Origin of the sequence: Streptomyces sp. TRM68416 (genome assembly GCF_014596915.1) — a bacterium.
Taxonomy (GTDB): Bacteria; Actinomycetota; Actinomycetes; order Streptomycetales; family Streptomycetaceae; genus Streptomyces.
Genome location: NZ_JACVWU010000019.1, coordinates 54538 through 111577, shown reverse-complemented (window position 1 = coordinate 111577; position 57040 = coordinate 54538). Strand labels below are relative to the sequence as shown.

Genomic DNA, 57040 nt, shown 5'->3' with positions numbered 1-57040 from the left:
GACCACGGCAACACCTTCGACATGCACCGCCTGCTGCACTTCGCCAAGGAGCAGGGCCGCCAGGGCGAGCTGATCCAGGCCCTGTACGAGGCGAACTTCGCCGAGAAGGCCTCCGTCTTCGGCGACGACGAGCGCCTGGTGGCGCTGGCCGTCACCGCGGGCCTGGACGCGGACGCCGCCCGTGCGGTGCTCGCCGACGCCGAGGCCTACGCCGACGACGTCCGCGCCGACGAGCGCGAGGCCGCCCAGCTCGGTGCGACCGGCGTGCCCTTCTTCGTCATCGACCGCAAGTACGGCGTCTCCGGCGCCCAGCCCGCCGACGTCTTCTCCCAGGCCCTGGCCCAGGCGTGGGCCGAGCACTCCCCGCTCACGCTGATCGACCGGGGCGAGGCGGACGCGTGCGGTCCCGACGGATGCGCGGTGCCGCAGCAGAGCTGAAAACCGCAGGTCGGGGCGGACGTATAAGGGTTGCTTAGCGAAACCACGTAAAAAATCGCAATGGACGGGGAGTTCCACGGGACGCAGAGTGGTCCCATGGAGACCTTCGAGAGCCTCGTCCGCGCAGAGTTCGCCCCGGAGAGCACCTTCCTCAACACCGCGAGCAACGGCCTCCTGCCGGCCCGCACCGTGACCGCCGTGCACAGCGCGATGCGGATGCGGGCCGAAGGACGGCCGCTCGGCTCCCTGTACGAGGACGTCGAGGCGGCCCGGACCGCCTTCGCCCGGCTGGCCGGCGTGCCGGTCGAGCGGGTCGCGGCCGGGGCCTCGGTCGCCGAACTGGGCGGGCTGATCGCCGCCTCGCTGCCCGCCGGTGCCGAAGTCCTCACCGCGGAGGCCGACTTCGCCTCCCTGGTGAACCCCTTCCACATGCGCGCCGACCTCAAGGTGCGGACCGTGCCCCTGGAGCGGCTCGCCGAGTCCGTCCGCCCCGGCACCGCACTCGTCGCGGTCAGCACCGTGCAGTCCGCCGACGGCCGCCTCGCCGACCTGACCGCCATCGGGGAGGCGGCGCGCAGGCACGGCGCCCGGACCTACGTCGACGCCTCCCAGTCGGCCGGCTGGCTGCCCCTGGACGCCGACGCCCACGACTTCGTCGCCGCCGTCGGCTTCAAGTGGCTCCTGGGCCCGCACGGCACCTCGTTCTTCGTCGTCCCGCAGGACTTCGGCGGGCTCACCCCGCTGTCCGCCGGGTGGATCGCCGGCGAGGTGCCCTGGGAGAGCTGCTACGGCCCCGTCCGGGAACTCGCCCGCTCCGCCCGCCGGTTCGACGTGAGCCCCGCCCTGTTCACCCTCGCCGGACTGCGCGCCTCGCTCTCCCTGATCGAGGAGCTCGGCGTGGACGCCGTGCACGCCCACGACCGTGCCCTCGCCGACCGCTTCCGCGCCGGGCTCGCCGACCTCGGCCACGAACCCGTCCCGGCACCCGGTTCGGCGATCGTCTCCGTCCCCGGACTGGGCCACCGCCAGCCCGAGTTGGGCCGGGCCGGCATCGAGGTGTCCGACCGGGCCGGCAATCTCCGGGCGTCCTTCCACCTCTACAACACGCCCGCCGACGTGGACCTCCTGCTGAAGGCCCTGTCCTCCTGAACCCCGGCGCGGAGCGGACTGCTTGCCGGGAGCGGACTGCTTGACGCGAGCGGACTGCTTGGCGGAACGGACTGCTTGACGGGAGCTGACTACTTGACGGGCGTGAAGTCCCGGGCGCCGATGAACTCGGGCCGCCGTACCGGGGCGGCGAACGGCTCGACCGCCGCGTTCTCCACGCTGTTGAACACGATGAAGACGTTGCTGCGCGGGAACGGCGTGATGTTGTCGCCGGACCCGTGCATGCAGTTGCAGTCGAACCAGGTCGCCGAACCGGCCCGGCCGGTGAACAACTTGATGCCGTACTGCGAGGCCATCGCGGTCAGTGCCTCGTCGGACGGCGTCCCCGCGTCCTGCATCTGCAGGGACTGCTTGTAGTTGTCCTTCGGCGTGGCCCCCGCGCACCCGAGGAAGGTCTTGTGCGAGCCGGGCATGATCATGAGCCCGCCGTTGGTGTCGTAGTTCTCGGTCAGCGCGATCGAGACGGACACCGTGCGCATGTTCGGCAGGCCGTCCTCGGCGTGCCAGGTCTCGAAGTCCGAGTGCCAGTAGAAGCCGCTGGCCCCGAAGCCCGGCTTGACGTTGATCCGCGACTGGTGGACGTACACGTCCGAGCCGAGGATCTGCCGGGCCCGCCCGACGACCCGTTCGTCGCGCACCAGCGCGGCGAACGCCTCGCTGATCCGGTGCACCTCGAAGACGGACCGGATCTCCTTGGACTTCGGCTCGATGATCGACCGCTCGTCGGCCCGGATCGCCGGGTCGGTGACGAGCCGCTCCAGCTCCCGCCGGTAGACCGCCACCTCGTCGTCGGTGATGAGCTGCTCGACGGCGAGGAAGCCGTCGCGCTCGTAGGACTGGAGATCGGGGCCGGAGATCGGGCCGGGCGCGTCCGGCGGCGACCACACCACCGGGTCCTGGCGCGGGATCGACACCTCGGTGGCGCCGCGGCTGGGGTACAGATCAGTCATCGTCATGATGCGTCACACCTCCTCGGGCTCGGTGAGCAGCGGATACACGCCGTTCTCGTCGTGGTCCTCCCGGCCGGTGACGGGCGGGTTGAACACGCAGATGCAGCGGAAGTCCTCCTTGACCCGCAGCGTGTGCCGCTCGTGACCGTCCAGCAGGTACATGGTCCCGGGCGTGATCGTGTGGGTCAGCCCGGTCTCGTGGTCGGTCAGCTCGGCCTCGCCCTCCACGCAGACGACGGCCTCGATGTGGTTCGCGTACCACATCGACGTCTCCGTACCCGCGTAGAGGATCGTCTCGTGCAGCGAGAAGCCGACCCGCTCCTTGGCGAGGACGATGCGTTTGCTCTCCCACGTGCCGGATGCGGCCTTCACATGCCGGTCGGTGCCTTCGATGTCCTTGAACGAACGGACGATCACGGTTCTGGACGCCTCCTGATCAGACGGTTTCTCGTACGGCACGGGCGAGGACGCGCAGGCCCTCGTCGAGCTCTTCGGGGGTGATGGTGAGCGCGGGCAGCAGCTTGACGACCTCGCCCTCGGGACCGGAGGTCTCGATGAGCAGCCCGAGTTCGAAGGCGCGCTTGGCGACCCGGTCCGCGCGGTCCTTGTCGTGGAACTCCAGGCCCCACACAAGACCCCGGCCGCGGTACTCCTTCACGTCGGAGAGGTTCTCCTCGGTGATGGAGATCAGCGCCTGCTCGACCTGCTCGCCGCGGGCGCGGGTCTGCTTCTCCATCGCGGAGCCGTCGGCCCAGTACGTCTCCAGGGCCGCGGTCGCCGTGACGAAGGCGGGGTTGTTGCCGCGGAAGGTGCCGTTGTGCTCGCCCGGCTCCCAGATGTCCAGCTCGGGCTTGAACAGGCACAGCGACATGGGCAGTCCGTAGCCGCTGATGGACTTGGACACGGTGACGATGTCCGGGGTGATGCCGGCCTCCTCGAAGGAGAAGAACGCCCCGGTCCGCCCGCAGCCCATCTGGATGTCGTCGACGATGAGCAGCATGTCCTGGCGCTCGCACAGTTCGGCGAGCGCGCGCAGCCAGTCGGGCCGGGCCACGTTGATGCCGCCCTCGCCCTGCACGGTCTCCACGATCACGGCGGCGGGCTTGTTGAGCCCGGAGCCCTGGTCCTCCAGCAGCCGCTCGAACCACAGGAAGTCCGGGACGGTCCCGTCGAAGTAGTTGTCGAACGGCATCGGCGTGCCGTGCACGAGCGGGATCCCGGCCCCGGCCCGCTTGAAGGCGTTGCCGGTCACCGCGAGCGAGCCCAGCGACATCCCGTGGAAGGCGTTGGTGAACGACACGATCGCCTCGCGCCCCTTCACCTTCCGCGCCAGTTTCAGCGCGGCCTCCACGGCGTTGGTGCCGGTCGGGCCCGGGAACATGACCTTGTACGGCAGGTCGCGCGGGCGCAGCACCAGGTCCTGGAAGGTCTGCAGGAAGGCGCGCTTGGCGCTGGTGGACATGTCGAGCCCGTGCGTGACGCCGTCCCGCTCCAGGTAGTCGATCAACGCCCGTTTCAGGACGGGGTTGTTGTGCCCGTAGTTCAGTGAGCCAGCCCCGGCGAAGAAGTCCAGGTACTCGTGGCCGTCCTCGTCGTGCATGCGGCTGCCGCGCGCACGGTCGAAGACGGTGGGCCAGCCTCGGCAGTAGCTGCGCACCTCGGACTCCAGGGTCTGGAAGACGCTGAGGTCGGGCTGGGTGATGGTCACGACGAATCGCTCCTCGGTACGTGGGGAGGTCAGAGGGAGAGGGGACCGATGCGGTACAGGACTTCGGGGTCGTGCGGCCCGTCGGGGAACAGGCCGGTGCCGAACAGCACCTCGCGCTCCAGGCGCGCGCCGTGCCGCTCGGCGAACGCGGTGAACAGCCGCTCGGAGGCGGTGTTGCCCGGCGTGATCGTGGTCTCGACGGTGCTGAGACCGCGCTCGGCGCCGATCCGTGCGACGAGCCCGTCGAGCAGCGAGGCGGCGACGCCTCGCCCGCGGTGGGCGTCGTCCACCGCCACCTGCCAGACGAGCAGGGTGCGGGGGTGGTCGGGCCGTACGTATCCGGTGACGAAGCCGACCGGCTCCCCGTGCTCGTCGCGGGCGACCGCCGAGGTGCCGGCGAAGTCGCGGCACCACAGCAGATAGCTGTAGGACGAGTTGAGGTCGAGGGCCTTGGAGTCTCTGGCGATCCGCCACAGTGCGGCGCCGTCTGCCACCGTCGGCCGGTCGATTTGCAGGTCTGCTTGTGCGGCAGTCATGCGAATTGAACTTACCGAGCAAAATTCAAAAATGCATGGCCGTGTGGGGTTACGTATACGGGACCGATATGTTATTCGCGCGAGGGGTGATATGTGTGGTTTTGTGCGTTGCATAAGCCGCATAACGGGCGCACTGTGGGACGCGTCACAGTCGTGTAATCCGCGCGAGATCTGTCCGAATTACTCCGTTTGACGTTCGCTAAATCTTTGTGTTTAGCCTCCGCGAAACCGGGCAGAAGATAATGGGAAGCTGCCCTGGAAAAGCTGGAAAAGAATTCCAGAATTACGCCGAATTCAGAATCCGATAACCCCGTCGATACGCTCGCGCAGGATGTCGGCATGTCCGTTGTGGCGGGCGTACTCCTCGATCATGTGCAGGAACACCCAGCGCAGGCTGATCTCCGCCCCGCCCATCGGCCCCTCGTCCGGAATGTGCCCCACGTCGTCCAGCGAGCGCCCCGCGCACACCTCCCGGCCGCGCTCGATCTCCCGCCGCCACACCGACAGCGCCTCGTCGAGCCCCCGTTCCGGACTGAGCCGGTACCCGGTGGCCTCGTCGAACACGGGCGGCAGCCCGGCGTCCCCGAACGCCCGCCGGAACCAGTTCCGCTCCACCTCCGCCAGATGCTGCACCAGCCCCAACAACGTCAGCTCCGACGGCGCCGCCGAGGCGACCCGCGCCTGCCCGTCGTCCAGCCCGGCACACTTCACCTCCAGCGTGGCCCGATGAAAGTCCAGCCAACTCTCCAACATGGGCCGCTCCGGCCCGGTCATGAGGGGAACGGGACGACCATCGGGGAGGGTGGGGCGCGCGTCAGCAGTCATAGGGCCAGCGTGACATGGCGGTTGCCATCCCGATCCCCCACCCACCCGTGGAGGGCCCCTCGCCGACGTCGGCCGCTACATCCAGCCCGTCCGGCGTTTGAGGACGAGGCCGTTCAGGCCGAACGGGGGTCCAGGGGGGCGGAGCCCCTGGCGGGGTCGAAGGGGCGGAGCCCCTGGGGACGGGACGGGTAGGGGCGGCGGGGGCGAAATAAGCCGGGCCCGCATCCCCCCGCGCGACTACCGCCCGACCCCCTCCACAGCCCGCACCGCCCCGTCCGCATCCACGTCCAGCCCCCGCTCCGCAAGCCCCGCCCCCAGCGCCGCCAGACACCGCCGTACCGTCTCCACCGTCGCGTCGGCCCCGTAGTGATTGACCCGGATCATCTCCTTGGCCAGCGCACCCCCACCCGCGGCCAGCGGCAGCGTCGGGTCGGCCGAAAGGGCGCCGTCCACCAGCTCCGACGCCACCACCCCGGCCGGAGTCCGCAGGGTCGTGGCGACGGGGGCCGCCTCCCGCGCCTCGTACACGTACGGCTCAAGCCCCCCGCCCAGCGCCACCGCACCCGCGCGCGTGGCCGCCGCGGCGAGCCCATGGCGGCCCATCACCGCGTCGAGACCGTCCGCCTCGATCCGCGCCACGCAGGCATCCAGCGCCAGCATCTCCAACTGCGCCGGAGCGTGCAGCAGCGCCCGCCGGCCACCGTCGATCCAGCGCTCCTTCCAGTCCAGCAGGGAGAGGTACGAGCGACGCGGCGCCCGCGGATTCGCCGCCATCCGGGCCCACGCCCGCTCGCTCACCGACACCGCCGAAACGCCCGCCGGACCGCCCATCGCCTTCTGCGCCCCGATCACGCACAGGTCGACGCCCCACGCGTCCGGCAGCACCGGCTCCGCGCCGATCGAGGCGACCGCGTCCAGGTAGAACAGGGCGCCGTGCGACCGGACCACCTCACCGATCTCCGCGACCGGGTTCGTGTTGCCGGTCGCCGCCTCCGCATGCACCAGCGACACGAAGTCGATCTCCGGGTGCTCGGCGAAGGCCGCACGGATCTGTTCCGCCGTCACCGCCGTGTGGAACGGCACCGCCAGATCGATCACCGTCGCGCCGCAGTCCCGCAGCCAGTCGCCGAAGGTCTGCCCGTACGGGCCGGTGATCACGTTCAGCGCGGTCGTGCCGGGACCGGCGGTGGCACGGATCGCGCCCTCCAGCGGCAGCAGCGCCTCACCCTGCATGATCACGACGTCCTGCTCGGTGCCCAGCAGTCGCGCCACCCGGTCCTCGATCGAGGCGAACTGCGCTGCGCTCAGCGGGGCGAGGTCCAGGAAGGGGTGGGTCACGGCGGTGCTCTCTTCGTTCACGAGGGTCGACGCAGACGAGGGTATCCGGCCGCTGCCGCCGCCCCTCCGACCGCTGCCTCCGCCCCTCCGACCGCCGAGTTCTTAGGTCGAACGGCCCCCAGGCCATGGGTTTGATTTGAGGACCTCAAACTTCTCCTTATAATCGGAACCCTTAGTTCCCCCACAGGAGGCTCCCCCGTGAAGACGACCTTCGGGCGCCGGACCCGCATTCTGGCCGCCACCACCGCGACGGCCGGGCTGGTGCTCGTGGCCGGCTGCTCCTCCGACGACGACGGCGGCAGCGGCAACGGCACGAAGACCGCCGCCGGCGGTGTCGAACTGGTCAAGGCGGGGCAGCTCACCACCTGCACCCACCTGCCCTATCCGCCCTTCCAGTCGGAGATCGACGGCAAGGTGCAGGGCTTCGACGTCGCCCTGATCGACCTCGTCGCCGACGACCTCGGGGTGAAGCAGCAGATCGTCGACCAGCCGTTCGAGAACTTCAAGACCGGTGGCTCCCTCAACGCCGGCCAGTGCGACCTGGCCGCGGCCGGCATGACCATCACCGAGGAGCGCAAGAAGAACGTCGACTTCTCGGACCCGTACTTCGAGGCCACCCAGGCCGTCCTCGCGGACAAGGACAGCGGCATCACGTCCTTCGCCGGCCTCAAGGGCAAGAAGGTCGGCGCCCAGGCGCAGACCACCGGCGAGGACTACGCCAAGAGCAAGGGCCTGAACCCGGTCTCCTTCGAGTCCTCCGACGCCGTCCTCAACGGCCTGCGCACCGGCCAGGTCGACGCCGTCGTCATCGACTACCCGGTTGTCCAGGGCTGGCTGAAGGACAAGGCCAACGCCGACGCCTTCGAGGTCGCCGAGCAGATCAACACCGGCGAGCAGTACGGCTTCACGATGAAGAAGGGCAACGACAAGCTCCGCGAGGCCATCAACAAGGCCATCGCGGACGCCAAGTCCGACGGCACCTACAAGAAGATCTACGAGCAGTGGATCGGCCCGTACGACGAGTCGGCGGCCTCCGCTTCCCCGTCCGCCTCATGACGGATACGGACGCACCGCTCCAGCCCAGGAAGAACGGGCAACTCCAGCCGAGGAAAAAGGGACTGACCCGGCGTCAGAAGCGCCGTCTGTCACGCGGCATCCAGTACGTCGTCTTCGCCGCGGCCGTGGCCGGATTCGCGGCCGCGGCCGACTGGGGTCGGCTGCGGAACCAGTTCGCGCAGACGGACATCGCGGAACAGATGTTCCCCGAGATCATCACCCTGGCGCTGAAGAACACGGTGCTGTACACCGTGTCCGGCTTCGCCTTCGGCCTGGCCCTCGGCATGGTCGTCGCACTGATGCGGCTGTCCTCGGTCGGCCCCTACCGCTGGCTCGCCGGGATCTACATCGAGATCTTCCGCGGCCTGCCCGCCCTGCTCATCTTCATCTTCATCGGCGTGGCCGTCCCGCTGGCCTTCCCGGGCACCGAGATCCCCGGCGGCACCTACGGCAAGGTCGCGCTGGCGCTCGGCCTGGTCGCCGCCGCCTACATGGCGGAGACGATCCGGGCCGGCATCCAGGCGGTGCCCAAGGGACAGATGGAAGCCGCCCGTTCGCTGGGCTTCTCGCCCGCCCGGGCCATGGTCTCGATCATCATCCCGCAGGCGTTCCGGATCATCCTGCCGCCGCTGACCAACGAACTCGTCCTGCTCTTCAAGGACTCCTCGCTGGTGCTGTTCCTCGGCGTCACCCTGGAGGAACGCGAACTGTCCAAGTTCGGCCGGGACCTGGCCAGTACGACCGCCAACTCCACGCCGATCCTGGTCGCGGGCCTGTGCTACCTGCTGATCACGATCCCGCTCGGCTTCGTCGTGCGCCGCATGGAGGCCAAGGCCCAGGAGGCCGTGAAGTGAGTGCCATGGCAGAGATCGAAGTCCGGGGCCTGCACAAGTCCTTCGGCGACAACGAGGTCCTCAAGGGCATCGACCTGGAGATCCGCCAGGGCGAGGTCGTGTGCGTCATCGGCCCCTCCGGCTCCGGCAAGTCCACGCTGCTGCGCTGCGTCAACCTGCTCGAAGAGCCCACCGAGGGCCAGGTGTTCGTCGGCGGCACGGAACTCACCGATCCCGACGTCGACATCGACGCCGTACGCCGCCGTATCGGCATGGTCTTCCAGCAGTTCAACCTCTTCCCGCACCTGACCGTGACCGAGAACCTCACGCTGCCGCAGCGCCGGGTGCTCGGGCGCGGCAAGGAGCAGGCCGCGAAGATCGCCGCCGAGAACCTGGAGCGGGTGGGCCTGGCGGAGAAGGCGGGCGCCTACCCCGCCTCCCTCTCCGGCGGCCAGCAGCAGCGCGTCGCCATCGCCCGGGCGCTCGCCATGGGACCCGAGGTGATGCTCTTCGACGAGCCGACCTCCGCCCTCGACCCGGAACTGGTCGGGGACGTCCTCGCCGTCATGCGCATGCTGGCGAACGAGGGCATGACCATGATGGTCGTCACCCACGAGATGACCTTCGCCCGCGAGGTCGCCGACCGGGTCGTCTTCATGGACGGCGGCGTGATCGTCGAGGACGGCAGCCCCGAACAGGTCATCGGCAACCCCCGGCACGAACGCACCCGGCACTTCCTCTCCCGCCTCCTCGACCCCGCGATGGCCGAGGTGGAGGAGGAGACGTCGGACCAGGTGGGCGAAAGCCGATAAAACCGGACAGACATTCCCCTTTCGCCCAGAGCTCGGGAACGTCATCATTCGGCCATGACGACTCTCGACGAGGCGGGCGGCTTCGCGGCCGCCGCGCCGCTGCCCCCGTTGCCGGAGGACTGGGAGCGCTGCCTGGCCGTGGCCGCGCACCCGGACGACATCGAGTACGGAACGGCGTCGGCCGTGGCCCGCTGGACGGCCCAGGGCAAGCACGTCACCTACCTCCTGGCCACCCGCGGCGAGGCGGGCATCGACGCGATGCACCCGGACCGGGTCGGCCCGCTGCGCGAGGCCGAGGAGCGGGCGGGGGCGCGTGAGGTGGGCGTGGACACGGTCGAGTTCCTCGACCACCGCGACGGAACCGTGGAGTACGGCCTCGACCTGCGCCGGGACGTCGTGCGGGCGATCCGCCGCCACCGCCCGCAGGTGCTCGTCTCGGGCGCGTTCACGGTGCGCATGGTCGGCGGCCTGGTCAACCAGGCCGACCACCGGGCGGTGGGCCTCGCCGCGCTCGACGCGGCCCGGGACGCGGGCAACCGGTGGATCTTCCCCGAACTCGCCGACGAGGGCCTCGAACCCTGGGGCGGCATCCGCTTCGTGTGCTTCGCCGGTGCGGAGCGGCCCACCCACGGCGTGGACGTCACGGGCGAGCCGCTGGAACGGGGCATCGCCTCCCTGGCCGCCCACGCCGAGTACACCAAGGGCCTCGGCGACCGGTCCTTCGAACCCCGCCCCTTCCTCACCTGGGCCGCCCACCAGGCCGGACCCGCCCTCGGCGTGCAGGCCGCCGTCCTCTTCGACGTGCACATGCTCGCCTTCGAAGGCCCGCCACCCTGGGAACAGTGACCCCGCGGGGGCCTGGCTAAGGTGCCGTCCATGAACGATCGAGCGGTGCTGCATGTCAGGGGCCGGATCCTGGTCGGACCCGACGACGTCCGGGACGACCTGTGGGTCGTGGACGGCCGTATCTCCTACGACCGTCCCGCCGGCGCCGGCGCCGGCGCCCGCGACGTGCGCACGGTGACGGGCTGGGCGCTGCCCGGCCTCGTCGACGCCCACTGCCACGTCGGCCTCGGCGCGCACGGGCCGGTCGACAAGGACGTGGCCGAAAAGCAGGCCCTCGCCGACCGCGAGGCCGGCACCCTGCTGATCCGCGACGCCGGCTCGCCCTCCGACACCCGCTGGGTCGACGACCGCGCGGACCTCCCGAAGATCGTCCGCGCGGGCCGGCACATCGCCCGCACCCGCCGCTACCTGCGCGGCTACGCCCACGAGATCGAGCCCGAGGACCTGGTCGCCTACGTCGCCCGGGAGGCCCGGCGCGGCGACGGCTGGGTGAAGCTGGTCGGCGACTGGATCGACCGCGACCTCGGCGACCTCGCCCCCAGCTGGCCCCGGGAGGCGGCCCGGGCGGCCATCGCCGAGGCCCACCGCCTGGGCGCCCGCGTCACCGCCCACTGCTTCGCCGAAAGCTCCCTGCGCGACCTGGTGGAGTCCGGCATCGACTGCATCGAGCACGCCACGGGCCTGACCGATGACCTGATCCCGCTGTTCGCCGAGCGGGGCGTCGCCATCGTGCCCACCCTGGTCAACATCGCCACCTTCCCCAGGCTCGCCGAGGGCGGCGAGGCCAAGTTCCCCCGCTGGTCGGCCCATATGCGCCGGCTCCACGAACGCCGCTACGACACCGTCCGCTCCGCCTACGACGCCGGCATCCCGGTGTTCGTCGGCACCGACGCCGGCGGCACCCTGCCGCACGGCCTGGTCGCCGCCGAGGTCGAGGAACTGGTCACCGCCGGACTGCCCGCCGCCGACGCCCTCGCGGCGACGACCTGGGCGGCCCGCGCCTGGCTGGGCCGCCCCGGCCTCGACGAGGGCGCCCCGGCCGACCTGGTGGTGTACGAGACGGACCCCCGGGCCGACGTACGCGTCCTGGCGGCGCCGCGCCGGATCGTGCTGAACGGACGGGTCGTCGGTTGACGGGCGGGTCGTCGGCCGACGGGCGTGCCGCCGGTTGACGCAGCGTGACCGGCCGGGGTGGTGGCTCGTTCTGCACCCCGGCTCGCGCGACCCCCGGTCCCCGCTTGCGCCGGTGCGAGGGTGAACGGGTGGAACACCCGTGCCGCCTGAATCGAAAAGGTTCACGGAAACACCACGTTGGAGTGAAGTGGCACCGGAACGCCGCCTGTTCACTCCGAGTGCGTAATTCTGTCCGGGTCCCAAGCATGTCTCTCTGGGGGTCCCACCACCGTGAACGACAACAACTTCCGCATGCCCGCACGCCGTTGGGCCACCGTCGCCGCGGCCACCGCCCTGGCCGCCGGGCCCGCGGCACTGGCCGCCGCGGGTCCCGCTCACGCCACCGGCGAGCAGGGCCGCGCGAGCGCCGTCGTCCTGCGCACCGGGCTCGACGTGTCCCTGCTCAACAAGACCGTGAACGTCCCGCTCGCGGTCTCCCTCAACGAGGTCCAGGCCCCGCAGAGCGCCGAGAAGACCACCCTGACCGCCAGGCTGGACGGCGTCGACGGCGGACAGCCGTTCAGCGTCCTGCGCGCGGACGTGGCCTCGGCGAAGGCCACGACGACCGACACCAAGGCCGAGGGGTCCACCAACCTCGCCCACGCCGAGATCCACGTCCCCGGTCTGCCGCTGCTCTCCCTCGTCGAGATCGAGGGCGTCACCTCCAAGGCGACCTGCGAGGCCGGGAAGGCACCGACCGCCTCCGCCAACGTGCTCGGCTCGGTCACCGCCCTCGGCAAGAAGGTCACGCTCACCGCGGGCGGCCCCACCCAGGTCACGGTGCCCGGTGTCGGCGAGGTCCGCCTGGACCTGTCGAAGACGGAGACCACGTCCCGTACGGCCGCCGCCACCGCCCTCGAACTCACCGTCTCCGTCAACCCGTTGAAGCTGAACGTGGCCGAGGTGACCGGCACCGTCACCCTGGCGAAGGCCACCTGCGAGGCACCCCCGGCCCCCGCCCCGAGCCGGGAACCCGCCGCCCCGAGCCAGGAACCCGCCTCCGAGGTCAAGCCGCAGGGCGCCCCCGCCGAGGCCGGCCTCGCCGAGACCGGCGGCAGCTCCACCACGCCGTACCTCGCCGCCGGCGCGGTCGCCCTCCTCGTCGCGGGCGGGGGAGCGGTGGTCCTGGCACGCCGACGCGGGTAGGCCGGCGGCGTTGGATCAGAGCGGCTGCGCGGGCGGCGGTGGACGGTGGGGCGGCTCGGCCCGGATCTCGTCGCCCATCGCCTCCACCGCCTCCCGCAGCAGGTCCACGCCGACGAGGTTGACGAGGAGCAGGCCCAGCCCGTAGGACTTCTGGGCGTCCGACATCTGGCTCTCGGCCAGCGCCTCGTTCGCCACCGCGAGGTTCTGCTGCTCGTCCTGCGGACAGTTCTGCAGCAGGGCCAGACAGAAGGACGGCAGGGCCAGCCGCGCCTTCTCGTACGAGACGCCGCGCATGACCGCAACGACCTGCCGGGAGCGGTCCCGGCCGCGGGCCCGGTCGACCCCGCGGTCCGCGACCGACAGCAGCGTGCTGAGAATCGACGACGGTCCGATGCCGATGTCCTGGCCGCCGACCCGGATGGTGAACAGCGAACTGCGCAGCACCGTCGGCGCCCCGAAGAGGGCGACGAGCACCTGGGTGGTCCCGACCGTGCCGGGTTCGGTCGCGCCGAAGGTCAGGTCGAAGGTGTGGACGAGCAGCAGCACACCGCCCGAGGCGGCCGCGTTGATCGTGAGGTACATCCAGGCGCTGACCACCCACAGCAGCGCCGACGGGCGGTCCCGGTAGCGGGAGAACAGCTCCACCAGCCCCACGAGGGCCCCTCCGCCGCACGCCACCACGTAGTCGAGCACAGCCGTCCCCCTGTCCTTCGGCAGCCTGCGGTCGTCGGCGGTCGGCGCTCAGCCTCGCAGGTCCGCGAGGAGCGCCTGGAGGGCGGAGGTGACCGCGACCATCGCGGAGACGGGCGCGACACTGACGCGCAGCGCCTCCAGCAGCGCGCGCAGGAGTGTGAAGTTCGGGGACTCCTGCTCCGCCTGGGCCGTCGCCTGCGCGATGACGTCCTGGACCGCGGCCGGGTCGGACAGCTCCGCCGCATGCGCCTCGGCCTGGTCCGACAGGTGATGCAGCAGTTCCACCAGCGCGTCACGGCGCTCCGCCGTATACCCGACGGCCCCCTGCCCCGGACCGGAGATGTTCTGCTGCTCACCCTGTTGCACGTTCTGCTGGCGGATCGCCTGGGACGTGTTGAGGAACGTACTGAACGGATCCGCCATCAACTTCCCCTCCGTCGGCCGCACAGGAGGTCATCCCACCATCTCGCGTGCCGTAACCGTCCGGGCGGTCATGCATATGAGGCGATGGTACGGGAAGAACATGAGGCACGTCACAAGCGCACAAACGGGGGACCGATGCCGGAACACGTAGCCGGGCTGCCCGGATTCGAGGACTGGGGCGAACTGCGGAAGATCGGCAGCGGCAGCTGGGCGGACGTCTACGCGGGGCTCGACCCGGAGGCGGGCGAGACCCGGGCCGTCAAGGTCATGAGATTCGATGGCGGCGAACCCGACCCGTACGCCGCGGCCCTCTTCGGCCGGGAGACCGGCATCTGCCTGGCCCTGGTGCACCCCAACGTGGTGCGCGTGCACCGCACCGGGGAGTCGGGCGGGCTGCCCTGCCTGGTGATGGAGTACTGCGGCCTCGGCAGCCTGGAGGACCGGGTGACCGGCCACGGCCCGCTGTCCGTCGCGGAGGCGGTCCCGCTGTTCCTGGACCTGCTCGACGGACTGGCCTACGCCCACCACGCCCCGCTGGCCACCGTGGACGCCCAGGGGCAACCCGTCACGGTCCACGGCATCGTGCACCGGGACGTCAAACCGTCGAACATCCTCCTCGCGCGGGGACCGGACCGTACGACGGCCAAACTCGCCGACTTCACGCTCGCCAAGGCCTGCGAGGCGGCCGGCCTCATCAGCATCACCCGCACCGGCGACTACGGCGGCACCCCGGCCTTCATGCCGCGGGCGCAGGCGCTGGACTACAAGCGGGCCACCCGTGGAGTCGACGTCTGGGGGGTCGCCGCCTCGCTCTACCTCGCCCTGACGGGCCGGGCGCCGCGCGACCTCCCGCCGGACAGGGACCTCCAACTGGCCGTGCTCGAAACCCCGTTGGTCCCCCTCGCCGACCGGGGCACACCGGTGCCCAAGGCCCTGGCCGACCTGGTGGACGACACCCTGCGGGCGGACCTCGTGCCGCCCACGGTGTCCGCGGCCGACCTGCGCGCGGCGCTGGCGGCGTTCGGCTGACGCCCGGTGAAAGGTGAAAGGGGGCGGACATGACCGACCCGCAACTCCGTGCCGGCGAAGGCGAAAGCGAAAGCGAGGGCACGGGTGAGGACAACGTGCTGGACGGCTTCGTCGTCGAACGCAGACTCGGACGCGGGGTGAGTACGGTGGACCTGGTGCGCGACGTGCGCACCCAGGAGCGGTACGCGGTCAAGCACATCCGCACCCGGACCGCCGCGGACTCCGCGCTCGCCCTCCAGGAGGCCCAGCGCTGGGTCGGGCTGCCGCCCCACCCGTACATCACGGCCTGTCACTTCACCCGGCTCGGCAGCCGCCACCTCGCCATCTTCGGCGAGTACGTGCCCGGCGGCTCCCTCGCCGAGTGGCTGCTCGGCCGGACCGGGCCCCCGGCCGATCCGGCCGCCGCGCTGTCGGCCGTCCTCACCGTGGCGGCCCAGATCGCCTGGGCGCTGGACGCCGCCCACGCCTCGGGCACCCTGCACCTCGACGTGAAGCCCTCCAACATCCTGCTCACCGGCGACGGCACCGCGAAGCTGACCGACTTCGGGGTCTCCGGCCACGCCTGGTCCCGCGCCGAGCTGCACGACCGTCGGCTGCGGGCGTGGCTGGCGGAGATGGTCGGGCCGGGCACGGACCTGGAGGCGCGCACCGCGGAACTGGCCGCCGCGGTCGAGGAGACGAGGCGCCAACTGGGCCTGGGCAACGGGCCGGACGCCGCCTCCGTCGGCCGCCGCTCCCTGCCGTACGCCTCACCCGAACAGTCCGAGGGGCGGGAGCTCGGCCCCGCGACGGACGTGTGGAGCTGGGCGGTCACGCTGCTGGAGATGCTCGTGGGCGAGCGCACCTGGCGCTCGGGCGCCGTCGCCGGGCACGTACTGCGGGCCGCCACCCAGGCCCCGTTGCGCCCCCAGTCACTCACCCTGCCGCGCTCCCTCACCGACGTACTCGACGCATGCTTCCACCCGGACCCCGCACGGCGCCCGCAGTCCCTGGGCGATCTGGCGCAGCGGCTGCTGGAGATCGCGGCCGAGGAGACGGGCACGCCGCTCGGCCTCACCGCGCCGCCCCCGCCCAGGCAGGAGGTGTCGGACTTCCGCTCGGAGGACCGCCGGATGCCCGGCGGGGCGTACTGGTCGAGCGGCCGGGACCTGCTGCTGGGTGCCGGCCTGCTCACCGGCCGCTCCTACCTGGAGACCCTGCCCTTCTGGCCCGGTGACGACGGGGGAATGAAGTCCCGGCTGCTCCAGGAGCTCAACGCGATCAACGAGGCGCACCGCATGCTCGTCGAGGCGCCGGGCCCGCTCACCGAGGATCGGACCGGGCTGGCCTGCGAGGCCCTGATGTCCGCCGCACGCGTACTGACCCGCCTGGGCGACGGCCGGGGAGCCACCGCCAAGTACCGCCAGTGCCTGACGCTGCTGGGCGAGACCCCCACGGTGCCGCTGTGCGAGGCACTGGCGGCATTCGCCAACCACCTGCACAACGAGGACGAGCCGGCGGAGGCCGACCGGATCAGCGCACGGGCGCTCGCGGTGGCCCGCGCACTGCCGGAGTCGCCGGACAGCAGCTCGCTGCTGTCCGTGGCACTCACCTGCCGGGCCCGCTGCGCCGCCGAGCCGGACGAACGGCTTGAGCTGCTCCGGACGGCCCACGAGGCGTGCGTCGCCGGCGGCACCCCGGCCGCGGCGGTCATGTCCGGCCTCAACCTGGCCTACGCCCTGCAGGACCTGGGCCAGGACGAGGAGGCGCAGGAACGCTTCCGGCAGGTCGAGGAGCGGCTCGACAGCGAGGACCCGGCCGTCGACCTGGACCCGGCCCGGCGCGCGGAGATCTGGCTCTCGCTCGGCAGGCAACGCATCATCGATCCCGCCGCGGCCCTGCGCCGCGGACAGCGGGCGCACGACATCCTGCGCCGGCTCGTCGCACGCGGGCGGGGCGACCTGCTCGGGCCGCTCGCCCAGGCGGAGTTCTTCATCGGCCAGATCCACGAATGGGTGGGAGACAATGCCGCGGCCGCCGAGGCGTACACCGGAGCCCGCCGGCATCTGGAGTCCGCGGTGCGCGCGGACGGCAGGGCCTCCCTCGTCCACGCCCTGGCCGAGGCCTGCGACCACGCCTCCGCCGTACTGTGGGACGACTCCGTGGAACGGGCCCTCGAAGCGGCCACCACGGGCCTCGACCGGTGGATCCAGCTGACGGACCTCGAAGGCCTGGAGCGCTGGGGCGTCGAGCTGGTGGAGGCGTACCGCAAGACCGGCATCGCTCATCTCAGGGCCGGGCGGACGAGCGTGACCGAGGAGTACTACGCCAAGGGCCTCGACGTCACCCGGCACCCGGACTTCCCGGACTCACCCCTCGCGCGGACCGCCGAGGCGGCTCTCTGCCGGGAGGTCGCGATCCTGCGCCGACGGGCCGGAGACCGGGAAACGGCACGGCAGTTGTGCACACGGGCGCTCGGCCTGCTGAACGAGCGGGACAACCGCAATCACGCCCGCATCCGGATCATCACCCGCTACCTCCTCGCGAACCTGTACTACGACGAGGAGCGGTACAAGGACTCCCTCGACATGGAAGTCGAGAACATGGTGGAGATCGAGGCCGCGGTGAACGGGGGCGTGCTGCTGGAGGACCAGTACGCCGAGGGCATGCTGCGGGTGGCGGTGGCCGCGAGCAACTACGGGGATCTGTCCCTGGCCGTGACCGCCGGCGAGGCCGCGGTGTCGGCCTACCGCCGCCTGGCCGACGAGGGCCGCGCCCTGCACGACGCCACCGGCCGTGCCGCCGCGAACCTGGCCGGGGACCTCGTCCAGCTGGGCCGACTGCCGGAGGCGGTGCAGTTGCTGGGGGACGCGCTGGACCGGCTGCACAGGGCGGACCGGGACGGGGAGCGCCCGACCGACCTGCACCGGGCCGGCGGCATCCCACGGTTCACCGTGTTCGCGCAGGCCGGCGGCCTGCTGAAGAGGATCCACCACTGCCGCTCCGTGTCCGACGGGGACGAGTTCCAGGCCCTCCTGACCGTCCTCGCCCAGCGGCTGAGGACGGCCGAGTCCTGGGACGCCCTCGCGGAGACGGTGGGCCTGCTCGACTGGCTGGCGGCCACCCACGGCGGACACCTCGCCCGGGCCGTGCACGCCGAGGCCGCGCTCCACAAGGCGCGGTACGCCGCACACGCACGCCGCGACGCCGCCGCGGAACACGGCTACCGGGCCGCGGCGGACGGATTCCTCGCCGTGCTCGGCGAGCACACGCGCAGCGCCCCCAGGGACACGGTCCTGCGGTACGTCCAGCTGTGGGTGCAGACCCTGATGGACCTGATGGAGACGCAGGTCAGGCGCGGCGACACCGACACGGCCCAGGGCACCTGGACCGAGCTGGAATCGGCGGTGCAGGCGGTCGTGGCCGACAGCACCGGGCAGTGGTACGTGTGGGCCACGCGACGGTGGAACGAGGGGCGGGCGGCGGACTGGACCACCCACCCCGACGGACCGGGCCACTACCTGCGGGACGCCGGGGACCTGCCGAAACCGGCACCCGGCGCCCCTCCGCTCACCCCCGACCCGGCCCCCACGCCAGGTCCAGCGCCGCAAGGAAGGAGCTGACCGTCCCCCGGTCCCGGACCGCGAGCCGCAGCCACTCCTCGTCGAGCCCCGGGAACGTGTCGCCGCGGCGCACCGCGAACCCCAGCTCGCGCAGCCGCCCCCGTACCGCGGCCGCGTCCGGCAGCCGTACGAGGACGAAGGGGCCCTCGGCCGGTGCCACGACCCGCAGGCCCCGGTCGGCGAACTCGCGCAGTCCCGCCACCAGATGGGAGCGGTCGGCGGCGATGCGGTGGGCGGCGTGGGCGGCCTCGGCCAGGGCCTGGGGCTCCACGCACGCCTGCGCCGCGGCGAGCGCCGGCGAGGACACCGGCCACAGGGGCTGGGCCCGCTCCAGGTCCGCGACGGTCTCCGGCGCCGCCAGGACGTAGCCGATGCGCAGCCCGGCCAGCCCCCAGGTCTTGGTCAGGCTGCGCAGGACGACGAGACCGGGCACGTCCGTGCGCCCGGCCAGCGCCTCCCGCTCGCCCGGCACCGCGTCCATGAACGCCTCGTCCACCACCAACGTCCGCCCGGGGCGGGCGAGCCCGGCGATCGCGGCGGCCGGGTGCAGCACCGACGTCGGATTCGTCGGGTTGCCGATCACCACCAGGTCGGCGTCCTCGGGGACCGCCGCCGGATCCAGCCGGAAGCCGTCCTCCGCCCGCAGCAGCACCCGGTCGACGCTGTGCCCGGCGTCCCGCAGCGCGGCCTCCGGCTCCGTGAACTGCGGGTGCACCACGACAGGGTGACGGACCTTCAGGGCACGCGCCAGCAGTACGAACGCCTCGGCGGCGCCCGCCGTCAGCAGCACCCGCTCCGCCGGCAGCCCGTGCCGTGCCGCCACCGCCGCCCGTGCGGCCCGCCCGTCCGGGTAGGCCGCGAGGGAGGCCAGCGACCCGGCGATCCGCTCGCGCAGCCACGCCGGGGGCGTGTCCGCACGGACGTTGACCGCCAGGTCGACCAGCGCCGAGCCCTCGTCACGGACCTCCGCGTCCCCGTGGTGGCGCAGGTCGTGGCCCTCAGTGCGCATGGGAGTGTGCGTGCCCTCCGTGATGGTGGTGGTGATGGCCGTCGTCGTCCGGGTGGAAGTGCGGCTGCTGCGGCATGCCCACCTTGTCCTCGAAACCGGGCAGCGCGATCCGGTACACGCAACTGTCGCAGTTCATCCGCAGATCACCCTCGAGGGCCTCCCGGTACCGCTCCATCACCAGGTCCAGCAGCTCCGGCTCCGGACCGATCACGTCGGCGGAGCGCACCTCGACCTCCGGGTGCGCGGCCGCCCAGTCCTCGGTCTGCCGCCGGACCCGGTCCGGGAGGATGCCCGTGAACAGGAAGTAGGGGAGCACCACGATCCGCCGCGCCCCCAGCTTCACGCACCGGTCGAGACCGCTCGGCACGTCCGGCGCCGCCAGCGACACGAACGCCGTCTCCACGCCCGCGTAGCCCCGGCCCTCCCACAGCAGCCGCGCCGCCTTGTGCACCTCGGCATTGGCGTCCGGATCGGTGGAACCGCGCCCCACGAGCAGCACGGTCACGTCCGCACGGTCACCGGAGGAGCCCTCCGCACCGCCCAGCGCCTCGTCCAGCCGCCGCTCCAGCACGCTCAGCAGCGCCGGGTGCGGCCCCAGCGGACGCCCGTAGGTGTACGAGATCCCGGGGTGCCGCTCCTTCTCGCGGGCCAGCGCCGCCGGGATGTCCCCCTTGGCGTGCCCGGCGGACACCAGCATCAGCGGAACGGCGGCGAACCGGCGCACGCCCCGCTCCACCAGCTCGGTGACGGCCTCGCCCAGCGGCGGCGGGGACAGTTCGATGAAACCGCCCGCGACGGGCAGGTCGGGGTGGCGGGCGCCGAGCTCCCGGACGAAGTCGCGGAACGCCTCGGCTCCGGCATCGTCCCGGGTGCCGTGGCCGGCGATGAGCAGGGCGGGCGGCGGGGTGGTCACGGGTTCTCCTCAGACGAAACGGGGTGGTACAGCAGGGCGTTGAGCGCGGCGGAAGCGACCGCCGAACCGCCCTTCTCGGACACGTTGCTCACGGCGGGCAGTCCGCTCTCGCGCAGCGCCGCCTTGGACTCGACCGCGCCGACGAAGCCGACGGGCAGGCCGATGACGAGGGCCGGGGCGGCATCCAGGGTCAGCAGCTCCTCCAGGGCGGTCGGCGCGTTGCCGATCACCCACAGGGCACCCGGACCGACCTGCTCGTACGCCAGCCGGATCGCGTGCGCCGAACGGGTCAGCCCCGGCCCGGCCACGGCGTCCCTCAGCCGGCACACGGTCTCCCGCCGGGTGATCCCGGCCGCGACCATCTCCACGTCCACGACGACGGGCGCCCCGGCGTGCAGCGCCCGGTGCGCCTTCGCCAACTCGCCCTCGTCCATGACGAGATCGTCCGCGTACTCCAGGTCGGCGGCGGAGTGGATGACCCGCTCCACCACCGCCCGGGTCAGCGGCGGGAAATGAGAGGTGTCCAGGCGGGCGCGCAGCCGACGGTAGGACTCCTCCTCGATCGGATGGACGACGCGCTTCACTTCGGGCCCTCCTGCGATGCCTGCCAGCGGTAACCGCGCGGCGTCACCATGCGCCCCGCGATGTTCCGGGTCGCGGTGTTGCCCACGGTCACGACCGTCATCATGTCGACCGTCGCCGGGTCGAGTTCGGCCAGCGAGGTGAGTCGGCTGGACTCGTCCGGGCGGGACGCGTTGCGTACGACACCGACCGGCGTCGCCGGCTCCCGGTGCTCCGCGAGGATCGCCAGCGCCTTGGGCAACTGCCAGTCACGGCCCCGCGAACGGGGGTTGTAGAAGGTGACCACGATGTCCGCCTCGGCCGCCGCCCGCACCCGCCGCTCGATGACCTCCCACGGCGTGTGCAGGTCGGACAGGCTGATCGACACATGGTCGTGGCCCAGCGGCGCCCCGAGGATCGCCCCGGCCGCCAGCGCGGCCGTCACCCCGGGCACCCCGATCACGTCGATGTCGTCGGAGGCCTCGGCGAGCGCGGGCGAGGCCATGGCGTACACCCCGGCGTCACCGCTGCCGATCAGCGCCACGGCCTGCCCCTTGCGGGCCTCCGCCACGGCCGTCCGCGCCCGCTCCTCCTCCGCGCCGAGCCCCGACTCCAGGACCCGAGTGCCGGGCCGCAGCAGATCACGGATCTGGTCGACGTACTGGTCGAGCCCGACGAGCACCGAAGCCCGCCGCAACTCGGCCTCGGCACGCGGCGTGAGCAGGTCCCGGGCGCCGGGCCCGAGCCCGACCACCGCGAGCCGCCCGCGCGCGGGACGCCGTACGACGGCACAGGTGGCCATCGCGGGCTGCCCGTCCGCGCGCTCCGACTTCCGCTTGGGCACGAGGAGTTCGCCCCCGCCGATCAGCGCCGCCGCCTCCGCCACGGACGGCGTGCCCACGGCGGCGAGCGGCGCGCCCGACGGGTTGGGCACCTCGACCCCGGCCAGCTCCTCGGCCGGGTACGTCACCACCGGCACCCCGAGCAGCGCGGCGGCCCCGACGATGCCCGTCTCCTCCGACTTGGCGTCCACGGTGGCCAGTTCGGCGACGCTACGAGGAGAAAGCCCCGCCTCCCGCAGGCTCGCCCGGACCAGACCCAGCACCTCCTCGACGGACGCCCCCTTGGAGGCGCCGACGCCGACGACGAGCGTGGGCGGACGCAACAGCACCTCACCGTCGGCGGGTTCGTCCGCACGATCGGTCACCCGGATCTTCCGGTCCCCCTCGGCGGCGAGCGGCAGCGGCGGCAACGGCCACACCACCTCCGGCACCAGCGCGACCGGCTCCCCGTCCAGCAGGGCCCGGCTCACCCCGGCGACATCACCCTCGTAGGGCATGCCGAGGGTGTCCAGGCCCGGGATGCCGACCGCGTCCGTGGCCGTGGTCACCACCGGCTCGGCGCCCAGCAACCCGCCCACCTCGCGGGCGAGTTCGTTGGCCCCGCCGCCGTGCCCGCCGACCAGCGACACGGCGAACCGCCCGCCCTCGTCGACGCACACCACACCCGGGTCGGACGCCTTGTCGCCGAGCAGCGGCGCGACCAGCCGCACCACCGCCCCCGTGGCCAGGAAGCACACGAGCTGCTCGCACTCCGCGAACGCGGCCCGCACGGCGTCCCCCACGGGACCCTCGTACACACGCGTCCGCTCCGGCCACGCCGCGGCCAGCCGGTCCCGCGCAGCCGCCCCCGCCGCGGTGGCGGAAATGAGGCCGATCACTGAGCAACTCCTTCATGAGAGACGGGGTTTCTGACGCCCCACAACAGAAAAACCGGATTGGTCGCCGCCAGCCGGGTCACCTCGCCCGGCAGCGGTGCCAGCCGCGACGACTGCAACAGCACCCCGTCGCAGGCGAACCCGGCGCCGAGGAGCGCCGCGCGTGCCGCCGGCACCCGGTCCAGCGCGGCCATCGCGACGACCACCGTCCGCCGGGCCCGCCGCGCGCACGCGGTCACGATCGCGGGCAGCTCGCGCCCCCCGCCCCCGACGAACACCGCGTCGGGATCGTCGAGATCGGACAGCACCGTGGGCGCCGCCCCGTGCACCGCCCGTACGTCGACACCGTGCGCGGCGGCATTGGCACGGATCCGCTCCACCCCGTCCCGGGTCTTCTCCACCGCGGTGACGGCGGCACCGAACCGCGCGCACTCCACGGCCACCGACCCCGAGCCCGCGCCGATGTCCCACACGTGCTCGCCGAGCCGCGGACCGAGCCGGGCCAGGGCCAGCGCCCGCACCTCGAACTTGGTGATCATCGAGTCGCGGTGGGCGAACCCGGCCTCGTCCAGCGCCCATCCGGCGGGCCCGGCAGGCGCCCCGGCGACCGTACGCACCGGCCCCAGCGCCCGCGCCTCGTCCAGGCACAGCACGACACTCACCGCCGTACCCCAGTCCCGGGCCGCGGCCTGCGCGGGGGTCACCCGCTCGACGCGCTCGTCCGCCGAGCCGAGCGCGGTGGCGACGAGGAGGACACGCGCCTCGTGCTTGAGCGCCGCCCCCAGTTCCGCGGGCCCCGAACCCGGCCCCGTCAGCACGGCGACCTTCGGCCGCGCCCGGCACACGTGGACGGCCGTCCGCAGGTCCCGCCCGTGCGCGCTGACCACGACGGCGTCGTCCCACGGCAGCCCGGCCCGCGCGAACGCGGCGGCCACCGAGGACACCCCGGCCCGCACGTCCAGCCGCTCCGACCCGAACCGCTCGGCCAGCGCCCGCACGATCCCGAAGAACCCCGGATCGCCGGAGGCCAGCACGACGACCCGGTCCTGCTTGTCCAGATGCCGCTCGACCACATCGAGCGCGGGCGCCAACGGCCCGAGCACGACCCGCTCGGCGTCCTCCGGCACCGCCGCGGACTCCAGATGCCGCCGGCCGCCCACCACCAGCCGGGCCCCGGCCAGCACCTCCGCCGGAACCGGCGCCCCCGTCCCCGTACCGAAGACGGTGATCAGACGGTTCACGTACTCGCACCCCGCTCGCGCAGCGCCCGACGGGCCTCCGGGTCGGCCTTGCGGTAGCCGTGGAAATGACCCGGGTGGTACAGGTGCGAGCGGGTGCCGTGCGCGTCGAGCGCCGGGCCGACCAGGAACAGCGTGTGCTTCCACAGCTTGTGCTCCTTGACCGTCTCCTCCAGCGTGCCGATCGTGCACCGCACGACCAGCTCCTCCGGCCAGGTCGCCTGGTACGCGACCACCACCGGGGTGTCCGTCGGGTAGCCGCCCTCCAGCAGCTCCCGCACCAACTGCCCGCTGCGGGCGGCCGACAGGAAGATCGCCATGGTGGTGCCGTGCTTGGCGAACTCCCGCACCTCCTCCCCGGGCGGCATCGGCGTCTTTCCGCCACCGAGCCGGGTCAGCACGACCGACTGCGCCACCTCCGGGATGGTCAGCTCACGCTGCGCGAGCGCGGCGACGGCGGAGAACGCGGAGACACCCGGCACGACCTCGGTGGCGATACCGAGCGCGGCACACCGGTCCAACTGCTCCTGCGTACCGCCCCACAGGGCCGGGTCACCGGAGTGGATACGGGCCACGCGCAGCCCCTCCGCCCGCGCCCGCTCGTACACGGCGACGACGTCCTCGAGGGACATGGTCGCCGAGTCGAGGACCTCCGCATCCTCCCGCGCGTGCTGCAGGACCTCCGCCTGGACCAGGCTGGCCGCCCAGATCACGACATCGGCCTCCGCGATGGCCCGCGCGGCACGGAACGTCAGCAGGTCGGCGGCGCCGGGGCCGGCACCGACGAAGGTCACCTTGCCGGTGGGGGTGTCGGCCATGGGTTGGGGTCCTCTCGTACGGGATGTCACAGCGAAGGCTGAATGTGCGAAATGGGGCGCCGATCGGATACGAAGAGCACATGGCGGTCTTCGTCGCGCTCGGCGCGTTCCTGATGACGCTGGCCGGCGGCTGGACGGCACAACGTGTGACGGACCGCCGTCACCTCGTGCTGGGCCTGGCCGGCGGCCTGATGCTGGGCGTGGTCGGCCTCGACCTGCTGCCGGAGGCGCTGAACGCGGCCGGCGAGGAGATCTACGGCGTACCGGCCGCCCTGCTCCTCTTCGTGGCCGGCTTCCTGCTGGCCCATCTGGTGGAACGCCTGCTGGCGGCCCGCCAGGCGGCACACGGTGCCGAGGAGGCGAACGGCCGGGCCCCCGAGGTCGGCCTGACGGCGGCCGCGGCGATGGTCGGCCACAGCGCGATGGACGGCGTGGCGATCGGCGCCGCCTTCCAGGTCGGCGGCGGCATGGGCACGGCGGTCGCGCTGGCCGTCGTCGCCCACGACTTCGCGGACGGGTTCAACACGTACACGATCACCAGCCTGTACGGCAACGCCCGCCGCCGAGCGATCGCGATGCTGTTCGCGGACGCGGTGGCGCCGGTCGCGGGCGCGGCCTCCACGCTCCTGTTCACCATCCCCGAGCACCTGCTCGGCGGCTATCTCGGCCTCTTCGGCGGCGCGCTCCTCTACCTCGCGGCGGCCGAGATCCTCCCCGAGGCCCACCACGAACACCCCGCCCGCTCCACCGTGCTGTGCACGATCGCGGGAGCGGCGTTCATCTGGCTGGTGGTGGGCCTGTCCGGTTGACGGACTCACAGCTTGCCGCCCCGCCCGCCGTCGCGCCGCGCGGGCGCGATGAGCGTGGACAGATACGGCAGCGGCGTGCCGTCGAGCTCGCCGGCGGGCCGTATCGACTCCTCGGGCAGCCCGAGCGAGGCCCCCCACACGGCGTCGTCGAGCCGCCCGCTCTCCCGCAACGCCTCGGCCACCTCACCGGCCTGCCGCCCGAACTTGTAGGCGACGACGGTCCCCGGCCCGGCCAGCGCCTCCTTGAGCACCGCGGCCCCGGCGGTCACCGGAACCAGCGTCAGCGGCTCGGTCCCCTCCGTCAGCACGGCCCCCGACCGCGAGGCGAGGTCCTGCATGGCGGTGATCCCGGGAACCGTTTCCACCACGGTCCCCGGCACGAGCCCCCCGATGGTCTGGGCGAGGTAGGTGAAGGTGGAGTACACGTTGGGATCACCGATCGTGGCGAACGCGACGACGGAATGCTCCCGCAGCAGCTCGGCCACCCGTCCGCCCGCCGCGTCCCAGGCCGCCTCACGACGCCCCCGGTCCGTCCGCTCGTTCAGCGCGAACACCACCCGTACGACCTTGTCCCCGGGCACGTAGTGCAGCACCGTGGCCTCGGCCCGCCCTCGCTCCCCGGTGTCCATCACCGGTACGACGACGACATCGGCGGCCCGCAGCGCGTTGACGCCCTTGACCGTCACCAGCTCCGGGTCCCCGGGACCCACCCCGACCCCGATCAGCCTGCTGTTGCTCATGACGTCCGGCACCTCTCCACGAACCGACGGGCGACACCGGGCGCGGACGCCCAGTGCGTGTGCAGATAACTCGCGTGCACACCTAGTTGTACGAAACCTTCGACGCGCCGCTCAGGGGCGCGCACCCCCCACGCGGGAGCCGCCCCGGCGCCCGGCTCGACGACGGTCCGATGGAACTCGTGCCCCCGCATCCGCCCCCCGGCGGCAACCAGCGAACTGTCACCGACCGCCACGGCATCCCGGTACCCGAGCGTGAGCCGCCCCGTCATCCGCGCCTCCGCATCCAGCACCCCGCACATGGGCCGCCCGTCCAGCTCACGGCACAGATAGAGCAGCCCGGCACACTCGGCGGCAACGGGAGCCCCACCGAGCGCAAGCTCCGCGACCGCCTTCCGCAACGGCTCGTTGGCGGACAACTCGGAGGCGTACACCTCGGGAAACCCGCCCCCGATGACCAACCCACGCGTCCCATCCGGCAGTTGCTCGTCCCGCAACGGATCGAAGGTCACCACCTCGGCCCCGGCCGCGGCCAGCAACTCGGCATGCTCGGCATAGGAGAAGGTGAAGGCGGCCCCACCGGCAACGGCGACAACGGGACGCAGGCCGGTGCTTTCAGCCCGTCCGGCGTTTGAGGACGAGGCCCGTCCAGGGCCGAAGCGGGGGTCTGGGGGCGCAGCCCCCGGGGTCGGGACGGGAAGGGGCGGAGGGGGCGAAGAACCCAAAACCTCAGCCGCATCCCACCCCGCACCCGACAAAGAACCCGCACTCCGCGCCAGCCCCAGCAACCCCTCCAGATCACACCCGTCGGCCACCTGCGCCCCCATCGCGGCCACCGCCTCCACGGCCGCGGCCCCCCGCTCGGCCACCGGCACCAGCCCCAGATGCCGCGACGGCGTATCCACCTGCGGAGCCCGCCGCAACACCCCCAGCACCGGCACCCCGACCGCTTCCAACGCCTCCCGCAGCAACTCCTCGTGCCGATCCGAGCCGACCTTGTTCAGGATCACGCCCCCGACCCGCACCTCCGGATCCCACGACACGAACCCGTGCACCAGCGCCGCCACCGACCGGGCCTGCGACGACGCGTCCACCACCAGCACCACCGGCGCCCGCAGCAACTTCGCCACCTGCGCCGTCGACGCCAGTTCGCCTTCCCCCGCGGCCCCGTCGTAGAGACCCATCACGCCCTCGACGACCGCGAGGTCACACCCCCGCGCCCCGTGCGCGAACAACGGCCCGACCAGCTCCGGCCCGCACAGGTACGCGTCGAGATTCCGCCCCACCCGCCCGGTGGCGAGCGCGTGGTACCCGGGATCGATGTAGTCGGGCCCCACCTTGTGCGGAGACACGGCAAGCCCCCGCGCGGCGAACGCGGCCATCAACCCCGTGGCAACGGTGGTCTTGCCGCTGCCCGAGGAAGGCGCGGCAATGACCAGCCGAGGGACGGAAGACGTCACCACTCGATGCCCCTCTGCCCCTTCTGCCCGGCGTCCATCGGATGCTTCACCTTGGACATGTCGGTCACGAGATCGGCGAAGTCGACGAGCTTCTCGGGCGCGTTCCGCCCGGTGATCACGACATGCTGGGTGCCGGGCCGGTTCCGCAGCACGTCGACGACCTCATCGGTGTCCACCCACCCCCAGTGCATCGGATAGGCGAACTCGTCGAGCACGTACAGCTTGTACGTCTCCGCCGCCAGATCCCGCTTGACCTGCTCCCAGCCCTCCCGGGCCTTCTCCTCGTTGGTCGAGTTGTCACCCTGGATGTCCCGCTGAACCCAGGACCACCCCTCGCCCATCTTGTGCCAGTCGACGGACCCGCCCTCCCCGGACGCCCCCAGCACCCGCAGCGCGTTCTCCTCGCCGACCTTCCACTTCGCCGACTTGACGAACTGGAACACCCCGATGGGCCACCCCTGGTTCCAGGCCCGCAGCGCGAGCCCGAAAGCGGCGGTGGACTTCCCCTTCCCGATCCCCGTGTGCACGACGACCAAGGGACGGTTGCGCCGCTGACGCGTCGTCAGCCCGTCGTCCGGCACCACACTCGGCTGTCCCTGTGGCATTACGCGGCCCTCCTCTGTACGTCCTTCACCAGACCGGCGATGGAGTCCGCCCGCAGCTCGTCCAACGTCACCGCCGTGCCGCCCAGTTCACCCGCGAGCTGCCCCGCGAGCCCCAGCCGCACCGGCCCGGCCTCGCAGTCCACGACCACGGAGGCGATGCCCTCGGCGGCGAACAACCGAGCCGCCCGCCCCGCCAGCGCCACCGGCTCCGGCCCGCCGGTGGCCCGCCCGTCGGTCACCACGACCACCAGCGGCCGCCGCGCGGCATCCCGCAGCCGCTCGACCCGCAGCACGTCATGCGCCTTGAGCAGCCCCGCGGCCAACGGCGTACGCCCGCCCGTGGGCAGCGACTCCAGCCGGGCCGCTGCCGCGTCCACCGACGACGTGGGCGGCAGCGCGACCTCCGCGGCCGAACCCCGGAACGTCACCAGACCCACCTTGTCCCGCCGCTGATACGCGTCCAGCAGCAGCGACAGCACGGCACCCTTCACGGCACTCATCCGCTGCCGGGCGGCCATGGAACCGGAGGCGTCCACCACGAACAGCACGAGGTTGCCCTCGCGTCCCTCCCGCGTCGCCTGCCGCAGATCGTCACGCCGCACGACCAGCCCCGGCCCGGACCGCCCGCGCGCCCGCTGATGCGGCGCAGCCGCCTGCACGGTCGCCGCCAGATGCAGCTTCGTCAGCGCCCCCCGCGGCCGCCGCGCACCGGTCGTCCGCCCGTGCTCGGTACGCGCCCGCGACCGCCGCCCGGCGGCACCCTCGCCGATACCCGGAACGCTCAGCACCTTCGCCCGGAACGGCTCGGACGCCCGTACGGGAGTCTGCTCCCCGGCCCCGGAAGCCTGCGGCTCCCCGTCCTCGCCGGCCTCGGGACGCGCACCGGAGCCGCCTCTCTGCGGCCCACCGGAATCCGAGGGCGGCTGCCCGCCACCCCCGCCCGGCCCGTCCGGGTCGGGATCGTCCTCGGGGGAGTCCCCGGAGAACTCCTCCAGCGTCTGGTCCAGCTTGTCCTCGTCAAGTCCCGGCGCATCAAAGGGATTACGACGCCTGCGATGAGGCAACGCGAGCAGCGCGGCCTGCCGCACGTCCTCGGCCAGTACCTCGCTCCGCCCTGCCCAGGCGGCGAGCGCCGTGGCGGTACGCGCCATCACGATGTCGGCCCGCATGCCGTCCACCTCGAACGCGGCACAGGTCGCCGCGATCTGCCGCAGCGCCCCGTCCCCCAGCCGCACCGACGGCAACAACTCCCGCGCCGCCACGATCCGCGCCCGTACGGAGGCCTCCTCGTCGGCCCACCGCGCGCCGAAACCGGCCGGGTCGTCGTCGTAGGCGAGCCGCCGCCGTACGACCTCCACCCGCTGATCGGGCTCGCGTGAGGCCGCGACCTCGACGGTGAGTCCGAAGCGATCGAGGAGCTGCGGCCGCAGCTCGCCCTCCTCCGGGTTCATCGTCCCGACGAGCAGGAAACGCGCGGCATGCCGTACGGAGACACCCTCGCGTTCGACATACGACGCGCCCATCGCGGCCGCGTCCAGCAGCAGGTCCACGAGATGGTCGTGGAGAAGGTTGACCTCGTCGACGTAGAGGATCCCGCGGTGCGCCTGAGCCAGCAGGCCCGGTTCGAATGCCTTCACGCCCTCGGCCAGCGCCCGCTCGATGTCGAGGGCGCCGACGAGCCGGTCCTCGGAGGCGCCGACGGGGAGTTCGACCATGCGGGAGGGCCGCGCCGTGCCGTTGCCGGGTTCGTGCGGGCCGTCGGGGCACCCGGCATCGGGCTTGGCCGGATCACAGGAGAAACGGCACCCGGCGACGACATCGACCTCCGGCAACAACGCCGAAAGCGCCCGCACGGCCGTCGACTTGGCGGTGCCCTTCTCGCCGCGCACCAGCACACCGCCGACCGCCGGCGACACGGCGTTCAGCAGCAGCGCGAGCCGCAGGTCGTCCTGGCCGACAACGGCCGTAAAAGGGAAAGGAGTTGTCACTGGTCGCCCTCCAAGTCGCCTTCGAGCTCCAGATAGGTGGCACGCAGTCGCTCCAGCGTGTCCGCGTCCGGCTCCGCCCACAGCCCACGGTCCGCGGCCTCCAGCAGTCGCTCGGTGATGCCGCGCAGCGCCCAGGGGTTGGACTGCTTCATGAAGTCCCGGTTCTCCGGGTCGAAGACGTACTCCGCGCTGAGCTTCTCGTACATCCAGTCGTCGACGACCCCGGCCGTGGCGTCGTAGCCGAAGAGGTAGTCCACGGTCGCCGCCATCTCGAAGGCGCCCTTGTAGCCGTGCCTGCGCATCGCCGCCATCCAGCGCGGGTTGACGACACGCGCGCGGAACACGCGGTGGGTCTCCTCGCCCAGGGTGCGGGTCTTCACCTGGTCCGGCGTCGCCGAATCGCCCACGTAGGCCTCGGGGTTGGCCCCCGTCAGATGCCGCACCATGGCGACCATGCCGCCGTGGTACTGGAAGTAGTCGTCGGCGTCGACGAGGTCATGCTCGCGGGTGTCGACGTTCTTCGCGGCGACAGCGATCCGCTTGAACGCCGTCTCCATGTCCCCCCGCGCCGCCCGCCCGTCGAGCCCGCGCCCGTACGCGTAGCCGCCCCAGACGGCGTACACCTCGGCGAGGTCCGCGTCGCTGCGCCAGTTCCGCGCGTCGATCAGCGGCAGCAGGCCGGCGCCGTAGGCACCCGGCTTCGACCCGAAGATACGAGCGGTGGCCCGCCGCCGGTCGCCGTGCTCGGCGGCGTCCTCCTCCACGTGCGCCCGGACGAAGTTGGAGTCGACCGGCTCGTCCAGCTCCGCCACCGTCCGCACCGCGTCGTCGATCAGCCCGACCACGTGCGGGAACGCGTCCCGGAAGAACCCGGAGATCCGGACGGTCACGTCGATGCGCGGCCGCCCGAGCTCCGCGAGGGGCACGACCTCGAAGCCGGTGACCCGCCTCGACGCCTCGTCCCACACCGGACGGCAGCCCAGCAGCGCCAGGATCTCGGCGATGTCGTCGCCCTGGGTGCGCATCGCGGACGTACCCCACACCGTGAGGCCCACCGACTTCGGGTACTCGCCGGTGTCCTGGAGGTAGCGCTGCACGAGGGAGTCGGCCAGGGACTGCCCCACCTCCCAACTCAGCCGGGAGGGAATCGCCTTGGGGTCGACGGAGTAGAAGTTCCGGCCGGTCGGCAGCACGTTGACCAGACCGCGCGTCGGCGAACCGGACGGGCCCGCCGGGACGTAACCGCCGTCGAGCGCCTTGAGGATGTGCCCGATCTCGTCGGTGGTCCGCGCCAGCCGCGGCACGACCTCGTTGCAGGCGAACTCCAGCACCGCGACGGCGTCGGTCAGTTCGGTGCCGATGACCTCACGGACGAGGGGCGCGCTCTCGCTCGCGGCCCAGTCCCGTGCCTCCATGCCCTCCGCGATCCGCCGGCACAGCTGCTCCAGCAGGTCGATCGTGTCGGCGGCCGTGCGGGACGGCCCCTCGACCAGCTCGGTCAGCTCGACCGGCACCTTCACCGCGGCGCCCGGCTCGGCCAGCAACTCCTTCTCGACCAGCCCGAAGTGGGCCGCGAGGCAGGCCCTCAGTCCCGGCAGGGCGTTGGCCTGCCCGCCCCACACCTGCGAGGCGCGCAGCACGGCCAGCACGAGGTTGACCCGTGCCTCGTCCACCGGCCCGCCGCCGAGGATGTGCAGCCCGTCCCGGATCTGCACGTCCTTGATCTCGCACAGATAGCCGTCGATGTGCATGACGAACTCGTCGAAGTCGTCGTCGTCCGGCTGGTCCTCGACATGCAGGTCGTGATGGAGTTCGGCCGCCTTCACCAGCGTCCAGATCTGTGCCCGTACGGCCGGCGCCTTCGCCGGGTCGAGGTCGGAGACGAGCGCGTACTCGTCGAGGAGCTGCTCCAGCTTCGCCAGGTCGCCGTAGGTGTCGGCGCGGGCCATCGGCGGCACCAGGTGGTCGACGACGGTGGCGTGCCCGCGCCGCTTGGCCTGGGTGCCCTCGCCGGGGTCGTTGACGATGAACGGGTAGATCAACGGCAGGTCGCCCAGCACCGCGTCCGGGGCGCAACCGCCGCTCAGGCCGAGCCCCTTGCCCGGCAGCCACTCCATCGTGCCGTGCTTGCCCATGTGGACGACGGCGTCGGCGCCGAAGCTGTTCTCCAGCCAGCGGTAGGCCGCCATGTAGTGGTGCGAGGGCGGCATGTCCGGGTCGTGGTAGATCGCGATCGGGTTCTCCCCGAAGCCGCGCGGCGGCTGGATCATCACGACGACGTTCCCGAACTGCAGGGAGGCGAGCACGATGTCGTCCCCGTCGACGTACAGCGAGCCCGGCGGCTCGCCCCACGCCTCCAGCATGGCGTCGCGCAGCTCCGGGTCCAGCTTCTCGAACCAGGCCCGGTAGTCGGCCAGCGGGACGCGCGCGGGCGCGGCGGCCAACTGCTCCTCGGTGAGCCACTCCACGTCGTGTCCGCCGGCCTCGATGAGGCGGTGGATCAACTCGTCGCCGCCGGAGGGGTATTCGGTGAGCGCGTACCCGGCGTCGCGCAGCGCGTCCAGGACCCGCACCGCCGAGGCGGGGGTGTCGAGGCCCACCGCGTTGCCGACCCGCGAGTGCTTGGTCGGGTAGGCGGTGAAGACGAGGGCGAGCTTCTTCTCCGCGTTGGGCTTGTGCCTCAACCGTGCGTGGCGTACGGCGATTCCGGCGACCCGGGCGGCCCGCTCGGGGTCGGCGACGTAGACCGGGACCTCGTCGGGGCCCTGCTCCTTGAAGGAGAACGGCACGGTGATCAGCCGCCCGTCGAACTCCGGGATCGCGACCTGCATCGCCGCGTCCATGGGGGAGAGAGCGGCGTCGGACTCGTCCCAGGCCTTGCGCGAGGACGTCAGGCACAGCCCTTGCAGCACCGGCACGTTGAGGTCGGCCAGCGCCCCGATGTCCCAGGCCTCCTCGTCACCGCCCGCCGACGCCTGCGAGGCGTGTGTGCCGCCGGCGGCGAGGACGGTGGCCACCAGGGTGTCCGCGGCGCCGAGGATCTCGTACAGCCCCGGGTCGGCACCGCGCAGCGAACCGCAGTACACCGGCAGGGCGTTGGCGCCCTTCGCCTCGATGGCGTCGCACAGGGTGTCCACGAACGCGGTGTTGCCGCTGAGTTCATGGGCCCGGTAGAAGAGCACGCCGACGGTCGGGCGGCCCTCCTGGACGGCGCGCTCGCCGTGGACGCCGTACTCGGGCATCTTCTGCGGTTCGAGGAACCCCTCACCGGTCAGCAGCACGGTGTCGGACAGGAAGCGCGCCAGCTCGGTGAGGTTGGCGGGCCCGCCCTCGACGAGGTACTTGAGCGCCTCGGCCACGACCCCGGCCGGGACGGAGGACTCCGCCATCAGCTCCGCGTCCGGCACGGCCTCACCGCCGAGCAGCACGGTCGGGATGCCGGAGGCCTTCAGCTTCGCGAGCCCGTCCTCCCAGGCCCGCTTGCCGCCCAGCAGCCGTACGACGGCCAGGTCGGCGCCCTGGAGGAGTGCGGGCAGTTCCTCGGCGACGTCCACGCGGGTCGGGTTGCCGATCCGGTAGTCGGCGTCCGAGGCGCGGGCCGCCAGCAGATCCGTGTCGGCGGTCGACAACAACAACACTGTGCTCATGCGGGCGCTCCCGGTGGAATGAAAGGCAGTCCTTGTGGCGCGCCCGACTCGATGAGCCGCCGGAGCGCGTCCGTGTCCGCGTGCTGTTCGATCAGATCGCCGAGCCGGTCGAGCTGCTCCTCGCGCAGCGCGGCGAACGAGGTGTCGGGGGCCGGCACGAAACGGCGGCCCGCGGCGGCCGCCACCTCGCGCAGGAAGGCCCGCCGGAAACCGTCCGACTCCAGCGAGCCGTGCCAGTGCGTGCCCCAGGTCTGACCGACCCGGCACCCGTCCAAGAAGGGCTCGCCCCCTACGACTTCGGCGACGCCGTGATGGATCTCGTACCCCTCGACGCGCTCGCCGAGCGCCTCGCCGACGGGCCGGGTGAGGGTCTTCTCGCGGGCGAACCGCACCCGGACGGGAAGGATTCCGAGCCCGTCCACGTGCCCCGCGCGGCTCTCGACCTCGTCCTCGATGTGCTCGCCGAGGAGCTGGAAGCCGCCGCAGATGCCGAGCACCGGCCGCCCCTCGGCGGCCCTGCGCCCCAGGGCCTGGGCGAGTCCCCGCTCCCGCAGCCACTCCAGCGCGCGCACGGTCCCCCGGGTCCCGGGGACGACGACCAGGTCCGCGTCGGCCAGTTCCTCCGGCCGGTCCACGAACCGTACGACGACACCGGGTTCGGCGGCGAGGGCGTCGACGTCGGTGAAGTTGGACATGAGCGGGATCGCGCAGACGGCGACCCGCAGCACGTCCTCGCCGACGGGGGAGGAGACCTGCGACTCCCGCACGGCTCCCCGCAGCGACACCCTCAGCCCGTCCTCCTCGTCGATGCCGAGGCCGTGCTGGAAGGGCAGCACGCCGTAGGTGTGCCGCCCGGTGAGCCCGTGGAGCATGTCGAGTCCGGGTTCGAGCAGCGACACGTCCCCCCGGAACTTGTTGACCAGGAACCCGGCGACGAGCGCCTGGTCCTCGGGCGCGAGCAGGGCGACGGTTCCGAAGAAGGAGGCGAAGACGCCACCGCGGTCGATGTCGCCGACGACGAGCACGGGCAGTCCGGCATTGCGCGCGATGCCCATGTTGACGATGTCGGTCCGCCGCAGGTTGATCTCGGCCGGGCTCCCGGCCCCTTCGCAGATCACCGCGTCATACGTGCCCCGCAACTCGGCGAGGCAGTCGAGCACGGTCCCCAGAAGCTTCTGCTGCCGCCCGCCGTGGTACCCGCGCGCGCTGAGCTCCCCGACCGGCTTCCCGAGCAGCACGACCTGGCTGCTCTGCTCGCCACCGGGCTTGAGCAGCACGGGATTCATGAGCGCGGTGGGCTCGACCCGACAGGCCTGTGCCTGCATGGCCTGCGCCCGCCCGATCTCCGCGCCCTCGCGCGTGACGAACGAATTGAGGGACATGTTCTGCGCCTTGAACGGCGCGACCTTGACCCCCTGCCGCACCAGCCACCGGCAGATCCCCGCGGTGACGACGCTCTTGCCGGCGTCGGAGGTGGTTCCCGCGACGAGCAGCCCGCCGCCGGTCATGACCGACGCCCCTTCACGACTCGGCGTACGGCGACACTGGCGCCCAGCGCCAGCCAGCTCACCCGCCGAGACAGCCGAACGGCCCGCTCGATGTCCCCGACTTCCACGGCACGCCCCTCCCCGTTCAGTACCGGCCGGTGCTCGATGCGCCCGCCGTACGACAACGTCCCCCCGAGCCGTACCCCGAGTGAGCCCGCGAACGACGCCTCCACCGGCCCGGCGTTGGGGCTCGGATGCTTGGCGGCGTCGGCGCGCCAGGCGCGTACGCCCCCACGGGGATCGCCCCCGGCCAGGCTCGCGAGTACGGCGGTCAGGCGCGCCCCGGGCCATCCGGCGAGGTCGTCGAGGCGCGCGGAGGCCCACCCGTAGCGCCGGTAGCGGGGCGACTTGTGCCCGACCATGGCGTCCAGGGTGTTGACGGCCCGGAACCCGACCAGCCCCGGCACCCCGCCGACGGCCCCCCACACCAGAGCCCCCACGACGGCGTCGGAGGTGTTCTCGGCGACGGACTCCACCACCGCGCGCGCGATCCCGTCGGCGTCCAGGGCCTGCGGATCCCGCCCGCACAGATGCGGCAGCCGCGCCCGCGCGGCCTCGACGTCGCCCGCCTCCAGGGCCCGCCCGATGACCCGGGCCTCCCGGGCGAGCGAAGTCCCCCCGACGACCGCCCAGGTGGCGGCGCCGGTCAGCGCGACGGAGGCGGCGGGGGAGCGGCGTACGGCGCGGGCGGCCACGGCGGCGAGCGCCACGGCTCCTCCGGCGCACACGGCGGCGTGCAGCACGCCCCGGCCCCGGTCGTCCCGCCACAGCACCCGTTCCACGGCACCGGCGGCCCGCCCGAACACGGCGACCGGATGCCCGCGGCGGGGATCGCCGAGGAGCAGGTCACCGAGGAGGCCGGCGGCGGCGCCGTACGCGTGGACGCGATCGGCCCGCATCGGCTCAGCCGGCCGTGCGGTCGGGCAGAGCTCGGTAGGGGCAGGCGCTCAATCGGCAGCCGCGCATGGCGATATGTCCTCACTCAGGGTGTCCGCGCCCTGGCTCGACGAGATCGGCGGTGAGAGTTCCTGGCTCCCGGGGTTGTCTACCCCGGTGACAGTGGCGGGACCGCGCCGGATTCGCACCGGCTTCCTCTCCAGCCGCCGTAGCTGGCCCCGGCAGTCCACCACGCCCCCGGAAGACCCGTCAACTTGCCGTTGACCTGCGAAGGGGGAGTGTGCTGAGGCCCACACCGAGCGGCGTTCACTCGTACGAGGTGACTCCCCGGAAGCGCCTTGCGGGCGCGCCGGACGAACCCATGGAATCTGCATACGAGTCCGAAGGGCGGGCCGCCGAGGGGGAGGGCCGGAATCGTGGCCTACGTGGGCGAGATGATGCTGGACGACGGCCAGGTCGTCCTGCTGGAGGTGTCGGGGGACGGCCCGGCCGGAGTGCAGCGCGTCTCCCGGGGCGGTGCGGTGGCCGGGGCGGCCGAGACCCTTCAACAGGCGCTCGCCCGGGTGCGTCCGGCGCTCGGCGCGGTCCTGGACGGCGCCCGCGGGCTGCCGAGACCGCCCGGCTCGGTCACCGTCGAGTTCGGCATCACGCTCAGCGCCGAGGCGGGTGTCGTGGTGGCGCGCGGTTCCACGGAGGCGCACTTCACCGTCAGCATGCACTGGGCGAACCCCGTCGAACCCGCCCTTCCCGGACAGCGCGATGGCGACGGCCGAGCCTGACGACGAACTCGCGCGCGGCATCGCCCGGTTCTGGAGCGAGGACGGCCGGGTCACCGGCACCGGCTTCCTGATCGCGGACCGCACCCTGTGCACGTGCGCCCACGTCGTGGCGGACGCGCTGGGCACCCCCGACACCGCCCGCACCCCTCCCGCGTACGCGGTGACCGTCGACTTCCCGCTGCTGACCTCGCCCTCGCCGCGCCTGCGCGCGACGGTCACGCACTGGCGTCCGGTGGCCGACGACGGCGGCGGCGACATGGCCCTGCTCGCCCTGGAGGACCCGGCCCCCGGCACCACGGCGGTCCGCTTCGCCGGCGGTACGGCGGTCTGGGACCACCCCTTCCGCGTGCTGGGCTTCCCCCTGCGCACCGACGACCACGGCGTATGGGTGGACGGCCGGCTCCGTGCACCCGTCGGCAAGGGCTGGACCTCCATGGAGCCCCGCCCGTCCCCACGCGGCCCGGTCATCGGGCAGGGCTTCAGCGGCGCCCCCGTCTGGGACACCGAGCAGGGCGGCGTCGTCGGCATGACGGTGGCCGCGGACACGGGAACGGGCGCCACGACGGCGTACCTCATCCCCGCCGCCCTCCTCCTGGGCCTGGACCCGGCCCTGTGCCCGTCCCCCTTCCGAGGCCTGGAATCCTTCCGCGAACAGGACGCCTCCATATTCTTCGCCCGCCGGGCGGACAGCGAGCGCATCGCCGCCGCCCTCCTGGAGCACCCGTTCGTGCCGGTCGCCGGGGCGTCGGGGGTGGGCAAGTCCTCCCTGGTGCGAGCGGGCGTACTCCCGCTCCTCCGCTCCTTGGGCCATACGGTGACGGACTTCGCGGGCCAGCCGGACACGGACCCGGTACGGACGCTGGCGGAGGCGCTGGCCGCGCAGTTCCCGTCGGCCGCGGAGCCGGCACGACGGCTGGGCGGCGACCGGGAGACGGCGGTGCTGCTCGGCGCCCGCATCCTCGAACAGTGCGGTACGGCGGGTCATGTCGTCCTCCTCGACCAGTTCGAGGAGACGGTCGGGGCCCGACCGGCGGATGCCCGCGCCCTGCTCGACGTACTGCTGCCGATGGCCCGCGCGACCCACCCCGCGGGCCGCCGCCTCCGCGTCCTGGCCACCCTGCGCTCGGCGTCGCTGGAAGAACTGGTGACGGGCGGCCGCGCCGAGGCGCTCAGCGGCACGGTCCAGATGGTCGCGCCGATGACCCCGGCCCAACTGGACGAGGTGGTGCGGTGCCCGGTCGCCGCGGTCCCCGGCGTGGACTTCGAACCGGGCCTGCCGGAACTGCTCGTGGCCGAGGCGGGCGCCGAACCGGGAGCCCTGCCCCTGCTGGAGTTCACCCTCGCCGAACTCTGGGACCGCCGCCGGCACGGCCGCCTCACCCACGCCGCGTACCGGGAGATCGGCGGCGTGGAAGGCGCCCTGTCCCGCTACGCCGACCACCAACTGGCCCAGGTCTGCAAGGCCCCCGACGGCCCGGACGAGCCGACCGCCCGCCGTCTCTTCGAGCAACTGGCCCGCCCGGTGCGGGGCAAGGAGTACGCGCGCGTGGCGCGTGCCTTCGACCAACTCCCCCCTGAACTCCGCGCGGCGGCCCAGGCCTTGGCGGCCACCCGCCTCCTGGTCATCTCCCGCGACAGCTCGGGCCGGGAGACGGTGGCCCTGGCCCACGAGGCCCTGGTCCGGCAGTGGCCGACCCTGCGGAACTGGCTGGACGAGTCGCGCGCCCTCCTCGTCCGGCACGAGAAGCTGCGCGCCCGTCTGCGGGAGTGGGAGGACGGCGGACGCCACGACGATCTCCTGCTGAGGGGAAAGGAGCTGACGACAACGACGGGCTCGGCCGCCCTGCGCCCGGCCGAACTCTCCGCCCCGGAGAAGGAGTTCATCCGGCTCAGCAGACACCACCACCGACGCTCGGTACGCAGGAGCCGCACGGGCGTGGCGTTGGTGGCGGTGCTGGCCCTGATAGCCGTGACGTTGACCTACTTCGTGACGCAGGCCGGCCAGGACGCCGACCGGAAGGAACGCGAGGGGGCTGCGAACGAACTCGCCACCCGCTCCCTCGACCGGTTCTCCGACGACCCGGTCGAGGGAGCGGCGCTGGCGGTGCTGGCGCATCGGACGGAGCCGACCAAGCAGACGTACAAGGCGCTGCTGCACGCGTATCCCGGGATGGCGATGGTGCGGAGCATCGAGGAGGGGTTCTTCTCGGGACGGGTCACAGCGCTGGCCGCCTCGGCGGACGGGAAGCGGGTGGTGGCGCTGGAGGAGGACCACCAGGGCGACCTGCGGGGGTACGTGATCACCGGACTGGCCACCGGGAAGCCGCGCAAGAATCGCCTGGAAAGCGTGCCCGACGGGTCCGACGCGGTGGCGGTCAGTGACGACGGGGCCCGAGTGGCGGCGGCGGGGCCCGAAGGACAGGGCAAGGTGTGGAGCGCGGTCGGCCGGAGGACGGTGGCCGAGTGGCCGGGCGGGAGGGACCCGGGCGGGACAAGGAGCGAGGTTCTCGACTTCTCTGCGGACGGCAAGCTTTTGCTGCACATGACAGCGAAGGGGACCGACGACGGCTGCATCGACGGGACACCGAAGGACCAGCTGCGGCTGCACTTCCACGACGCTGAAAAGGGGCAAGCCATCGACGTGCCGCCGGGGCTGCTCGGAACGAACGGCTGCCTGACCGGGGCCGCGCTGCCCAGTGGGCAGGGGAAGAGCGCCCGGCTGATCGTCCTTGCCGAGGGGAGGAAGGCGGACGCCAGGGAACCCTTGACGGTGCGTGCCCACGCGCTGGACTCCGGCGTTCAGCGGTGGAAGGAGTCCGCCCTCGACGCCATGACGCTCGGGGTGGGGGGACGGACCTTGTGGACGTCCGGTGACCAAGAGTTCAAGGGCGACTACCGGAACCCTGCGACCGGGGAGCGGCGTGAATCGGCACCGGCGTACCGACAGCCCGCCCCGTCGGATGCGACAGGCCGCTACAGCCGCACCTATTCCGGGAGTGGCGACCTGTGGCAGGACAGCAGGACCGGAGCGGAATATGCGGTACTGCGCCCCCTCGCCTACACACATGAGCGAGGTGCGTGCCCCGACAGCCCCCTCGATGTGATGACCCGGCACGGGGAAGACACCCCTGTCCTGCACGTCCTGTGCGGCCGCGACCTTGTGTCGTTCAGGACGCGGCCGGTACAGCATGCGCCGAGGGAAGAGTGGGATCACCTGGCCGTGTTCGCTCCGTCCGGCAGACAGTGGGCCGTGCTCGGCAGCAGCAGGGCTTCGGCACGGGACACGGACCGCATCACGCTTTCTGTACTCGGTGGGCAACGTCTGCGGGGGCGGCAGGTCGGCTCGGAGCGGCCGTGGTCCTTCGGGGAGCCCAGCGGCGCCGTCTTCAGCAGGGACGAGAGCCGCCTGGCGGTCTGGAGCGACCTGGGATGGGCGCTCTACAAGGTGAGGCCCACCGGGCTCGACGTGGTGAGGATCCATCCGGACGAGAGGCGCAGTCCCGAAGAGAACCCACTGGCGCGGGATATCCGCCCGCTCGGCAACGAGGACTTCCTGATGCTCGGCGCGAAGGGTGTGCAGCGGCTTGACCGGGACGGCCTCCTCACCTCCGCGCACGCCCCCGACTGCCGTGAGCCACGTGTCAGGAACCCGCTTCGCTGCCTGGCTGTCGAGGTCTCACCCAGGGACGGAACGGCATGGGTCCTCAGACGCAACGGGAAGATCACCCGATGGAATCCCCAGGACGGCAGCGGGCGACGCACTACGAGGCAGCTCGGCCTACCCCCAGACCACTTCGATCGACGCGGAATGCGGTTCCGGGACGACGGCGGACACCTGGCGGTGCTGCTTCGGGACGCCATGGTTCTGATCGACCCCGTCACCGCAAGGGGTACGCGGAGGGTAGCTGTCGAAAAGCATGGCGTGATCGGCGCTTACGGCAGTGACGGGCGGATGGTGTTGGTCCCTCCCGCGGACTACAGCGCCGAACAAGTTGAACTGTGGTCGGAGAAGCGAAAGGAAGCTCTTGGCCCCCTGGACGCCTTCTGGCTGTATGGGGCTTGGCGCATCGTCGGTGACGTCCTTTACCACGGCAACGAATCGGGTGTCTGGAAGATCCCTCTGGACAGCTCCGTCCTCGCCGGCACCCTCTGCACCGTACTTGGCGACCACAACCCGCTCGCGCGCCGGGCTGACCTGCCCGCAGCGGCCCACAAAGGCGCGCTCTGCCCGAAGCCGTCAAAGGCATCCGAGCAGAGCGCGCGTGACTCCGGTCGCGATCAGACCACGATCAGATAGATCCCGTACGCCACAGCCGCCGCGCACGCCGCGAAGCACGCGTACGCGCCGGTGACCGCGAGTCCCGCGGAACCTCCCTGTGCCGCCGCCCGCTCGCGGCGGGACAGGCCCGCGATGCCGAGGGTGAACAGGCCCACCAGGGCCACGGTGACGACGAGGCTGACGCCGAAGACGGAACCGAGAGCCGCCCAGTCGATCTTCATGCTGCTTCTTCCTTCACTGCGTGGGGGGTCAGACCGTCGCCTGCGAGGGCGCCACGGGCTCGGGATCGGCCGCGGGGGCCGCGATGGTGGCCGTCAGGTCCTCGGCGACCGCTCCCGCCGGCGGCGGGGTCACCGCGGCCACCGCGGTGGTGACGACGCCGGCCGGCTCCTCGGTCTCGTTGACGTTGGTGTGGTCGATGACCTCACGCCGGGAGATCTTCCAGATCGCGGCGCTGGAGGCGACCAGGAAGACCGCGACGAGCGCCGTGCCCCAGGCGCCGAGGCCGGTGACGTACTCGGCGAGCGCGCCGACCAGCGCGGCGGCCGGCAGCGTCAGACCCCACGCGACGAACATCCGCGTCGCCGTCGACCAGCGGACCACGCCGCCCTTGCGGCCGAGGCCCGCGCCCATCACCGCGCCGGAGACGGAGTGCGTGGTGGAGAGGGAGAAGCCGAGGTGGGAGGAGGCCAGGATGACCGTGGCCGCACTGGTCTGGGCGGCGAAGCCCTGCTGCGGCTGGAGGTCGGTCAGGCCCTTGCCCATGGTGCGGATGATGCGCCAGCCGCCGAGGTAGGTGCCGAGGGCGATGGCCACACCCGCGGAGACGATGACCCACATGGGCGGGTCGGAGTCGGGGGCGAGGACGCCGCCGGTGACCAGGGCGAGGGTGATGATGCCCATGGTCTTCTGCGCGTCGTTGGTGCCGTGGGCCAGGGAGACCAGGCCGGCGGAGGCGATCTGGCCGGCGCGGTAGCCCTTCTCGGAGGCCTTGCCGTCGGCCTTCTTGCCGAGGGAGTACGTCAGCTTCGTGCCGAGCATCGCGGCGATGCCCGCGACCAGCGGGGCGGCGATCGCCGGGATCAGAACCTTGGTGACGAGCGCGTCGCCGTGGACCGCGCCGAAGCCGGCCGAGGCGATGGTCGCGCCGATCAGACCGCCCATGAGGGCGTGCGAGGAGCTGGAGGGGAGTCCGACCAGCCAGGTCAACAGGTTCCAGAGGATCGCGCCGACCAAGGCGGCGAAGATGACCTCGGGACGTATGCCGGTCTCGTCGACGAGACCCTTGGAGATCGTGTTGGCGACCTCCACGGAGAGGAAGGCACCCACAAGGTTGAGGACGGCGGACATGGCCACCGCGACCTTGGGCTTGAGCGCACCGGTCGAGATGGTCGTGGCCATCGCGTTGGCGGTGTCGTGAAAACCGTTCGTGAAATCGAACGCGAGTGCGGTTACCACCACAATCGCGAGGATCAGCGAGAAGTTTTCCATTTACCCAGGCAATCGTTCGAGGTCATTGGCTGTAGGAACGTAGGTAACCTGGATGAACGGAAGGTGAACTGAGGCAGGCCGCACGGTGTCCGGAACGGCGAGTGTCGCCTCCGTTCGACCCGTGCGGCCGCGCGCGCCCCAGGCGCCCCAAGGACTAGGAGCCCCGGGCAAACTTCCTGAGCTGCTTCATCGAACCGTTGAAGAGATTCTGGTCACCCGGCAGGCTGCCGCTGCCGTTGTCGTACTGCCAGAAGGTCCACGCCCCCCAGCCGGCCGGCAGCGTCCCCGCGCTCGCCGAGTCGTAGCGGGCGACCCACAGCGCGTGGTCGGCCGCGAAGGCGCGGCTGCCGCCGGTGCAGGTGTTCCACCAGTGGGTGGTCGTGTAGATCACCGGGTGCCGGCCGGTCAGCCGCCGCACCTCGTTGCTGAACGACCTGATCCACTTGGTCATCCTCTTCTGGCTCAGGCCGTAGCACTTCCGCTTCTTGTCGTACGGGTTGTATTCGATGTCGAGGGCGGGTGGCAGCGTCCGGCCGTCCGCGCTCCAGCCGCCGCCGTTGCCCACGAAGTGCCGCGCCTGGGCCCTGCCCGACGACTTGTCCGGCAGCGCGAAGTGGTACGCCCCGCGGATCAGGCCCGCGTCGCGGGAGCCGTCGTACTGCTGGCCGAAGTACGGGTTGCGGTAGGTGTGGGACTCGGTCGCCTTGACGTAGACGAACCGGGCGCCCTTGGTCCTCGCGCTCTGCCAGTCGACGTTCTTCTGGTGGGACGAGACGTCGTGTCCCCTGGGCTTGCCGGCCGCCGTGGCCGGGGTCTCGACCAGCGCGGTGGCCCCCAGGGCGAGGGCCGCGGCCAGGGCCGCGATCAGTCGGGAGCGGTGGCGGAACGGAGTGTGATCACGAGCCATGTTTCCCCCCGGAATGGCGACGTGCGCGACAAATCCCCCAGAGGGTACTGGGAGGTCGAGGAATGCCCGTCCATCTCCGGCCAAGCAGCAGGAGAGGGTGATATCCACGGATATGCGCCCTTCCGGACGCCGGTCTTCCGCCCTAAAGTGCCTCCGCTCGACGGCCGTTCGGGGCCGGCCCTGGCAGGATCGCCGCATGGCTGAGCAGCGAGGGAACCGGCGGGACGCGGGGGAGCGGCGGGAGCGCGCGCAGGACGGGCGGGAGCCGTGGCGCAGGAGCGTGCGCGCCGAGGAGGTGCGCGCCTGGGAGGAACTCGTCGCGACGGCCCGCCGGACCGTGTCCGACGGTCTGGTCGTGGGTACGTCCGGCAATGTCTCGGTGCGCGTCGGCGACACCGTCCTGGTCACACCGTCCGGCGTGCCCTACGACCGCCTCGCGCCGGAGGACGTGACCGGCGTCGACCTGGCGGGCCGTCAGGTGCTCGGCACGCTCCTGCCCACCAGCGAACTGCCCATGCACCTCGCCGTCTACGGCGCCACCGACGCGCGGGCCGTCGTCCACACCCACGCCGTGCACGCCACGGCCGTCTCCACGCTCGTCCCCGAACTGCCCGCGATCCACTACATGACCGGCACCCTCGGCGGCCCCGTCCGAGTCGCCCGTTATGCGACCTACGGCACCGCCGAGTTGGCCGAGAACATGCTCCAGGCCCTCACCGACCGCACCGCCTGCCTCCTCCAGAACCACGGCACGATCGCCTACGGCACCACCCTCACCCAGGCCTACGACCGCACGGCCCAACTGGAGTGGATGTGCAGGGTCTGGCTCACCGCGTCCTCGGTCCCGGGCCTGTCCCCGTCCCTGCTGTCTCCACCCCAGCTGACCGAGGCCACCGAAAAGCTCCGCGGGTACGGCCAGCCCGGCTGACCCCGTCCGCCGCACCGGCCGAGCGGACCCGGCGCATTCGACCGCGGTGCGACAGCACCCCGAGGGGGCGCGGGGAACGGCGCGACCGGCCCCTACGAGCCCGCAGGCGAACGACAGCACATCACGGCGCCTCCAGCGCAGCGCTGAGCGCGGCCGACCCCGCCCGCCGCGGTGGCACGCCACCCCGCGCCACCCCGGCGGCGCCGGCCCGCCCCCGCGATCCCCGCGCCCTCCTTTTGGGGCCCCGGGCGTCACTCCCGCCCGCCCTCCCACTGGCCCGTGGTCGGGTCCGCCAGGACACTGGACCCGTGCGCACAGTCAAAGCGACGGCCGCTGCCGTCACCGTGGCCCTCGCCGCCGGCGCCGCCAGTGTCGCCGCCGGCCGGTTCGCCAGCGACGCCGCGCTCAAGGCGCCGGCGGGCCGCCCCCTGCCCACCGAACCCTGGCTCACCGTGCACGGCACGGCCGCGGGCCAGGTCACGCTCACCCGCGACCTGGCCACCCTGCGCCCCGGCACCTACGGCCTCGCCGGTGACGGCTCCCACGCGGTCGTCGGACCCGTACTCGGCGCGGCGGCCCGACCCCGGTCCCGGCTTCGCCCGACCGAGGAGGCCCCCAGCGCCGACACCGTCGTACGCCGCCTGGAGCGCGTCACGCACGGCAGCCTCGCCCCCGGCGACCGCGTCCGGCTCACCCCGAACCTCTACGTCGGCAACCCGGAGACCGCCCTCGGCCTGAACCACGCCGACGTGGACATCCCCGGCGAACTCGGCCCGCTTCCCGCCTGGTTCGTCCCCGGCACCCGCAGTACCTGGGTGATCGCCGTGCACGGCCTCGGCGCCACCCGCGAAGTCGCCATGAACCTCATGGGATTCCTCGCCGCCCGCCACTTCCCGGTGCTCGCCCCGGCCTACCGCGGCGACCTCGGCGCACCCCGCTCACCGGACGGCCTGAACCACCTCGGCGAGACCGAGTGGCGCGACCTGGACGCGGCGATCCGCTACGCCGTGCGCCACGGCGCCGAACAGGTCGTCCTGCTCGGCTGGTCCACCGGAGCCACGATGGCGCTGCGCGCCGCCGCGCGCTCCGGGCTGCGCGACCGCGTCTCGGGCCTCGTACTGGACTCCCCGGTCCTCAGCTGGCAGACCACCCTGCGTGCTCTCGCCACCGCCCGCCGCGCCCCCGGCGCCCTGCTGCCGCTCGCCGTCCGCGCCGCCCAGGGCCGCACCGGCCTGTACGGCGACCATGCCGCCCCGGACGGCGTCCCCGAGCGGCTCACCGTGCCGACCCTGATCTTCCACGGCCCCGACGACGCGGTCGCCCCCTGGGACCTCTCCCGCCGTCTCGCCGACGCCCGCCCCCGCATGGTCTCCCTGCACACCGTCCGGCAGGCCCCGCACGGAGCCATGTGGAACGCCGACCCCAAGGCCTACGAGGAGGCCCTGCGCCGCTTCCTGACTCCCCTCATGTGAGTCCCCTCGTGTGAGCTCCTCCTTGTCGCTCCACCGCACCGGTCGCAGAGATTCCGTTTAACGTCGTACGACTGGCCTGTTATCGGTCCCGCGCCGCCCGCGGGACCTCGTGCGTTGGCCATCCCGTCGCCCCTCGTGACATTCCGTTTGGGTTTTCGGACCGTCAACCGGAAGACTGCACCCGTGACGTCCCGTATCCCGCGCGACTCCAGGCTTCGACTCGTCCGCCCGCGACCCCTGGCCGCCGCCCCCAGAGCTGTGAACCAGCGGCGCCCGCGCCGCCCCGCGCCCCGCCCCCCGGAGGGCACACCGGCCCGCGCGGAGCTGGCCGGAATGGCACGCTCCGGCCTGGCCGCCGCGGCGCGCGTCGCCCGCTGGGCCGACGCCGCCCTGCGCCCCGGCCGCGACGGCGCGAACTCCGACGGCAAGGGCACCCTCTCCGACGCGACCGCCGAGCGGGCCGCCGCCGAGCTGGGCCTGACGGTGGCTCAGGTCCGCGCCGACTGGGACACCGCACGCCTCGCCGGTCTGATCGAGGTGCACGGCGACAGCGCCCGCCCCGGCTGGCGGCTGCGCGCCTGGAACCGCGACGACAGCGCCGTACTGCGCGGCTGGGTCGCCCTCTTCGACGCCTGGTCGCTCGCCCATCCCGAGCCCGCCGGTCAGGAGCCGGCCGGTGTCGCCGAGGTCGTGTCGGCCATGCCCCAGGTGCTCTCCTTCCTCCAGCTCTCCGCGGGCCCCGTGCCCGTGGCGCAACTCCTCGACCTGCTGGAACAGCGCGTCACCGAACTGCGCACCGAACGCTGCGAGATCCCCTACGGCCCGCAGCCCGAGCCCGTCCAGGCAGCGGCCGGGGCAACGGCGGCGGAGACCGGGGCCGCAGAGCCCGAGGACGGCGAGGACACCTCTCTCGCCCCCCTCCTCGACTGGGCCCTGCACGCCCTCGCCTCCGTCGGCGCCCTCACCTACGGCGACGGCCAGGCCACGCTCACCCCGCTCGGCAGCTGGGCGGTCTGGGTCAAGCTGGAGCAGATCTGCGTCGCCGCACAGAGCCCCGCCGGGAACATCGAGCAGTCCGCCGAGGACATGCTCCGCGGCTGCGCCCAGCTCCGCCCCAACGCCGCCCGCGCCGAGTACCGCGCCTGGCTCGCCGCCCGCCCCGTCGGCAGCGCCGTCAGCGAGCTGGTCAACGCCGCCCGCGGCGACGACGCCCTGCTGCGGGGCCTCGCCTTCGAGGCACTGCGCGTCGTCGGCGCCCCCGCCGAGCCCGACGTCCGTGCCGTCGTCGACGACGCCACCCTGCGGCCGTACGCCCTGCTGTGGCTGGCCGAGCACGACGGGATCGACCCCGAGGACGCCCACGAGGTCCTCACCCGGGAGGAGGCCACCTGGCTCTGGGTCGACACCGCCGCCGCGGTCGCCGACCACGGCGAGGCCCCCATGCTCGTCCGGCACCTGGAGTCCGCGGTACAGCCGACCGTCCCCGCCCTCCTCGACGAGGTCCGCGCCGTCGGCCACCCCCGCACGGTCCAGGTCCTGGTCGCGCTCGCCGCGGCCCACCCCGACCCGGCCCTGGCCAAGGCGGTCCGCCGCGCCGCCTTCCAGGTGCACACGGGGGGAATCTAGCCAGGGGCCCGCCGGACAGCCCCTAGCCGCCGATCTCCGGCACGTACGTGCCGAAGCTCCAGATGTTGCCCTCGGCGTCCCGGGCCATGTAGTCCCGTGAGCCGTAGTCCTGGTCCGTCGGGGGCATCAGGATCTCCACGCCGTGCTCCACGGCGTGCCGGTGGTGTGCGTCGACGTCGTCCACGGCGACGTACACCCCCACGGGGCCTGCGCCCTTCATCGCCGTGTCGAAGACGCCGCCGCGGCCCTTGGAGCCGAGCATCACAGCGCCGTTGCCCTGGGCCAGCTCGGCGTGGAACACCGAGCCGTCCTCGCCCTCGTACACCGTCAGCTCGGTGAACCCCAGCGCCTCCGTGAGCTGCTTGATCGCCGCCCGCGCGTCCGCGTACAGCACCGTCGGGTAGATGCTCGGGCGCCCGCCGTCCGTCCCTGCCATGCCGATCACTCCCTCGTGGTCAACTGCCGGAATTCCGACCTGCCGCCAGTCTCGCAGCCGCCACTGACAACGCCCCCGACCTGCGGATCGGGCCTCAATCGGGCCTCAGCTGAAGGTGTTGCAGCGCGCCATGTCGCCGCTCTCGAACCCCCGCTGGAACCACTGCTGGCGCTGCTGTGCCGACCCGTGCGTCCAGCTCTCCGGCGTCACCCGGCCCTGGAACCGCTCCTGGATCCGGTCGTCGCCCACGGCCGCCGCCGCGTCCAGACCGTCCCGGATGTCGGCGTCGGTGAGGCGGGTGATCAGCGGCCGCCCGGTCGACTCGTCCTTGGTGGTCCTCGCGTGGTGCGCCCACACCCCCGCGTAGCAGTCGGCCTGCAACTCCACCCGCACCGCGTTGCTGCCCGCCCCGGTCCGTCCGTCCTGCGACCGGCGCAGCGTGCCCATCAGGTCCTGCACGTGGTGCCCGTACTCGTGCGCCACCACGTACGCCTGCGCGAACGGCCCGCCGGAGGCGCCGAATTTCGTCCGCAGCTCCTCGAAGAAGTCCAGGTCGAGATAGACCTTGCGGTCGCCGGGGCAGTAGAACGGCCCGACCGCGCTGGTCGCCGCCCCGCACGCGGTACCGACCCGCTGACTGAAGAACACCGTCGGCGAACGCGAGTAGGAGCCGCTGCGCCGCTCGAACTCCTCGTCCCAGAAGTCCTGCACGCTGTTGACCACGGCCACCATCCGGCAGTCGTCCCGCGTGTTCGCGTCCCGCCCGGTCCGGCACGACTGCTGGACCTGCGCCAGCGCCGACGCCGTGGCCGCGGGCTGCTCGGTCCCGTCGGTCAGCCCGAGCTGCTCCGTGCCCACGCCGAAGAACAGCGCCAGGACCAGCGCCAGCAGACCGGCGACCCCGCCGCCGACCGTCGCCCGCCCGCCGGGGACACGGCTGCCGCGGACGTCCTGCACCTCGGAGGTGTCCAGCCTGGCGTCGTCGTCGAACTGCATGGGGCACCCACTTCCGCCTGCGTCGGACCCCCGCGGCCATCCTCGCCCGCCACCCCGGACCCGGCCCCGGGCAAACGTCCGAACGGGCGACGCGTCCCGATCACCGCCCACAAGGACCACTCCGACGGGCACCCGCGCCGGTTCCCGCCCGCAGGTACCGCCCGTACGCCGGACCCGCGCCGGTTCCCGCCCGCAGGTACCGCCCCTACGCCGGACCCACCGGTTCCCGCCCGCAGGTACCGCCCGTACGCCGGACCCGCGCCGGTTCCCGCCCGCAGGTACCGCCCCTACGCCGGACCCACCGGTTCCCGCCCGCAGGTACCGCGCCTACGCCGGACCCACCGAGTCCCGCCCGCCGGGACCGCCCCTACGCCGGACCCGCGCCGGTTCCCGCCCGCAAGTACCACCCCTACGCCGGACGACCCGCGCCGGCTCCCGCCCACAGCCGCCCCGACGCAGGACCCGCCGGTCCCGCCCGCAATGACCGCCCCTGCGCGAGGGCTGCGCGCCAACCCACGCCCGCAAGGGCGCCCCCGCGAACGTGCCGAACGTCACGGGCAGGCGCCGCCCGTTTCCCGCCCCACCACGATGAGCTGGGCCGGACCACCCCGTACCCCAGGGCCCTCGGCGGCCGGGTCCCGGGCGGCAGAAAAAGCGCTTGCACGGCCCCGTTAGACTGGCCGCATGGCCATTCTCCTCGCGCATTAGACGGCGGGAACGCCCGCCCGTCGCCCGCCGCGGCTCCTCCCACGGCGCGCCACGCGCGGCACCCCCTGTTTCGCCGCCCATCCCGCCACCCACCCGCCCTGGAGTCTGTCCGTGATCTCCGCCTCCGGTATCGAGCTGCGCGCCGGTGCCCGCGTCCTCATCGAGTCCGCCACCTTCCGTGTCGCGAAGGGGGACCGCATCGGCCTGGTCGGCCGCAACGGCGCCGGCAAGACCACCCTCACCAAGTGCCTGGCCGGCGAGGGCATGCCCGCCGGTGGGACCATCACCCGCTCCGGCGAGGTCGGCTACCTCCCGCAGGACCCGCGCACCGGCGACCTCGACGTGCTCGCCCGCGACCGCATCCTGTCCGCGCGCGGCCTGGACGTCCTGATCCGCAAGATGCGGGAGAACGAGCAGCGCATCGCCAACGGCCAGGGCGCCACCCGTGAGAAGGCCCTGCGCCAGTACGAGCGCCAGGAGACGGAGTTCCTCACCAAGGGCGGGTACGCCGCCGAGGCCGAGGCCGCCACCATCGCCGCCGCGCTCAACCTCCCCGACCGGGTGCTGGGTCAGCCCCTGCACACGCTCTCCGGCGGTCAGCGCCGCCGTATCGAGCTGGCCCGGATCCTGTTCTCGGACGCGGACACGCTGCTGCTCGACGAGCCGACGAACCACCTCGACGCCGACTCCATCGTCTGGCTGCGCGACTACCTCAAGACCTACCGCGGCGGCTTCATCGTCATCAGCCACGACGTCGACCTGGTCGAGACGGTCGTCAACAAGGTGTTCTACCTGGACGCCAACCGCGCCCAGATCGACGTCTACAACATGGGCTGGAAGCTCTACCAGCAGCAGCGCGAGGCCGACGAGAAGCGCCGCAAGCGCGAGCGGCAGAACGCCGAGAAGAAGGCCGCCGCCCTGCACTCGCAGGCCGACAAGATGCGCGCCAAGGCCACCAAGACGGTCGCCGCGCAGAACATGGCCCGGCGGGCCGACAAGCTGCTCGCCGGTCTCGAAGCGGTGCGCGTGCAGGACAAGGTCGCCAAGCTGCGCTTCCCGGAGCCCGCGCCCTGCGGCAAGACCCCGCTGACGGCCGAGGGCCTGTCGAAGTCCTACGGCTCGCTGGAGATCTTCACCGACGTCGACCTGGCCATCGACAAGGGGTCGAGGGTCGTCATCCTCGGTCTCAACGGTGCCGGAAAGACCACCCTGTTGAGGCTCCTCGCGGGCGTCGAGCAGCCCGACACCGGTGCGGTCGTCCCCGGCCACGGCCTGAAGGTCGGCTACTACGCCCAGGAGCACGAGACCCTGGACGCCGACCGCACGGTCCTGGAGAACATGCGCTCGGCCGCCCCCGACATGGACCTCGTCGAGGTCCGCAAGGTGCTGGGCTCGTTCCTGTTCTCCGGCGACGACGTCGACAAGCCCGCCGGAGTCCTCTCCGGCGGTGAGAAGACCCGTCTGGCGCTGGCCACCCTGGTGGTCAGCTCGGCGAACGTCCTGCTCCTGGACGAGCCGACCAACAACCTCGACCCCGCCAGCCGCGAGGAGATCCTCGGCGCGCTCCGCACCTACAAGGGCGCGGTCGTGCTGGTCACGCACGACGAGGGCGCGGTCGAGGCGCTCCAGCCGGAGCGGATCATCCTGCTGCCGGACGGCGTCGAGGACCTGTGGGGCGCGGACTACGCGGATCTCGTCGCCCTGGCTTGATCGAATGGTTGATCCACTGTGTATGGATCATTCGGCCGATCCGTGATCCACCATCTGTGTGAGATCTCCTCGTACCGAGGTGTGTCCTACATTCATTTCGCGGCCGAGCCCTTTGTCACCAAGGGCTCGGCCGTCGTGCGTCCCTGACCTGGCACTTCGCGGAACAACCCGTTCAGCGGTACGGACACGACTGTGCGGAATCCTTGGTTCCGTATGTGCGGACCTGCTCCTGTCGTCAAAACCGTGTCTCACGGACCTTGCCGAATGGGTGGCCATGAAGCCCCGGAGGGGTGATCATGAGGAGACCAGAGCGCACTTCCCATGAGGAGGCACGGGTGGCCGAGACTCTGAAGAAGGGCAGCCGGGTGACCGGCGCCGCGCGCGACAAGCTCGCGGCAGACCTGAAGAAGAAGTACGACTCCGGTGCGAGCATCCGGGCGCTGGCCGAAGAGACCGGCCGCTCGTATGGCTTCGTACACCGGATGCTCAGCGAGTCGGGCGTCACGCTGCGTGGGCGTGGCGGGGCGACGCGGGGCAAGAAGGCCGCTTCGTCCTGAGCCCGGGCGGCCCACCGGCTTCGATGGTGGCCACCCGGTCGGTCGTCTGATCGGCCGGGTGGTTACTGTGCAGTCACTTAGCTGACCGCACAGCATCGGAGGCACCCCATGGCTTCGCTCGACCCGGTTCTCGACCAACACGGCGTACGGCTCACCGTCGACGACGCCATCGCCACGGTGACGCTGACCAACCCGGACAAGCGCAACGCGCAGAGCCCCGCTCTGTGGCGGGCGTTGACCGAGGCCGGTCGCCTGCTGCCCGGCACCGTCCGGGTGGTCGTGCTGCGCGCCGAGGGCAAGTCCTTCTCGGCCGGGCTCGACCGGCAGGCGTTCACGCCGGAGGGCTTCGACGGCGAGCCGTCGTTCATCGATCTCGCGCGCGGCAGCGACGCCGACCTCGATGCGACCATCGCCGAGTACCAGGAGGCGTTCACCTGGTGGCGACGCAGCGACATCGTCTCCATCGCCGCCGTCCAGGGCCATGCCATCGGGGCGGGCTTCCAGCTCGCGCTCGCCTGTGACCTGCGCGTCGTCGCGGACGACGTGCAGTTCGCCATGCGCGAGACCAGCCTCGGCCTGGTGCCGGACCTGACCGGCACCCACCCCCTGGTCGGCCTCGTCGGCTACGCCCGGGCGCTGGAGATCTGCGCCACCGGGCGCTTCGTCACGGCCGAGGAAGCCGTCACCACCGGCCTGGCCAACCTCGCCGTACCCGCGCCCCAACTCGACGAGGCCGTGAAGGACCTCGCCGGCGCGCTTCTCGCCGCCCCCCGCGACGCCGTGATCGAGACCAAGGCCCTGCTGCGCGGCGCCGCCGACCGCTCCTACGAGGCCCAGCGCACCGCCGAACGCGCAGCCCAGGCCCGCCGCCTACGAGACCTGGCCGGCCTGGGGGAGTAGACCCCCGCCGACGCGGCCGGCCCGACACCGTACGTCCGTGAGAGCCGGCCCGTGGGCGTTCACCCCACGGCGGTCACCAGGACGGCCACCGTCGGGTGGTCCGTCAGTGCTTCCGCCACCCTGGCGCGGACCGCGAGGGCCACCGCGATGGCCCGGTGATCCGCTTCCACGGCGATCTCCACCCGCACGTGACGGCCCGGCAGGGCGGCCGTCTCACCGGGCCGCTCCTCGATGTGCACCGGCCGGGCCACCCCGCCCAGCGCCCCCGTCAGTCCCGCCACCCCCGGAACCCCGAGCACGGCCTCCGCGACCCGGGTTTCGTCGGCATCCGTCGGCTTTCCGGCCCGCCGCGGCTCCTCCGGCCGTGGCGTGGCGGGGGCCGTGTCCTCGTCCAGCAGGCCCGTCACGCGCAGGTCCACCTCGGCGACCGCCAGGCCGATCCCCCGATCGGCCGCATCCGCCAGGGCCTCGCGGAGCCGGGCGGCCGTCGTCGGCAGTGGCTCCGCCGCCGTCGCCGCGAAGTCCGCGGTCACCCGTAGCGGCCCGGGCGGGAGTGCGCTCGGGGGAGCCGGTACGACGGGCTCCGCCGCGTCCGCCGTGTCGGTGAGCCCGAGCCGCAATTCACCCAGCCGAACCCCGGGCACGCCCTCCACCGCCCGCCGCAGCGCGCCCGTCGCCGCGCCTTCGGTGATCCATGCGCCGTCCCGCGGTCCGCCCAGCGGCAGCAGCCTGCCGAGCCCCAGCTGATCCCGAACGGTCCGCGTCCATCCGTCTGCCGTCATTCCTCCAGCCTGCCGCATCACTGAGGCGAGATGGGGCAACCGCACTTACGGTGGTCGAAGGACGACGAACCGAAAGGGGCGTACGGCGATGAGTGACACCACACAGCAGCCCGAGGCCGAGCAGGAGTCGGCCGTTCAGACCCGCAAGGCCGTCCGGCGTGGCGGAGGTGACCCGGCGACCCGCGGCCGGACCACCATCGCCGACGGCGTCGTGGAGAAGATCGCCGGCATGGCCGCGCGCGACGTCCTGGGAGTGCACGCGATGGGCAGCGGGCTGAGCCGTACCTTCGGAGCGGTGCGCGACCGGGTGCCCGGCGGCTCGAAATCCGTCACCCGCGGGGTGAAGGCCGAGGTCGGCGAGGTGCAGACCGCGCTCGACCTGGAGATCGTCGTCGACTACGGCGTCGCCATCGCCGACGTCGCACGGGCCGTCCGGGAGAACGTCGTCGCGGCGGTGGAGCGGATGACCGGCCTTGAGGTCGTCGAGGTCAACATCGCGGTGAGCGACGTGAAGCTGCCGGAGGAAGAGGACGACGACGTGGAACCTCGGATCCAGTGACCTGCTGAGGGGAGCGCACCATGAGCATGGCCGTCGTCGGCATGATCGCCGGCATGGCACTGGGCTTCGCCGGATACTTCGGCGGGTTCGGCGCCTTCCTGCTGGTGGCAGCCCTGGGCGCCATCGGCTTCGTCGCGGGCCGGTTCCTCGAAGGGGACCTGGAGCCCGGCGAATTCTTCCGCACCCGCGGCGACCGGCGTGACCGGCGGTGACGTAGGTGACCGTCGATTCCGGTGCGCTCCGCAGATCCCTGACCGTCGTTCCGCCCGGTGAGCGCGGAGCCACCCGGATCGCCGACCGCGTCGTGGCGAAGATCGCCTCGCAGGCGGCCCGTGAGGCCCTCGGCCCGCTGCCGGCCGGGGTCTCACCCCCGCACGCCAACGTCGTGGTCCACCAGCGGACGGCCCGCGTCCGAGTCCACCTCGAACTCGACTACCCCACCGACATCGGCGTCCGCTGCGCGGCCGTGCGTCGCCGGGTCGCCGAGCGGGTAGGCGCGCTGGTGGGCATGGAGGTGCCGGAGGTCGCCGTGCAGGTGGAGCGACTGCATCCGGCGCACGCGGCACAGGGGAGGACGCGATGAGCGAGCCCCAGGGCTCCGAGGGCACCACCCAACGGCTCCCGGTCGTCGAACAGACCGCGGACCCCGGCACACTCGACCGGTCGGCGGCGGCCGAGGCTCCCGAACCCCGGCCCGTCCTCGACGAGGAAGCCGGCGCGAACGGCCGCTTCTGGTCGGCCCGCCGCGTCCCGGCCGCGCTCTGCGCGCTGCTGCTCCTGGCCGTCGCCGGACTGTTCCTCTACGACATCGCCGCCGTGCGCGCCGACCGGCCCGCCATGGCCTGGCGCCGCGACCTGGCCCGGCAGCTCGCCGAACGGCCCCTGGACGACATCTGGGTGCTGGTCGGCGCGGGCGTCGCCGCGGCCCTCGGCCTGTGGCTGATCGTTCTCGCCGCCACTCCCGGGCTGCGCTCCCTGCTGCCGATGCGCCGCACCCACACCGACGTACGCGCCGGTCTCGACCGGGACGCCGCCGCCCTGGTGCTGCGCGACCGGGCCATGGAGGTAGCCGGTGTGCAGTCGGTCCGGGTACGGATGGGCCGGGCCCGCGCCGACGTCCGCGCGCTCTCCCACTTCCGCGACCTGGACGACGTACGCGCGGACCTGGACGCCGCGCTCGCCGACGCGATCCGCGGACTGGGCCTGTCCCGGCCGCCCACGCTGTCGGTGCACGTCCGGCGGCCCGGACGGAAGGGGTGAACGCGGTGCTGAGGACCGTCAACCGTGTGCTGATCGCAGTCGTCGGACTGGTCCTGCTGGTCGTCGGCGGCTCGGTGCTCGCGGTGGGACTGGGGGCCCCGGCCCCCTCGTGGTGGATTCACCACGGCCGCGACGACGTCCTGCTCGACGACTCCGAGCGGACGCGCTGGGAGGGCGACGGCTGGTGGTGGCCGACCGTCCTCGCCGTGCTCGCCGTCCTCGTCCTGCTCGCCCTGTGGTGGCTGACGGCGGTCCTGCGCCGGCGTCGGCTCTCCGAGGTCCTGGTCGACACCGGCGACGGCGAGGGCGCGCTGCTGAGGGGGCGGGCCCTGGAGGGCGTACTCGTGGGCGAGGCGGCGGGGATGGACGGCGTACAGCGGGCGCAGGCCCGGCTGACCGGCGGCCGGACGGCGCCCGAGGTCCGCGTACGCCTCCTGCTGGAACCGCATGTGGACCCCGCCACCACTCTGGAACACCTCACCGACGAGCCCCTGGCCCACGCCCGCCGGTCGGCGGGCCTGGAGTCACTCCCGGCGGAGGTCAGGCTGAGGGGCGCCAGGCACCGCGCAGAAAGGGTGAGTTGAGCTACTCAGGGGCGCGGGGCTGTTTCGATATGCGGCTCCGCCGCGTGGGCGCGATCGGCCCCCACAAACCCGCACTCGGCAATGGTGCTCAGAACCCGTGCCGCATCCCCCCGTCCACAGGCAACATAACCCCCGTCACATAAGAGGCAGCCGGCGACAGCAAGAACGCGGCCACCCGCCCGAACTCCTCCGGCGTCCCGTACCGCCGCAACGGAATGCGGGACTCGTTCGCGGCCCGCGTGGCCTCCGGGTCCGCCGACAACCCGTCCAGCTCGCGCACGCGGTCCGTGTCGATCCGCGAGGGCAGCACCCCCACGACCCGAACCCCCCGCGGCCCCAGCTCGTCCGCGAGGGACTTGGCGAACCCGGCGAGCCCGGGCCGCAGCCCGTTCGAGATGGTCAGCCCCGGGATCGGCTCGTGCACCGAAGCGGAGAGCACGAACCCGATGACCCCGCCCTCCTCCAGCTCGGCCGCTGCCGCACGGGCGAGCCGGACCGCGCCGAGGAAGACGGACTCGAACGCGCCCTGCCACTGCTCGTCCGTG

The 57040-nt window shown here is 72.6% G+C and carries 52 protein-coding genes and 1 riboswitch (2 of these 53 running past the window's edge); of the genes, 24 read left to right on the top strand and 28 right to left on the bottom strand.

Going from position 1 to position 57040, the window contains the following annotated elements; all coding sequences use genetic code 11:
- On the top strand, nt 1-438 hold the 3' portion of the coding sequence (locus ICC28_RS27885; protein ID WP_188291491.1) for a DsbA family oxidoreductase. It extends 279 nt beyond the left edge of the window; only the last 438 of its 717 coding nucleotides appear in the window; its start codon lies beyond the left edge, outside the window; it ends in the stop codon at nt 436-438.
- A gap of 96 nt (nt 439-534) precedes the next feature.
- Nucleotides 535-1587, top strand: coding sequence for an aminotransferase class V-fold PLP-dependent enzyme (locus tag ICC28_RS27880; protein WP_188291490.1), 1053 nt, complete (start codon nt 535-537; stop codon nt 1585-1587).
- 89 nt (nt 1588-1676) lie between these two features.
- Here the strand turns inward: ICC28_RS27880 and thpD are convergent, their stop codons facing one another.
- From thpD to ICC28_RS27850, 6 genes are all read right to left on the bottom strand, one after another.
- Nucleotides 1677-2561 (bottom strand): ectoine hydroxylase, encoded by an 885-nt coding sequence (gene thpD / locus ICC28_RS27875; RefSeq protein WP_188291489.1) that lies wholly within the window; start codon nt 2559-2561, stop codon nt 1677-1679.
- A 6-nt stretch (nt 2562-2567) separates the two neighbouring features.
- On the bottom strand, nt 2568-2972 hold the full coding sequence (locus ICC28_RS27870) for an ectoine synthase (protein WP_188291488.1): 405 nt from the start codon (nt 2970-2972) through the stop codon (nt 2568-2570).
- Nucleotides 2973-2991: 19 nt separating this feature from the next.
- Nucleotides 2992-4263: a diaminobutyrate--2-oxoglutarate transaminase gene (gene ectB, locus ICC28_RS27865; RefSeq protein WP_188291487.1), complete on the bottom strand. Its 1272-nt coding sequence runs from the start codon at nt 4261-4263 to the stop codon at nt 2992-2994.
- A 29-nt stretch (nt 4264-4292) separates the two neighbouring features.
- Nucleotides 4293-4799: a diaminobutyrate acetyltransferase gene (gene ectA, locus ICC28_RS27860; RefSeq protein ID WP_188291486.1), complete on the bottom strand. Its 507-nt coding sequence runs from the start codon at nt 4797-4799 to the stop codon at nt 4293-4295.
- Between the two features lie 294 nt (nt 4800-5093).
- Nucleotides 5094-5624: a DinB family protein gene (locus ICC28_RS27855; RefSeq protein WP_188291485.1), complete on the bottom strand. Its 531-nt coding sequence runs from the start codon at nt 5622-5624 to the stop codon at nt 5094-5096.
- 237 nt (nt 5625-5861) lie between these two features.
- A complete protein-coding gene (locus tag ICC28_RS27850; protein WP_188291484.1) occupies nt 5862-6962 on the bottom strand; it encodes a pyridoxal-phosphate-dependent aminotransferase family protein in 1101 nt (366 codons plus the stop codon).
- 198 nt (nt 6963-7160) lie between these two features.
- On the opposite strand from ICC28_RS27850, the gene ICC28_RS27845 reads away from it, so the two are divergent.
- The 6 genes from ICC28_RS27845 (at nt 7161) to ICC28_RS27820 (ending at nt 12828) form a co-directional block, all read left to right on the top strand.
- Complete coding sequence (locus tag ICC28_RS27845; protein WP_188291483.1) at nt 7161-8018, top strand: ABC transporter substrate-binding protein; 858 nt, start codon at nt 7161-7163, stop codon at nt 8016-8018.
- On the top strand, nt 8015-8872 hold the full coding sequence (locus tag ICC28_RS27840; RefSeq protein ID WP_188291482.1) for an amino acid ABC transporter permease: 858 nt from the start codon (nt 8015-8017) through the stop codon (nt 8870-8872). Before ICC28_RS27845 ends, ICC28_RS27840 begins: the two co-directional genes overlap by 4 nt.
- A 5-nt stretch (nt 8873-8877) precedes the next feature.
- Complete coding sequence (locus ICC28_RS27835) at nt 8878-9663, top strand: amino acid ABC transporter ATP-binding protein (RefSeq protein ID WP_188291481.1); 786 nt, start codon at nt 8878-8880, stop codon at nt 9661-9663.
- Nucleotides 9664-9717: 54 nt separating this feature from the next.
- On the top strand, nt 9718-10509 hold the full coding sequence (locus ICC28_RS27830; RefSeq protein WP_188291480.1) for a PIG-L deacetylase family protein: 792 nt from the start codon (nt 9718-9720) through the stop codon (nt 10507-10509).
- A 30-nt stretch (nt 10510-10539) separates the two neighbouring features.
- Nucleotides 10540-11643 carry an amidohydrolase family protein gene (locus tag ICC28_RS27825; protein WP_188291479.1) on the top strand — a complete coding sequence of 368 codons (1104 nt, stop codon included), beginning with the start codon at nt 10540-10542 and terminating at the stop codon, nt 11641-11643.
- A gap of 270 nt (nt 11644-11913) precedes the next feature.
- The gene (locus ICC28_RS27820) at nt 11914-12828 is read left to right on the top strand and encodes an SCO1860 family LAETG-anchored protein (RefSeq protein ID WP_188291478.1); all 915 of its coding nucleotides are present in this window, start codon (nt 11914-11916) and stop codon (nt 12826-12828) included.
- Nucleotides 12829-12843: 15 nt separating this feature from the next.
- On the opposite strand, the gene ICC28_RS27815 is transcribed toward ICC28_RS27820, so the two are convergent.
- Together ICC28_RS27815 and ICC28_RS27810 are read right to left on the bottom strand one after the other, a co-directional pair.
- Nucleotides 12844-13521, bottom strand: coding sequence for a hypothetical protein (locus tag ICC28_RS27815; protein ID WP_188291477.1), 678 nt, complete (start codon nt 13519-13521; stop codon nt 12844-12846).
- 48 nt (nt 13522-13569) lie between these two features.
- On the bottom strand, nt 13570-13944 hold the full coding sequence (locus tag ICC28_RS27810; protein WP_188291476.1) for a hypothetical protein: 375 nt from the start codon (nt 13942-13944) through the stop codon (nt 13570-13572).
- A gap of 135 nt (nt 13945-14079) precedes the next feature.
- Here ICC28_RS27810 and ICC28_RS27805 point away from each other — a divergent pair, with 135 nt between their 5' ends.
- Entirely contained in the window at nt 14080-14973 is an 894-nt protein-coding gene (locus ICC28_RS27805) for a serine/threonine-protein kinase (protein WP_188291475.1), read from the top strand.
- A 29-nt stretch (nt 14974-15002) separates the two neighbouring features.
- Complete coding sequence (locus ICC28_RS27800; RefSeq protein WP_188291474.1) at nt 15003-18575, top strand: serine/threonine-protein kinase; 3573 nt, start codon at nt 15003-15005, stop codon at nt 18573-18575.
- On the opposite strand, the gene cobC is transcribed toward ICC28_RS27800, so the two are convergent.
- The 6 genes from cobC to cobM are packed head-to-tail and all read right to left on the bottom strand — an operon-like array spanning nt 18523 to nt 24831.
- Nucleotides 18523-19584 carry an Rv2231c family pyridoxal phosphate-dependent protein CobC gene (cobC, locus tag ICC28_RS27795; RefSeq protein WP_188291473.1) on the bottom strand — a complete coding sequence of 354 codons (1062 nt, stop codon included), beginning with the start codon at nt 19582-19584 and terminating at the stop codon, nt 18523-18525. The two genes, ICC28_RS27800 and cobC, sit on opposite strands and share 53 nt — an antisense overlap.
- On the bottom strand, nt 19574-20497 hold the full coding sequence (locus ICC28_RS27790) for a sirohydrochlorin chelatase (protein ID WP_188291472.1): 924 nt from the start codon (nt 20495-20497) through the stop codon (nt 19574-19576). Before ICC28_RS27790 ends, cobC begins: the two co-directional genes overlap by 11 nt.
- Entirely contained in the window at nt 20494-21081 is a 588-nt protein-coding gene (locus tag ICC28_RS27785; RefSeq protein WP_188291471.1) for a precorrin-8X methylmutase, read from the bottom strand. Before ICC28_RS27785 ends, ICC28_RS27790 begins: the two co-directional genes overlap by 4 nt.
- Nucleotides 21078-22778, bottom strand: a complete 1701-nt coding sequence (gene cobJ / locus ICC28_RS27780) for a precorrin-3B C(17)-methyltransferase (protein WP_188291470.1) — start codon at nt 22776-22778, stop codon at nt 21078-21080. Before cobJ ends, ICC28_RS27785 begins: the two co-directional genes overlap by 4 nt.
- Nucleotides 22775-24007 carry a precorrin-6y C5,15-methyltransferase (decarboxylating) subunit CbiE gene (gene cbiE / locus ICC28_RS27775; RefSeq protein WP_188291569.1) on the bottom strand — a complete coding sequence of 411 codons (1233 nt, stop codon included), beginning with the start codon at nt 24005-24007 and terminating at the stop codon, nt 22775-22777. Before cbiE ends, cobJ begins: the two co-directional genes overlap by 4 nt.
- Before the next feature lie 5 nt (nt 24008-24012).
- A complete protein-coding gene (gene cobM, locus ICC28_RS27770; RefSeq protein WP_188291469.1) occupies nt 24013-24831 on the bottom strand; it encodes a precorrin-4 C(11)-methyltransferase in 819 nt (272 codons plus the stop codon).
- An 80-nt stretch (nt 24832-24911) separates the two neighbouring features.
- On the opposite strand from cobM, the gene ICC28_RS27765 reads away from it, so the two are divergent.
- Nucleotides 24912-25640 (top strand): ZIP family metal transporter, encoded by a 729-nt coding sequence (locus ICC28_RS27765; RefSeq protein ID WP_188291468.1) that lies wholly within the window; start codon nt 24912-24914, stop codon nt 25638-25640.
- Nucleotides 25641-25645: 5 nt separating this feature from the next.
- On the opposite strand, the gene cobI is transcribed toward ICC28_RS27765, so the two are convergent.
- From cobI to ICC28_RS27730, 7 genes are read right to left on the bottom strand one after another with little or no spacing between them, the layout of a single operon-like run.
- Entirely contained in the window at nt 25646-26392 is a 747-nt protein-coding gene (cobI, locus tag ICC28_RS27760) for a precorrin-2 C(20)-methyltransferase (protein WP_188291467.1), read from the bottom strand.
- Nucleotides 26377-27840, bottom strand: coding sequence for a cobyrinate a,c-diamide synthase (locus ICC28_RS27755; protein WP_188291466.1), 1464 nt, complete (start codon nt 27838-27840; stop codon nt 26377-26379). Before ICC28_RS27755 ends, cobI begins: the two co-directional genes overlap by 16 nt.
- Nucleotides 27834-28442, bottom strand: coding sequence for a cob(I)yrinic acid a,c-diamide adenosyltransferase (gene cobO, locus ICC28_RS27750; protein WP_188291465.1), 609 nt, complete (start codon nt 28440-28442; stop codon nt 27834-27836). The genes ICC28_RS27755 and cobO overlap by 7 nt, the downstream gene beginning before the upstream one ends.
- Complete coding sequence (locus tag ICC28_RS27745; protein WP_188291464.1) at nt 28442-30430, bottom strand: putative cobaltochelatase; 1989 nt, start codon at nt 30428-30430, stop codon at nt 28442-28444. Before ICC28_RS27745 ends, cobO begins: the two co-directional genes overlap by 1 nt.
- The gene (cobN, locus tag ICC28_RS27740) at nt 30427-34077 is read right to left on the bottom strand and encodes a cobaltochelatase subunit CobN (protein WP_188291463.1); all 3651 of its coding nucleotides are present in this window, start codon (nt 34075-34077) and stop codon (nt 30427-30429) included. The genes ICC28_RS27745 and cobN overlap by 4 nt, the downstream gene beginning before the upstream one ends.
- The gene (locus ICC28_RS27735) at nt 34074-35585 is read right to left on the bottom strand and encodes a cobyric acid synthase (protein WP_188291462.1); all 1512 of its coding nucleotides are present in this window, start codon (nt 35583-35585) and stop codon (nt 34074-34076) included. The genes cobN and ICC28_RS27735 overlap by 4 nt, the downstream gene beginning before the upstream one ends.
- Entirely contained in the window at nt 35582-36523 is a 942-nt protein-coding gene (locus ICC28_RS27730) for a cobalamin biosynthesis protein (RefSeq protein ID WP_188291461.1), read from the bottom strand. Before ICC28_RS27730 ends, ICC28_RS27735 begins: the two co-directional genes overlap by 4 nt.
- A 123-nt stretch (nt 36524-36646) precedes the next feature.
- A riboswitch (cobalamin riboswitch) is annotated at nt 36647-36720 on the bottom strand.
- A 217-nt stretch (nt 36721-36937) separates the two neighbouring features.
- On the opposite strand from ICC28_RS27730, the gene ICC28_RS27725 reads away from it, so the two are divergent.
- Nucleotides 36938-37300 (top strand): CU044_2847 family protein, encoded by a 363-nt coding sequence (locus tag ICC28_RS27725; RefSeq protein WP_282702073.1) that lies wholly within the window; start codon nt 36938-36940, stop codon nt 37298-37300.
- Nucleotides 37281-41597, top strand: coding sequence for a serine protease (locus ICC28_RS27720; RefSeq protein ID WP_188291460.1), 4317 nt, complete (start codon nt 37281-37283; stop codon nt 41595-41597). The genes ICC28_RS27725 and ICC28_RS27720 overlap by 20 nt, the downstream gene beginning before the upstream one ends.
- Here the strand turns inward: ICC28_RS27720 and ICC28_RS27715 are convergent.
- From ICC28_RS27715 to ICC28_RS27705, 3 genes are all read right to left on the bottom strand, one after another.
- The gene (locus tag ICC28_RS27715) at nt 41579-41800 is read right to left on the bottom strand and encodes a hypothetical protein (RefSeq protein WP_188291459.1); all 222 of its coding nucleotides are present in this window, start codon (nt 41798-41800) and stop codon (nt 41579-41581) included. The genes ICC28_RS27720 and ICC28_RS27715 overlap by 19 nt on opposite strands.
- A 28-nt stretch (nt 41801-41828) precedes the next feature.
- Nucleotides 41829-43070, bottom strand: coding sequence for an inorganic phosphate transporter (locus ICC28_RS27710; RefSeq protein ID WP_188291458.1), 1242 nt, complete (start codon nt 43068-43070; stop codon nt 41829-41831).
- A gap of 154 nt (nt 43071-43224) precedes the next feature.
- Nucleotides 43225-43977, bottom strand: a complete 753-nt coding sequence (locus ICC28_RS27705) for a lysozyme (protein WP_188291457.1) — start codon at nt 43975-43977, stop codon at nt 43225-43227.
- Nucleotides 43978-44173: 196 nt separating this feature from the next.
- Here ICC28_RS27705 and ICC28_RS27700 point away from each other — a divergent pair, with 196 nt between their 5' ends.
- From ICC28_RS27700 to ICC28_RS27690, 3 genes are all read left to right on the top strand, one after another.
- Entirely contained in the window at nt 44174-44905 is a 732-nt protein-coding gene (locus ICC28_RS27700) for a class II aldolase/adducin family protein (protein WP_188291456.1), read from the top strand.
- 308 nt (nt 44906-45213) lie between these two features.
- Complete coding sequence (locus ICC28_RS27695; RefSeq protein ID WP_188291455.1) at nt 45214-46377, top strand: alpha/beta hydrolase; 1164 nt, start codon at nt 45214-45216, stop codon at nt 46375-46377.
- Between the two features lie 183 nt (nt 46378-46560).
- Nucleotides 46561-48003, top strand: coding sequence for a hypothetical protein (locus ICC28_RS27690; protein ID WP_188291454.1), 1443 nt, complete (start codon nt 46561-46563; stop codon nt 48001-48003).
- A 22-nt stretch (nt 48004-48025) separates the two neighbouring features.
- Here ICC28_RS27690 and ICC28_RS27685 read toward each other — a convergent pair whose 3' ends face one another.
- Both ICC28_RS27685 and ICC28_RS27680 read right to left on the bottom strand, forming a co-directional pair.
- On the bottom strand, nt 48026-48439 hold the full coding sequence (locus ICC28_RS27685) for a VOC family protein (protein WP_188291453.1): 414 nt from the start codon (nt 48437-48439) through the stop codon (nt 48026-48028).
- Nucleotides 48440-48544: 105 nt separating this feature from the next.
- A complete protein-coding gene (locus tag ICC28_RS27680) occupies nt 48545-49435 on the bottom strand; it encodes a neutral zinc metallopeptidase (RefSeq protein ID WP_188291452.1) in 891 nt (296 codons plus the stop codon).
- A gap of 819 nt (nt 49436-50254) precedes the next feature.
- On the opposite strand from ICC28_RS27680, the gene ICC28_RS27675 reads away from it, so the two are divergent.
- From ICC28_RS27675 to ICC28_RS27665, 3 genes are all read left to right on the top strand, one after another.
- The gene (locus ICC28_RS27675) at nt 50255-51853 is read left to right on the top strand and encodes an ABC-F family ATP-binding cassette domain-containing protein (RefSeq protein ID WP_188291451.1); all 1599 of its coding nucleotides are present in this window, start codon (nt 50255-50257) and stop codon (nt 51851-51853) included.
- A gap of 335 nt (nt 51854-52188) precedes the next feature.
- Complete coding sequence (locus tag ICC28_RS27670; RefSeq protein ID WP_004002281.1) at nt 52189-52410, top strand: helix-turn-helix domain-containing protein; 222 nt, start codon at nt 52189-52191, stop codon at nt 52408-52410.
- Nucleotides 52411-52518: 108 nt separating this feature from the next.
- Nucleotides 52519-53310 carry an enoyl-CoA hydratase/isomerase family protein gene (locus ICC28_RS27665; RefSeq protein ID WP_188291450.1) on the top strand — a complete coding sequence of 264 codons (792 nt, stop codon included), beginning with the start codon at nt 52519-52521 and terminating at the stop codon, nt 53308-53310.
- 59 nt (nt 53311-53369) lie between these two features.
- Here ICC28_RS27665 and ICC28_RS27660 read toward each other — a convergent pair whose 3' ends face one another.
- Nucleotides 53370-54092 carry a nucleopolyhedrovirus P10 family protein gene (locus ICC28_RS27660; protein ID WP_188291449.1) on the bottom strand — a complete coding sequence of 241 codons (723 nt, stop codon included), beginning with the start codon at nt 54090-54092 and terminating at the stop codon, nt 53370-53372.
- Nucleotides 54093-54180: 88 nt separating this feature from the next.
- Between ICC28_RS27660 and ICC28_RS27655 the strand changes: the two genes are divergently transcribed.
- Genes ICC28_RS27655 through amaP form a run of 5 tightly spaced genes read left to right on the top strand, consistent with a single transcriptional unit; the run spans nt 54181 to nt 56495 of the window.
- Nucleotides 54181-54651 (top strand): Asp23/Gls24 family envelope stress response protein, encoded by a 471-nt coding sequence (locus tag ICC28_RS27655; protein ID WP_188291448.1) that lies wholly within the window; start codon nt 54181-54183, stop codon nt 54649-54651.
- 20 nt (nt 54652-54671) lie between these two features.
- Nucleotides 54672-54863, top strand: a complete 192-nt coding sequence (locus ICC28_RS27650; protein ID WP_188291447.1) for a hypothetical protein — start codon at nt 54672-54674, stop codon at nt 54861-54863.
- 5 nt (nt 54864-54868) lie between these two features.
- The gene (locus tag ICC28_RS27645) at nt 54869-55234 is read left to right on the top strand and encodes an Asp23/Gls24 family envelope stress response protein (RefSeq protein WP_188291446.1); all 366 of its coding nucleotides are present in this window, start codon (nt 54869-54871) and stop codon (nt 55232-55234) included.
- The gene (locus ICC28_RS27640) at nt 55231-55911 is read left to right on the top strand and encodes a DUF6286 domain-containing protein (RefSeq protein WP_188291445.1); all 681 of its coding nucleotides are present in this window, start codon (nt 55231-55233) and stop codon (nt 55909-55911) included. The genes ICC28_RS27645 and ICC28_RS27640 overlap by 4 nt, the downstream gene beginning before the upstream one ends.
- Nucleotides 55912-55916: 5 nt before the next feature.
- Nucleotides 55917-56495 (top strand): alkaline shock response membrane anchor protein AmaP, encoded by a 579-nt coding sequence (amaP, locus tag ICC28_RS27635; protein WP_188291444.1) that lies wholly within the window; start codon nt 55917-55919, stop codon nt 56493-56495.
- 88 nt (nt 56496-56583) lie between these two features.
- Here the strand turns inward: amaP and ICC28_RS27630 are convergent, their stop codons facing one another.
- Nucleotides 56584-57040, bottom strand: partial view of an SDR family oxidoreductase gene (locus ICC28_RS27630; RefSeq protein ID WP_188291443.1) — the 3' portion only. 299 nt of this gene lie beyond the right edge of the window; only the last 457 of its 756 coding nucleotides appear in the window; the start codon falls outside the window, past its right edge; its stop codon occupies nt 56584-56586.

Coding starts and splice junctions, on each gene's coding strand:
- thpD (WP_188291489.1), bottom strand. CDS start 2,561: ATGACGATGACTGATCTGTACCCCAGCCGCGGCGCCACCGAGGTGTCG.
- ICC28_RS27680 (WP_188291452.1), bottom strand. CDS start 49,435: ATGCAGTTCGACGACGACGCCAGGCTGGACACCTCCGAGGTGCAGGAC.
- ICC28_RS27805 (WP_188291475.1), top strand. CDS start 14,080: ATGCCGGAACACGTAGCCGGGCTGCCCGGATTCGAGGACTGGGGCGAA.
- ICC28_RS27830 (WP_188291480.1), top strand. CDS start 9,718: ATGACGACTCTCGACGAGGCGGGCGGCTTCGCGGCCGCCGCGCCGCTG.
- ICC28_RS27730 (WP_188291461.1), bottom strand. CDS start 36,523: ATGCGGGCCGATCGCGTCCACGCGTACGGCGCCGCCGCCGGCCTCCTC.
- cobN (WP_188291463.1), bottom strand. CDS start 34,077: ATGAGCACAGTGTTGTTGTTGTCGACCGCCGACACGGATCTGCTGGCG.
- ectA (WP_188291486.1), bottom strand. CDS start 4,799: ATGACTGCCGCACAAGCAGACCTGCAAATCGACCGGCCGACGGTGGCA.
- ICC28_RS27685 (WP_188291453.1), bottom strand. CDS start 48,439: ATGGCAGGGACGGACGGCGGGCGCCCGAGCATCTACCCGACGGTGCTG.
- ICC28_RS27720 (WP_188291460.1), top strand. CDS start 37,281: ATGGCGACGGCCGAGCCTGACGACGAACTCGCGCGCGGCATCGCCCGG.
- ICC28_RS27665 (WP_188291450.1), top strand. CDS start 52,519: ATGGCTTCGCTCGACCCGGTTCTCGACCAACACGGCGTACGGCTCACC.
- ICC28_RS27855 (WP_188291485.1), bottom strand. CDS start 5,624: ATGACTGCTGACGCGCGCCCCACCCTCCCCGATGGTCGTCCCGTTCCC.
- ICC28_RS27825 (WP_188291479.1), top strand. CDS start 10,540: ATGAACGATCGAGCGGTGCTGCATGTCAGGGGCCGGATCCTGGTCGGA.
- ICC28_RS27810 (WP_188291476.1), bottom strand. CDS start 13,944: ATGGCGGATCCGTTCAGTACGTTCCTCAACACGTCCCAGGCGATCCGC.
- cobM (WP_188291469.1), bottom strand. CDS start 24,831: ATGGCCGACACCCCCACCGGCAAGGTGACCTTCGTCGGTGCCGGCCCC.
- ICC28_RS27840 (WP_188291482.1), top strand. CDS start 8,015: ATGACGGATACGGACGCACCGCTCCAGCCCAGGAAGAACGGGCAACTC.
- ICC28_RS27735 (WP_188291462.1), bottom strand. CDS start 35,585: ATGACCGGCGGCGGGCTGCTCGTCGCGGGAACCACCTCCGACGCCGGC.
- ICC28_RS27640 (WP_188291445.1), top strand. CDS start 55,231: ATGAGCGAGCCCCAGGGCTCCGAGGGCACCACCCAACGGCTCCCGGTC.
- ICC28_RS27655 (WP_188291448.1), top strand. CDS start 54,181: ATGAGTGACACCACACAGCAGCCCGAGGCCGAGCAGGAGTCGGCCGTT.
- ICC28_RS27880 (WP_188291490.1), top strand. CDS start 535: ATGGAGACCTTCGAGAGCCTCGTCCGCGCAGAGTTCGCCCCGGAGAGC.
- ICC28_RS27800 (WP_188291474.1), top strand. CDS start 15,003: ATGACCGACCCGCAACTCCGTGCCGGCGAAGGCGAAAGCGAAAGCGAG.
- cobC (WP_188291473.1), bottom strand. CDS start 19,584: ATGCGCACTGAGGGCCACGACCTGCGCCACCACGGGGACGCGGAGGTC.
- ICC28_RS27715 (WP_188291459.1), bottom strand. CDS start 41,800: ATGAAGATCGACTGGGCGGCTCTCGGTTCCGTCTTCGGCGTCAGCCTC.
- ICC28_RS27705 (WP_188291457.1), bottom strand. CDS start 43,977: ATGGCTCGTGATCACACTCCGTTCCGCCACCGCTCCCGACTGATCGCG.
- ICC28_RS27700 (WP_188291456.1), top strand. CDS start 44,174: ATGGCTGAGCAGCGAGGGAACCGGCGGGACGCGGGGGAGCGGCGGGAG.
- ICC28_RS27835 (WP_188291481.1), top strand. CDS start 8,878: ATGGCAGAGATCGAAGTCCGGGGCCTGCACAAGTCCTTCGGCGACAAC.
- cobO (WP_188291465.1), bottom strand. CDS start 28,442: ATGCCACAGGGACAGCCGAGTGTGGTGCCGGACGACGGGCTGACGACG.
- ICC28_RS27650 (WP_188291447.1), top strand. CDS start 54,672: ATGAGCATGGCCGTCGTCGGCATGATCGCCGGCATGGCACTGGGCTTC.
- ICC28_RS27765 (WP_188291468.1), top strand. CDS start 24,912: ATGGCGGTCTTCGTCGCGCTCGGCGCGTTCCTGATGACGCTGGCCGGC.
- ICC28_RS27660 (WP_188291449.1), bottom strand. CDS start 54,092: ATGACGGCAGACGGATGGACGCGGACCGTTCGGGATCAGCTGGGGCTC.
- ICC28_RS27710 (WP_188291458.1), bottom strand. CDS start 43,070: ATGGAAAACTTCTCGCTGATCCTCGCGATTGTGGTGGTAACCGCACTC.